This is a genomic window from Pseudomonas sp. WJP1 (assembly GCF_028471945.1).
Taxonomy (GTDB): domain Bacteria; phylum Pseudomonadota; class Gammaproteobacteria; order Pseudomonadales; family Pseudomonadaceae; genus Aquipseudomonas.
In genome coordinates this window covers 5,164,924-5,222,594 of record NZ_CP110128.1, presented here as the reverse complement: position 1 = coordinate 5,222,594, position 57,671 = coordinate 5,164,924, and the positions used below count along the sequence as shown (strand labels likewise).

The 57,671-nt window shown below is 62.9% G+C and carries 26 protein-coding genes (2 of these 26 only partly in view); 15 read left to right on the top strand and 11 right to left on the bottom strand.

Annotation, left to right across the window (positions count from 1 at the left end; genetic code table 11):
- From OH720_RS23370 to OH720_RS23355, 4 genes are all read right to left on the bottom strand, one after another.
- Positions 1-1,595 carry the 5' portion of an Ig-like domain-containing protein gene (locus OH720_RS23370; protein WP_442967223.1) on the bottom strand. 1,522 nt of this gene lie to the left of the window's left edge, so 1,595 of the gene's 3,117 nt are visible here — the first part of the coding sequence; its start codon is at positions 1,593-1,595; its stop codon lies off the left edge, out of view.
- A gap of 445 nt (positions 1,596-2,040) precedes the next feature.
- Positions 2,041-3,369: a TolC family outer membrane protein gene (locus tag OH720_RS23365; RefSeq protein WP_272603082.1), complete on the bottom strand. Its 1,329-nt coding sequence runs from the start codon at positions 3,367-3,369 to the stop codon at positions 2,041-2,043.
- Between the two features lies 1 nt (position 3,370).
- A complete protein-coding gene (locus OH720_RS23360; RefSeq protein WP_272603081.1) occupies positions 3,371-4,711 on the bottom strand; it encodes an HlyD family type I secretion periplasmic adaptor subunit in 1,341 nt (446 codons plus the stop codon).
- A 6-nt stretch (positions 4,712-4,717) separates the two neighbouring features.
- On the bottom strand, positions 4,718-6,454 hold the full coding sequence (locus OH720_RS23355; RefSeq protein ID WP_272603080.1) for a type I secretion system permease/ATPase: 1,737 nt from the start codon (positions 6,452-6,454) through the stop codon (positions 4,718-4,720).
- Positions 6,455-7,150: 696 nt separating this feature from the next.
- Between OH720_RS23355 and OH720_RS23350 the strand changes: the two genes are divergently transcribed.
- From OH720_RS23350 to qhpG, 5 genes are all read left to right on the top strand, one after another.
- A complete protein-coding gene (locus tag OH720_RS23350; protein WP_272603079.1) occupies positions 7,151-19,042 on the top strand; it encodes a peroxidase family protein in 11,892 nt (3,963 codons plus the stop codon).
- A 245-nt stretch (positions 19,043-19,287) separates the two neighbouring features.
- On the top strand, positions 19,288-21,192 hold the full coding sequence (locus tag OH720_RS23345; protein ID WP_272603078.1) for a sigma-54-dependent Fis family transcriptional regulator: 1,905 nt from the start codon (positions 19,288-19,290) through the stop codon (positions 21,190-21,192).
- On the top strand, positions 21,192-22,910 hold the full coding sequence (locus tag OH720_RS23340; protein ID WP_272606507.1) for an ABC transporter ATP-binding protein: 1,719 nt from the start codon (positions 21,192-21,194) through the stop codon (positions 22,908-22,910). The genes OH720_RS23345 and OH720_RS23340 overlap by 1 nt, the downstream gene beginning before the upstream one ends.
- Complete coding sequence (gene qhpE / locus OH720_RS23335; RefSeq protein ID WP_272603077.1) at positions 22,900-23,577, top strand: subtilisin-like serine protease QhpE; 678 nt, start codon at positions 22,900-22,902, stop codon at positions 23,575-23,577. The genes OH720_RS23340 and qhpE overlap by 11 nt, the downstream gene beginning before the upstream one ends.
- Positions 23,574-24,869 (top strand): flavin-dependent monooxygenase QhpG, encoded by a 1,296-nt coding sequence (gene qhpG, locus OH720_RS23330; protein ID WP_272603076.1) that lies wholly within the window; start codon positions 23,574-23,576, stop codon positions 24,867-24,869. The genes qhpE and qhpG overlap by 4 nt, the downstream gene beginning before the upstream one ends.
- A 122-nt stretch (positions 24,870-24,991) precedes the next feature.
- Here qhpG and OH720_RS23325 read toward each other — a convergent pair whose 3' ends face one another.
- Positions 24,992-26,482 (bottom strand): aldehyde dehydrogenase family protein, encoded by a 1,491-nt coding sequence (locus OH720_RS23325; RefSeq protein ID WP_272603075.1) that lies wholly within the window; start codon positions 26,480-26,482, stop codon positions 24,992-24,994.
- A 514-nt stretch (positions 26,483-26,996) separates the two neighbouring features.
- On the opposite strand from OH720_RS23325, the gene peaA reads away from it, so the two are divergent.
- The 4 genes from peaA to peaD all read left to right on the top strand — a co-directional run bounded on the left by peaA (position 26,997) and on the right by peaD (position 31,558).
- A complete protein-coding gene (peaA, locus tag OH720_RS23320; protein WP_272603074.1) occupies positions 26,997-28,577 on the top strand; it encodes a quinohemoprotein amine dehydrogenase subunit alpha in 1,581 nt (526 codons plus the stop codon).
- An 82-nt stretch (positions 28,578-28,659) separates the two neighbouring features.
- Positions 28,660-30,090, top strand: coding sequence for a quinohemoprotein amine dehydrogenase maturation protein (gene peaB / locus OH720_RS23315; RefSeq protein ID WP_008056152.1), 1,431 nt, complete (start codon positions 28,660-28,662; stop codon positions 30,088-30,090).
- Between the two features lies 1 nt (position 30,091).
- Positions 30,092-30,415 (top strand): quinohemoprotein amine dehydrogenase subunit gamma, encoded by a 324-nt coding sequence (gene qhpC, locus OH720_RS23310; RefSeq protein WP_008016081.1) that lies wholly within the window; start codon positions 30,092-30,094, stop codon positions 30,413-30,415.
- A 24-nt stretch (positions 30,416-30,439) separates the two neighbouring features.
- Positions 30,440-31,558 carry a quinohemoprotein amine dehydrogenase subunit beta gene (gene peaD, locus OH720_RS23305; RefSeq protein WP_272603073.1) on the top strand — a complete coding sequence of 373 codons (1,119 nt, stop codon included), beginning with the start codon at positions 30,440-30,442 and terminating at the stop codon, positions 31,556-31,558.
- Between the two features lie 106 nt (positions 31,559-31,664).
- Here peaD and OH720_RS23300 read toward each other — a convergent pair whose 3' ends face one another.
- Positions 31,665-32,066 carry a lysozyme inhibitor LprI family protein gene (locus tag OH720_RS23300; RefSeq protein ID WP_272603072.1) on the bottom strand — a complete coding sequence of 134 codons (402 nt, stop codon included), beginning with the start codon at positions 32,064-32,066 and terminating at the stop codon, positions 31,665-31,667.
- Between the two features lie 146 nt (positions 32,067-32,212).
- Here OH720_RS23300 and OH720_RS23295 point away from each other — a divergent pair, with 146 nt between their 5' ends.
- A complete protein-coding gene (locus tag OH720_RS23295) occupies positions 32,213-32,701 on the top strand; it encodes an SRPBCC family protein (RefSeq protein ID WP_272603071.1) in 489 nt (162 codons plus the stop codon).
- Positions 32,702-33,000: 299 nt separating this feature from the next.
- Here OH720_RS23295 and inhA read toward each other — a convergent pair whose 3' ends face one another.
- Positions 33,001-33,681, bottom strand: coding sequence for an isonitrile hydratase (inhA, locus tag OH720_RS23290; RefSeq protein WP_272603070.1), 681 nt, complete (start codon positions 33,679-33,681; stop codon positions 33,001-33,003).
- An 89-nt stretch (positions 33,682-33,770) separates the two neighbouring features.
- Here inhA and OH720_RS23285 point away from each other — a divergent pair, with 89 nt between their 5' ends.
- Positions 33,771-34,754 carry a GlxA family transcriptional regulator gene (locus tag OH720_RS23285; protein ID WP_272603069.1) on the top strand — a complete coding sequence of 328 codons (984 nt, stop codon included), beginning with the start codon at positions 33,771-33,773 and terminating at the stop codon, positions 34,752-34,754.
- Here OH720_RS23285 and OH720_RS23280 read toward each other — a convergent pair.
- The 4 genes from OH720_RS23280 to OH720_RS23265 form a co-directional block, all read right to left on the bottom strand.
- Positions 34,723-35,625, bottom strand: coding sequence for an alpha/beta fold hydrolase (locus OH720_RS23280; protein ID WP_272603068.1), 903 nt, complete (start codon positions 35,623-35,625; stop codon positions 34,723-34,725). The genes OH720_RS23285 and OH720_RS23280 overlap by 32 nt on opposite strands.
- A 24-nt stretch (positions 35,626-35,649) precedes the next feature.
- Complete coding sequence (locus tag OH720_RS23275) at positions 35,650-36,282, bottom strand: BRCT domain-containing protein (RefSeq protein WP_272603067.1); 633 nt, start codon at positions 36,280-36,282, stop codon at positions 35,650-35,652.
- 10 nt (positions 36,283-36,292) lie between these two features.
- Positions 36,293-36,682 (bottom strand): hypothetical protein, encoded by a 390-nt coding sequence (locus OH720_RS23270; RefSeq protein WP_272603066.1) that lies wholly within the window; start codon positions 36,680-36,682, stop codon positions 36,293-36,295.
- Between the two features lie 234 nt (positions 36,683-36,916).
- Complete coding sequence (locus OH720_RS23265) at positions 36,917-38,743, bottom strand: glycoside hydrolase family 15 protein (RefSeq protein WP_272603065.1); 1,827 nt, start codon at positions 38,741-38,743, stop codon at positions 36,917-36,919.
- 247 nt (positions 38,744-38,990) lie between these two features.
- On the opposite strand from OH720_RS23265, the gene OH720_RS23260 reads away from it, so the two are divergent.
- From OH720_RS23260 to OH720_RS23245, 4 genes are all read left to right on the top strand, one after another.
- Positions 38,991-40,163 (top strand): MFS transporter, encoded by a 1,173-nt coding sequence (locus OH720_RS23260; RefSeq protein ID WP_272603064.1) that lies wholly within the window; start codon positions 38,991-38,993, stop codon positions 40,161-40,163.
- Positions 40,164-40,348: 185 nt separating this feature from the next.
- Positions 40,349-41,083 carry a thioesterase II family protein gene (locus OH720_RS23255; RefSeq protein WP_272603063.1) on the top strand — a complete coding sequence of 245 codons (735 nt, stop codon included), beginning with the start codon at positions 40,349-40,351 and terminating at the stop codon, positions 41,081-41,083.
- 255 nt (positions 41,084-41,338) lie between these two features.
- Complete coding sequence (locus OH720_RS23250; protein WP_272603062.1) at positions 41,339-52,318, top strand: non-ribosomal peptide synthetase; 10,980 nt, start codon at positions 41,339-41,341, stop codon at positions 52,316-52,318.
- Positions 52,318-57,671, top strand: partial view of a non-ribosomal peptide synthase/polyketide synthase gene (locus OH720_RS23245; protein ID WP_272603061.1) — the 5' portion only. The gene runs 6,400 nt beyond the window's last position; 5,354 of the gene's 11,754 nt are visible here — the first part of the coding sequence; its start codon is at positions 52,318-52,320; its stop codon lies off the right edge, out of view. Before OH720_RS23250 ends, OH720_RS23245 begins: the two co-directional genes overlap by 1 nt.

The following is a 57,671-nucleotide window of genomic DNA, read 5'->3' as shown; positions in this document are numbered from 1 at the left end:
GGCTGGTACTGCCAGTTGACCAGGATCTGATCACCGAGGAAGCCATCGGTGTTGAACGGGTTAAACCACAGTTGACCGTTCTTGTCCCAGGCCTTGTCGGCCACCATCAGGTTGACGTCATAGTCGCGGTTGCCCCAAGGCAGCGCCGAACCGCTGGGCAGGCGCAGGTTGACGCCGTCTTGCAGCGCTTCGTTGCCACGGTCCAGGGCGCTGTAGTAGTTCATCATCACCGCGTTGCCCTTGTAGACGTTCTGTGCGGTGAAATCGAGCATGTGGTCGTGGAACCAGTGGGTGCTCATGGTTTCGCGCCAGTCGCCACGGATCTTGATGGAGCCGTTGTTGCAGGTCTTGAGGCCGGGGCTGGCGTCGTTGACGTACAGCGTCTCCCCCGGTGCGCAAGGGAATGCCGCGCGCGGATCTTCAGCCTTGGTGTTGATGGTGTCGTAGCCGGCCAGTTGCAGCGGCCAGCGATAGTCGTAGTACTGCCCCGGAAAGAAAAACGCATTGGTGTAGCCGTCGCTTTCGGCCGGGGTGTGACCGTTGTGTTCGTGGGTACTGAGGGTGTGAAGACCGAAACCCATGTTGGCCGCCGGGTCGATCGGCAGGGCGTTGTAGTGACGCATCAGCACCGGTTGGCCGTAACGCACCATCAGCAGTTTGGCCGGAAAAGTGCCATCGAAGGTCCATAGCGCCTTGTGGTTCTGAATCGGCATGTTGGGGTGAAAACGGGTGTCGATGCCTTTGGTCGTGCCCGTCGTGGTCGGGATGTCCGAGGTCTGGTAGTAGAGCCCGCCAGGCCCGAACTCACCGACGGCGTAGTTGTGCAATTGTCGGCGGTCGCGCATGCCGGTGTTGATCCGCGCGCCGACTTGCACGGTCTTGAAGGCGGCCTGCGGGTAGAACTCGTTCCAGCGTTGATGCGACCAACCCTTTCCCGGTGGCCGCCCCTCGGCCGGCGAACCTACCGGATGGCGGTTGAGGAAGGCTTCGATCTGCGATTTCCACGGGTTGCGGTCCAGCACGTTGGAGTACTGCGACGGAAACGGGTAAAGCCCGGGCTGGCGCATAAAGGCTTCCAGCGCCGCCTTCGACGGGCCGCTGCGAGCGATGCTGTCAGGGTCCTGGGCCGGCGCCGGGCCGGCAAGGGGGACCGGGAATTTCAGCGGCGGCGGGGGCAGCGTCGGGTCGAGTTTTTCCGTGCCGAATTCTTCGAACAATAGCAATTGCTGGGTGTAGGGCTGGGCGCCGAACAGCGGGCTGGGCTTGCCGTTGGTGGGGATCTTGAACGATGTCTGCAGGCTTGGCGGCAGCACGTTCTCGGCGCGTGGGGTGTTGCGGTCGCCATACACGCCGTTGGGCAGGGCAATCGCGCCCTGGTTGGCCGACGGCATGGTTTTCAAGGCTTCCAGCGCGGCCGCCGCGGCCAGCGGGTCGGCTGGAGGATTGGTATACGCCGACGGGTCCGTCGGGGGTGGCTGGCTGACATCGTCGAGCGGCGCGGCATCGGCGGTGGCCAGGGTCAGGAGCATCGCGCAGGGCAGGCTGGACCTGCGCAGCAAGTCAATGGAATTGCAGGGTGGTGTCGCACGTTTCATTTTTCTCCCCTCGCGTGATGCCCCGCCGTCTCCAAGTCCGGGACGATAGTTGTGCGGGTAAAAGCGGTGGAGCAACTAACGAGCCACTACCGCAGGGAGAAATAAAAGTTCAATTTAATTAACGGGTTGTTCTGAGTGTTAAAAATGGCAGAAATGGTAGTGGGGGATATTCCTCAAATGTGGTGATAAATTCCCGATAAAGTGGGTGTAAATCCCCAGTTATGGTGATAGCAAAAGCGCTTTTTTACCGCGCTTTTTTGTTAGGACTCCCGTCCCATAAGGAGATAGGGGTAATCTTTGCGTTATTGAATTGGTGACTGAAAAAAATGGAATCGCGCATCCGCCATTGCCTGGCTGCGAGCCGTATTTTGGTAAATATGAATGGAATTCGCCACGAGGTGGGGCGCCGGCCAGCCATTTGGCTCGACCGGCGGGCGGGAAAAAGTCAGTTGCTGACCAGCAGTTCCGGGCCGAGGTAGTCGTTGATCTGGTCGATATCGTCGTCGCCCAGACTGCCCACCGAGGAGGCCAGGCGCAGGCGCGACATCAAATAGCGCAACTTCGCCTCGAACAGATCGTGGCGCGCGACGAAGAGCAGCTCTTCAGCATTGAGGACGTCCGAGTTAGTGCTGGTGCCCCCTTCCTTGAAGCCCTTGCGTGTCGAACTCAGTGAGCGTTCGTTGGACGCCACTGCTTTTTCCAGCGCGCGAACACGCTTGGCGCCGCTCTGGACACCTTGATACTCACGGGTGGTTCCGGAGATGACCTCCTGCCGTGTGGCGTCGAGTTCATCCTGCGCCTTGTAGCTATTGGCACTGGCCTGGCGTGTCAACGCGCTGACGCCCCCACCGCTGAACAGCGGGAGATTGACTTCCAGGCCGATCGAGCCGTAGCGGTTGCGTTGATTGAGCTCGGAAATCGATTGGCTATCGCCCGCGGTGTAGCCGGCAACGAAATCCAGTGTTGGCCAGTGGCCGGCCTTGGCGCGCTTCACTTCTTCTGCGGCGAGGTCGCTGCTGTAACGGCGCGCAATGATCAGCGGGCTATCGGCCTGGGCCTTGACCAGCCAGTCCTGCAGGTTGCTCGGCAGCAGCGGCGGTGTATCGAAGTTCGGCTGCAAGGTGGTCAGTGATTCGGGGGTTTCACCGATGTATTCCTCCAGCTGGCGGCGCGCGTTGACCAGGTTGTCCTGCGCTTCGATCAGTTCGGCCTCGGCGAGGTCGCGGCGAGCGACCGACTCGTCGATGTCGGTGACGGTGCCGGCCCCCAGCTCCATCCGCCGTTTCGCCGAGGCGAGTTGCTCATCGAAGGCGCTCAGCTTGGCCTTGGCCAGGACGATGGTTTCGCTTGCCAGGAGCACGTCGAAATAGCTTTCGGCCAGGCGCACCGCGGCGTCCTGGGTCTTGGCATCGAACACCGCGACGCTGTAGTCGGCGCGCTGCTGACCCTGGCGGTACTCGGCCATCTTCTGTTTGTTGAACAGTGGCTGGCGCAGGCGCACGTTGGCGCCCTTGGAGTCGTAGTCCAGATCCCTTTCGACACCGCTTTGGCGCTGGGTGCCATTGACCTTGTTGTCGTAGGCCGAGGCATTGATCTGCGGCAGCAGGCCGGCCTTGCCGATGGCGCGGTTTTCCTCGCCGGCCGCTTTTTCATGCACTGCGGCGCGGTAAACGGGACCTTGGTACTGCAACAGATCCCAGGCTTGTTTGAGGTCCATGGCGCAGGTCGGCAGGGACAGCCCCAGCAGGCAGAAGAATATGCAATGACGGTCCATTTCATTGTTCCTTGAAGGAGCTGTCCACACGCTCGAGCATCGGTTTGAGCAGATAGCTCATCAAATTGCGCTCGCCGGTCTTGATGGTGACGCTGGCGGGCATGCCGGGGCGAATATGATTGCTGCCAAGCAGGCTCATGCCGTCGGGTGTGACTTCCACCTGGGCCAGGTAGAACGGTTGCTTGCTTTCCTCGTCGAGCAGGCGGTCGGCGGAGATGGTTTTCACGCGGCCTGGAATGTTCGGCGTCTGGGCGTGGTTGAAGGCGGGGAAGGCAATGTCCACGGGCAGGCCGGGGACCATCTTGTCGATGGCCTGCACGGGAATCATCGCGTCGACCTGCAGCGGTTCGTTGACCGGAACGATCTCCATGATCTTGAAGCCGGGCTGAATGATTCCCCCGACCGTGGCAATGCTCAGGGACTGGACCATGCCATCGATGGGCGAGCGAATCACCGTGTGGGTCACTTCATAATCCAGCGCGCGCAAGCGGTCAGCCAGGGTGGTGTTTTCCTTGGCGGTGTCAGTCAGCTGCGATTCGACTTCCTTCAGGTAATCGTGTTGGCGCTGCAGGATGCGCAACTTGATTTCGGTGGTCTGGCTACGCACGCGCGCGATGTTGTTGAGGTTCTCGGCCTGGCCGGCAGACAGGTCGGCATTGCTGCGTTCCAGCTCAAGCAGGCGGTTGCGCGGCACATAGCCTTCGGCCGCCAGCACGCGTGTGCCTTGCAGTTCCTGGTTGAGGAAGTTGATTTGCGAGGCGCGGGCGCCATAGACCTGCTGCAGGCCCTTGAGCTGCACCTGCGACGCCGCCAGGTTTTCCTCGAGGATGCTGATTTCACCCGCAAGACCGGCGCGTCGGGTGTCCAGCAGGCGCTGTTGCAGGTTCATGGCGGCCACCAGGCGGTGGTCATCCCTGAAGCGCTTGAGCAACTCAGGGTCGAAGTCCACCACATCGCGGCCGTCACGTTCCGCTTCCAGGCGGTTTTCCACGGTCTTGCTGACGATGTACTGGGCGCCAACCGCCCCCTGTTCGGCAGCGGCACGCAACGAGTCGAGGCGAACCACCTCCTGGCCTTTTTTCACCACATCGCCTTCGCGAACGAGGATGGCCTCCACGGTGCCGCCGCTGAGGTGCTGCACGGCCTTGCGATTGCTGGTGACTTTGACCGTGCCTGTCGCTACCACGCCGGCATCCAGCGGTGCCAGCCAGGACCACAGGAGGAAGCCGCCGAAGCCGGCGAGCACCAGCCACACGCCCCAGCGCGCGGGTTTACCGACGTCCAGGTCTACCACGCTCCTGGGATCGGCTTGAATCATCTCGGTGTGTTGGCTCAATTGCATGATCGGTCACTCCCGTGCTTTGACGGAGGCCAGCGGGGTCGCCGCGCCAGCAGGCATCACACTGGCCTTGCGCAGCGCTGCGAATACTTCGTCGCGCGTGCCGAGCATCTGCACGCCGCCGTCACGCAGCATCAGCACCTTGTCGACGGCGCAAAGTACGTTGGGACGGTGGGAAATCAGAATGACGGTGGCACCGCGGGCCTTGAGTTCAGCCAGCGCATCGACCAGGGCCTTTTCGCCGACGTCGTCGAGGTTGGCGTTCGGCTCATCCAGCACGATCAGGTTGGGCTCGCCATACAACGCGCGGGCCAGGGCAATGCGTTGCTTCTGACCACCGGACAGCGGGCTGCCATCGGTGCCCAGGCGGGTGTCATACCCCTGCGGGAAACGCAGGATCATGTCGTGCACGCCAGTGATCTTGGCGGCGCGGATGACCGCGTCGCTGTCCACTTCGCCAAAGCGTGCAATGTTATCGGCGATGCTGCCCTCGAACAGCTCCACGTCCTGTGGCAGGTAGCCGAGCCAGGGGCCCAGTTCGCCCTTGTTCCAGGTGAATATGTCCGCGCCGTCCAGGCGTACCTTGCCGGCCTGCGCCGGCCAGACGCCAACCAGCAGGCGGGCGAGGGTGGATTTGCCCGACGCGGATGGGCCGATAACGCCAAGGCTTTCACCGGGGACAAGGCTGAAACTCACCCCGCGCAGAATCGTGTTGTTGGTAGCGGGGGCACCGGCATACACATTCTCCACCGCCAACATGCCCAACGGACGCTGCAGTGGCATGCTCGCTGGCCGGCGCGGATAGTCGTGCAGCATCTCGTTGAGTCGGCCCCAGGCCGAGCGGCAGCCGAGCAGTTGTTTCCATGACGCGATGACCTGTTCTACCGGGCCCAGGGCGCGGCCGGTGAGGATCGAGCAGGCAATCATCATCCCCGGGGTGATCTTGCCTTCGATCGCCAGCAGCGCGCCGGCGCCGAGGATCAGCGACTGCAGCGTGATACGCACGAAGCGCCCGGTGCTGCTGATGAGGGCGGCGCGGTCGGAGGCCAGGGTCTGCATTTCCAGGATGCGCAAATGGCTTTGGTACCAGCGCTTGCTGATCGACGGCAGCATGCCCATGGCCTCGATGACCTCGGCGTTGCGCAGGTTGTTATTGGCGTAAGTGGCGGAGGAGAGGGAGGCCTGGTTGGCTTCGGCCAGCGGTTTCTGCGTGGCCTTTTCGGTGAGGTAGGCCAGGCCCACCAGGATCAACGAGCCGATCAGCGTGAGCAGTCCCAGCAGCGGGTGGATCAGGTAGGCGACCAGCAGGTAGATCGGCGTCCAGGGTGCATCGAAAAAAGCGAACAGGGCGTTGCCGGTGAGAAATTGACGGACCTGCGCGAGATCTTGCAGGGCCTGGGCTGGATTGCCTCCGGCGCGGTTCAGGTTGCGCTCGAAGGCGGCGGTGAAGATGCGCCGGTTGAGGTCCATGTCGAGGCAGTTGCCGAGCCGGATCACTACGCGGGTGCGGACCATTTCCAGCGTGGACATCAGCAGGAACAACCCGATCACCAGCAGGGTCAGCATCGTCAATGTTGTGACGTTGCGACTGACCAGGGCCCGGTCATAGACCTGCAACATGTACACCGCTGGCGTCAACATCATGACGTTGATAACGCCACTGAACGCTCCCAGCGAGTAAAAACTGCGACGCAGGCGAAAAATCGCGTCCGCCAGTTCTGAGCGGGTGCTCGACTGCTTTTGCATTTGACCCTCCCTCACCGAAAAGCCGGTTGCCCTTGCGGCGCACCAGCTGCCAGTAAATGAAATTGACTATCAATACATCTAGTTCCCCGAGTAACTCGTCGGCACAAGCTGTAGTTCTCTGGACAAGTTCTCAGGGTTATTCACATGCAGGAGCGTAGGTGGCGTTTGTTTCCCTAGCGATACACTTTGAAATAACATTTCGCGCTATAAGTGCTTCGTATTTCCTATATATCGTTTAAGAACAGCTAGTTGGCGGGTCTGATGCCGGTCGTCTGTTTTTGCGGCGTAATATTGACAGTTTTTTGCTATGGAACTTTAGTCATGTTGGGTGATCGCCCCCCTGAAGCCAGCCAACACTTTGGCAATGCAAGGCACGGTGATTTTCCTGAAGGAGCACACATGGCGATCATTTCGTTGTCTTGCGCGGTGACGGAGCTGTTCAGGAAGTTCGCTTCGACTTCCAGATTCCATGGCCCACCCTCGGCTCGGGATCGCTCAGCCTAACCGCTCAGCGAACCATTCATTTCGCGAATTCCAGGCGCGCATTCCCAGGCGCCGGGGGACGGCTTTGCCTATCCCACGCCTGCTCTCGCCATACAACTGAACCAATGAACTACGCAAGCCAGCACCTGACTGGGCGTGGGAGGATTCTTTCGTCCCGTGCCTTTCCCCCAGAGAGATCGAGGACAATAAAAAATGGCCAATTTCAACAAGTCGGACCTGGAATTCATACTCAAGCAAATCTTCATCGCGGAAGCGCACGCCAGTGGCGCCAGCCTAATCGATTTGCTGCCTAACACTCAGGTGCCATTCGGTCTGCGAACCGTCGATGGCAGCTACAACAACCTGGTCGCCGGGCAAACCGAGTTTGGCGCCGCGGACAATTCCTTCCTGCGCCTGCTCGATGCCCAGTATCGAGCGGCCTATGCCGCGTCAGGCAATGTGGTCGACCCGCAGCCACGCATCATCAGTAACCTGATTGTCGACCAGACCGGCAACAACCCGGCCGCGGTTGCGGCGAATGGCGGTGCCGACCCGGTGATCAGTCCCGGGCTGGATGGCGTGTTCGGCACGGAAGACGACAAGGAAGTGTTCTTTATCCCCAACGTGTCGCCGGACGTCGGCCTGACTGCCAGCTTCAACTCGTGGATGACCTTCTTCGGCCAGTTCTTCGACCATGGCCTGGACCTGGTCACCAAGAGCAGTAGCGAGATTGTGTACATTGCGCTACAACCGGACGATCCGTTGTACGTACCGGGCGGCCATACCAATTTCATGGTGCTGTCACGTGCCGTGCATTCCGTTGGTGCGGACGGAATTGCCGGCACTGCCGATGATGGCCAGACCAACACCACCTCGCCGTTCGTGGACCAAAGCCAGACCTACAGTTCGCACCCCTCGCATCAGGTGTTCCTGCGCGAGTACGCCCTCAACGCGGCAGGCAACCCTATTGCAACGGGTCGCTTGATTACCAACCGTGACCTCGGCGCCGATGGCAAGTTCGGCACCTCCGATGATGGCAATGGCGAAAATGGCGGCATGGCGACCTGGGCAGTGGTCAAGGCCCAGGCCCGTGACATCCTCGGCATCAACCTGACCGACGCCGATGTGCACAGCGTGCCGCTGCTGGCAACCGATGCCTATGGCAACTTCATCCGCGGGCCAAGCGGCATGCCGCAGGTGGTGATGCGCGTCAGCAACGGTGCTGACGGCACCGCCGGTACGGCGGATGACGTCACGCAACTGGTCGAAGGCAACCGGGATGCGCCGATCAGCCTGGCCAATGCCGTGAGCACCGGGCATGGCTTCCTCGACGACATCGCCCACAATGCCGCGCCGGTCGTGGTCAACGGGGTTCTGCAGGCGGATGGCGACACCGATGTTGGCAATGCGCAGGAGGTAGGCGCGGCCGGCAACAACCTGACCTATGACAACGAACTGCTCGATGCCCACTACATTGCCGGCGACGGCCGGGTGAACGAGAACATCGGCCTGACCGCCGTGCACCATGTGTTCCACGCCGAGCACAACCGCCTGGTCCAGCAATCCAAGGACACCATCCTTGCCGCCGGCGACCTGGCCTTCCTCAATGAATGGCTGGCGGACGACGTGGCTGCGATACCAACCACGGCCGCCGGGATCGCGGCGTTGGTGTGGGACGGCGAGCGCCTGTTCCAGGCCGCCAAGTTCGGTACCGAGATGCAGTACCAGCACCTGGTGTTCGAGGAGTTCGCGCGGACCATTCAGCCGCAGGTCGACGAATTCCTTGCCCCCAACGGTTATGACACCACGATCAACCCGGCCATCCTCGCCGAGTTCGCCCACGTGGTGTACCGCTTCGGCCACTCGATGCTGACCGAAACCGTCGATCGTTTCGACCCCGAGTTCAATCCGCTCCTCACTGACCCGAACAACCCGGATTCGCAAATGGGGCTGATCGCGGCCTTCCTCAACCCGCTGGCGTTCGCCGGTAGCGGAGCGACCTCGGACGAAGCGGCAGGGGCGATCATTCGCGGTGCGACCCGTCAGGTCGGCAACGAGATCGACGAGTTCGTCACCGAAGCGTTGCGCAACAACCTGCTCGGTCTGCCGCTGGATTTGCCGGCCCTGAACCTGGCGCGCGGTCGCGACACGGGCATCCCCACGTTGAATGAAGCGCGCCGTGAGATGTACGCAGCCACCGGCGACAGCCAACTCACGCCGTACATCAGTTGGACTGACTTTGCCGAGCACCTCAAGCACCCCGAATCCCTGGTCAACTTCATCGCCGCTTTCGGCACCCACAGCGCATTGATGGCGGCCGATGTGGATACGCTGGTCGAGATGCGTGCGATCGCTGCGGCCCTGGTGTTTGGTGGCAGCGCGGTGATCAACGTGGATACTCCCGACGAGCGCATCTTTACCGCCAATCTCGCCGATCGCCTGGCATTCCTTAACAGCTCAGGCGATTACGCCATGGTCAATGGCGTCACCACCACCGGCGTGGACGACATCGACTTCTGGGTCGGTGGCCTCGCCGAGCAGAAAATGCCGTTCGGCGGCATGCTCGGCTCGACGTTCAACTTCGTCTTTGAGACCCAGATGGAGGCGTTGCAGAACGGCGACCGCTTCTACTACCTGTCGCGCGTCGCAGGCCTGAACTTCGGCACCGAACTGGAGAACAACTCGTTCGCCAAGCTGATCATGCTCAACAGCGATGTTACCCACCTGTCGAATACCGTGTTCCTGACGCCGACGTTCACCCTCGAAGTGAATCAGGACAATCAGTTCACTGGCCTGGGTGCGGGCGGCAAAGCCGACCCGACGGGCGGCCTCATGATCGACGGCGTGGAAATCGTCAAGCTGGTGGTCCGCGACAACCCCGATACCCCCGGTACAGACAGCAATTACCTGCGCTACAACGGTGAAGACCATGTGGTCCTGGGCGGCACCGCCGGCAATGACATCATCATCTCCGGTGACGGCGATGACACCGTTTATGGCGACGGGGGCAACGATATCCTCGAAGGCGGTGCCGGCAACGATGCGGTGCTGGGTGGCGCAGGCGATGACATCATCACTGACTCGTTCGGCGACAACCGCCTGGAGGGTAACGCCGGTAACGACGTGATTATCGCCGGCAGCATGCTGGCCGCCGGCAACCTGATCCTGGGCGGCGATGGCCAGGACTTCATCGTCACCACCGAAGACATCACCACCACCTTCGGCGGCCAGGGCGACGACTTCATTCTCGGTGCCAAGACCAACCTGCCACCGACCGGTAACGAAGGTGACGACTGGATCGAGAAGGGCACCCAGGACGGTGCCCCTGGTGATAACGCCGCGCCGTTGCTCACTGACGATACGATCGGCAACGACATCTTTGTCGGCGGCGGTGGCTTCGATGAAATGATCGGCGAGGGGGGCGATGACATCTTTGTCGGCAGCGATGCCCAGGACAAGATGGAAGGCATGTCCGGCTTCGACTGGGTCACCTACAAGGATGACAAGTTCGGCGTCACCGCCGACCTGACCATGGCCGCGCTGGCACAGCCACACGGCAACGCGCCAAACCAGAACACCGGCGTGTTCAATCCGGTCGGCGCCTCGCCCGCCTCGATCCTTGACCGCTTCGCCGAAGTGGAAGGCTTGTCCGGTTCGAAGTACGGCGACGTACTCAGGGGCGATGATGTCGATGCCGACACCATCCTCAACCACGGGGGGGCCACGGGCAGTGCGCTGACCAATGTGGCGTTGATCCGCGGACTGGCGCAGTTCCTGGCCGATGCCGGCCTGCCGACCACCGGCTTTGCCACGGGCAACATCATCCTCGGTGGCAATGGCAGTGACCTGATCGAGGGCCGCGGTGGCGATGACCTGATCGACGGCGACAAATGGATCAACGTCAGGATTGCCGTTTATGCCCCGGGTGATGTCAACCATACCGGTCCCGAGGTCGCCAGCTTCGACAGCATGGTCGACATGATTCCCTTCATGCTCGATGGCTCCATTAATCCCGGTCAGCTCAAGGCCGTGCGGGAAATCCTGCCCGGTACTTCCACCGGCGGTGCGGCCTTCGATACCGCGATTTTCTCCGGAAATCAGATCGATTATCTGGTGACGCGCGACACCCGTGGCACGCTCGACACGGCGGACGATGTGTGGACGGTGGCGGATAGCGTAGCGGGCCGCGACGGCACCGATACCCTGCTGCATATCGAACGCCTGCAGTTCGCCGATGGACAGCTGGCGCTGGCGCCAGGCAATGCCCAACCGATTGGCAGACCGACCATCGCCGATAACAACGGCGGCGCGATTACGGTGGGCGACATGCTGACCGTCAGCGTGGCCGGGGTGAGCGATACCGACAACGTTGGGGGCAGTCTCAACAGCTCCTCGGTGTCCTACTACTGGCAATTCGAGTCGGACCCAGGCAGCGGCGTTTTCGAGGACATCATCCTCTTGCCGGCCGGCGACCTGGCGTTCCAGAGTGCCGACGGCACCTCGTTCAAGGTCTCTCCTGACCTCGCCGGGCTGTCGTTGCGGGTCAAGGCGATCTACCAGGATGGGCATGGCACGACGGAAGTGGTGTTCTCGCAGCCGACGGCGGTAGTGGCTGCCGGCGCGCCGGTCGTACCGACGGCGCCGACCCCCGTGGCCGATGCCACGGCGGGTGGCGAGGGCCTTCACATGGTCCGCTCCGACCTCAACTTCATCCTTGACCAGATCAAGATTGCCGAGGCTGACGCGGCCGGCCAGGACATCCTCTCGCTGATCCCGAATATCCGCGCGCCGTTGGGCCTGCGTGCGGTCGACGGGTCGAACAACAACCTGCTGAACCTCAACGGCAACAACAACACCGGGTTTGGTGCCGCCGATAACACCTTCCCGCGCTTGACCGATCCGGTGTTCAACCCGGCGCAAGGTGTGCCTGCCGGTTTCTTCGGCACCGGTTCGCCGGCCATCCCGGGATCATCGTATGCGCAGAACAGCGGCGCTGTGTTTGACTCGCAGCCGCGCACCATCAGTAACCTGATCGTCGACCAGACGTCGAACAACCCGGCGGCCTATGCCACGGCGTACGACCCGGGTGCGAACGGTCATCTCGACTACGGCTTAGAGGGTAGCGGTAACGACGACGTGCTCAAGGATGGCGTACGCATAGTCGCCAGCCCCGGCATGGATGGCAAGTTCGGTACGGAAGACGATCACGATGTGTACCTGTTCGAGAACACCGCGACGGATGCGGGATTGTCTGCGCCGTTCAACGCCTGGATGACCTTCTTCGGGCAGTTCTTCGACCATGGCCTGGACCTGGTGACCAAGGGCGGTTCAGGCACCATCTACATCCCGCTGCAAACTGACGATCCGCTGTATGTGCCCGGCGGCAACACCAACTTCATGGTGCTGACCCGCGCGACCAACCAGCCAGGGGCGGATGGCATTCTCGGCACGGCCGACGACATCCATGAGCACACCAACACCACCACGCCGTTCGTGGACCAGAACCAGACCTATAGCTCGCATCCGTCGCACCAGGTGTTCCTGCGCGGGTACGTGATGACGGATGACGGCCCTAAAGCCACCGGCAACCTGATCACTAACCGTGACCTGGGGCTGGACGGCAAGTTCGGTACCAGCGATGACACCGAAATCGGTGGCATGGCGACCTGGAAGGTGGTCAAGGCGCAGGCACGTGACGTGCTGGGCATCAACCTCACCGACGCCGATATCGACAGCGGTCCGCTGCTGGCGACGGATGCCTATGGCAACTTCATCAAAGGGCCGAACGGCTTCCCGCAGGTTGTCATTCGCCTCAACAACGGGCTGGACGGCCTTGCCGGTACCGCCGACGACGTCACTACCCTGATGGAAGGCAATCCGGCCAACCCGATCAGCCTCGTGAACGCGGTACGCACCGGCCATGCCTTCCTCAACGACATCGCCCACAACGCTGTGCCGGTGGTCGCTGGCGGGATTCTGCAGGCGGACGGTGACGACGAAGTCGGCAATGCGCAGGAAGTTGGCGATCGCGGCAACAACCTGACCTACGACAACGAACTGCTTGACGCTCACTACATCGCCGGCGACGGCCGGGTCAACGAGAACATCGGCCTGACCGCGGTGCATGCGATCTTCCACGCCGAGCACAACCGGCTGGTGGCGCAAACCAAGGATACCGTCCTCGATTCAGGGGACGTAGCGTTCCTCAACGAGTGGCTGCTCACGCCGGTGGCTGCCTTGCCCGCCAACCAGGCTGAGATCGATGCGCTGGTGTGGAATGGCGAGCGCCTGTTCCAGGCGGCCAAGTTCGGCACCGAGATGCAGTATCAGCACCTGGTGTTCGAGGAGTTTGCGCGAACCATCCAGCCTCGTGTTGACCTGTTCTTCGCACCGACCCAGGTCTATGACGTCGACCTCGATGCCTCGATCGTCGCCGAGTTCGCCCACACCGTGTACCGGTTTGGCCACTCGATGCTGACCGAGACCGTCGATCGCTACGACGTCAATTTTGACGTGATTGGCGATCCGAACAGCGCTAACCCCGATCAACAACTGGGCTTGATCGCGGCGTTCCTCAACCCGTTGGCCTATGCCGCCAGTGGCGTGACGCCAGAGGATGCGACCAGTGCGATCGTGCGTGGGGTGACTCGGCAAGCCGGTAACGAAATCGACGAGTTCGTCACCGAGGCGCTGCGCAACAACCTGCTGGGCCTGCCGCTCGACCTGCCGGCGATCAACATCGCCCGTGGCCGCGACGTGGGGATTCCCTCGCTCAACGCGATTCGCCGCGACATCTACAGCCAGACCGGCGATACCCAGCTCAAGCCTTACAGCAGCTGGGTCGACCTGGTGCAGCACCTCAAGCATCCGGAGTCGTTGATCAACTTCATCGCGGCCTACGGCACCCATGGCACGATTACCTCGGCAACCACTTTAGAAGGCAAGCGCGCCGCGGCGATGTTGCTGGTCTTTGGCGACGGGGGTATTGACGAGCCATCCGATCGCCTGGACTTCCTCAACGGCACCGGTGACTGGGCCAACGTGACGCGGGCGGGCAAGGATGGGGCCCTGGGGACTGCAGACGATCTGAAGGGTGTGACGATCACGGGGGTCGACGCCATCGATCTATGGATCGGCGGCCTGGCCGAACAGATCACGCCGTTTGGCGGCATGCTCGGCTCGACCTTCAACTTCGTGTTCGAGAATCAAATGGAGAAACTGCAGGACGGCGATCGCTTCTACTACCTGGAGCGTACCTCTGGCCTGTCGATGAACGCCGAGCTGGAAAGCAACTCGTTCGCCAAGCTGATCATGGCCAACACCTCGGCCACGCACCTGCCGGGCCTGGTGTTCTCGGACCCGGGTTTCTATCTGGAGAGGGATCAGTCCAAGCAGTACAACGATGGCCTGGGCAGTGCCGATCCGCTCGAGAACGGCCATAAGGTGGTGTTCCGCGACAACCCGCTGACCGACGGACCGGACGCCAACTACATCAAGTACACCGGTGAAGAGCACATCGTGCTGGGCGGTACCCACAGTGCAGACATCCTCATCGCGAGTGAAGGCGATGACACCGTCTGGGGTGACGGCGGCAACGACCGCATCGAAGGCGGTGACGGCAACGACCAACTGCGCGGTGGCGCCGGCGACGACATCATCACTGATGCCGGCGGCGACGATAACATCCAGGGGGGCGACGGCAACGACGTGCTGCACGGAGGCAACGGCGTCAACCTGATCATTGGCGGGTTCGGCAATGACTTCATCGTGACCGGTGAGGACGCCTCCGAAGCCATTGGTGGCCAGGGCAACGACTTTATCCTGGGCAGCAAAGCCAACGAACAGGACATGGGTAACGAAGGCGACGACTGGATCGAGAAGGGCACCTCCGACGGTGCACCTGGCGACAACTTCGACCCGCTGGGCAACGACCCGATCATCGGCAACGATGTGTTCGTCGGTGGTGGCGAGAACGACAAGTTCAACGGTGAAGGCGGTGACGACATCATGGTCGGCAGTCTCGGCCTAGGTGATCGCTATATCGGCGGCTCCGGCTATGACTGGGCGACGTTCAAGGATCTCGCCCAGGGCGTGAGCATCGACATGAGCGACCGCTTTTTCGATGTGCCGCTGGTACCGGGTTCGGGGGCCTCGGCGCTGGTGCGTTTCGACATCATGGAAGGTCTGTCGGGTTCGGCGCACGGTGACTTCCTGCGCGGTGACAACGAAGATGCCGCATCGCTACCTGGCGCGGGTGCAACCGGCAGTGTGCTGACCAACATCAACCTGATCGATGGCCTGGCGGATGTGCTGCCGGAGGGAGCGACGTTCTTCGACGGCGGCAACATCATCCTCGGTGGCAGCGGCAGCGACCTGATCGAAGGTCGCGGTGGCGACGACATCATCGACGGTGACAAGTGGCTGAACGTACGCATCAGCGTACGGGCAAACCTTGATGGCAGTGGCCCGGAAATCGCCACGTTCGACAGCATGGAACCGCTGGTGCCGTTCATGCTCAACGGCACTTACAACCCGGGTCAATTGATCATCAAGCGGGAGATCCTGACCGGTAATGACCGCTTCGACACCGCGGTGTTCTCCGGTAATTCGACGGAATACACCGTCGAAGTGGTGGGCAATACGGTCATCGTCACCGACCTGGTGGCGGGGCGTGATGGTGTCGATCGCCTGACCGGCATCGAGCGTCTGCAGTTCTCTGACCTGGCGCAGTCGACCGGCGTTGGCACCGCCTTGAACGAGGGCCCGTCGGGTCATCTGGCGATCCTCGATGATGTTACCGGTCTGCGTGACGACACGCCTGTGACCGGCCAGTTGCTGCGCGTCAGCAATCGGGCGGTACACGATGCCGACAACGTCAGCGGGGCCAATCCGACCGGCGCGGTGAGCGGTGCGGTGGCTTACTACTGGCAGGTGGAAAACATTCCTGGCACGGGCATCTATGAAGACATCACCGTTGTCGACGCCGGCGAAGCTTCGCGGGCGACGGGCACTACCTTCCGGGTGACAGACGATGTGGCGGGTTTGAACATCCGCGTCAGGGCGGTGTACCAGGATGGCAACGGCACGCTGGAGATCGTCGATTCGGCGGGGAACAGCGCACCGACCGTAGGGCCAACCGTTCTCGGGATTTTGGCGCAGAACCAGGTGCTGACCGCTGACCCGTCGAGCATCGTCGATGCCGATGGTCTAAGCAATCCGCAGTTCACCTACCAGTGGCAGGCGACCAACGGGGTCAGCTTCGTCAACATCGCCGGCGCTACAGGTAGCACGTTTACGCTGACTCAGGATCAGGTCGGCGATCAGGTGCGCGTGGTGGTCAGTTACGTGGATGGCTTCGGAGTGGCCGAAAGCGTGGCGTCCGACCCTTCGGACCCGGTGGAAAACGTCAACGATGCACCCACAGGTGCGCCGCTGATCAGCGATACGACACCGGAACAAGGGCAGGTGCTGACCGCGCTGACGGCCGGGATTGCCGATGTGGATGGGCTGGGCACCTTCAGCTACCAATGGCAGCAAGGTACCGGCACTACCTTTACCGACATCGACGGCGCGACCGCTGCGACGTTCACCCCGGGTGGGGCGCAGGGCAATCTGCAACTGCGGGTGATCGTGCGCTACACCGATGGCTTCGGCACGCTGGAGTCGGTGACCTCTGCGGCGACGGCGCTGGTACCGCCTGGCGTGGTGCTTATAGGTGACGCTGGGGCGAACATCCTCACGGGCGGCACGGGTGACGATGTGCTCAATGGCCTGGGCGGGAACGATACGCTCACTGGCCTGGCGGGTGCTGACCTGTTGTTGGGCGGCACTGGCAATGACATTCTCAACGGCGGAGACGGCAACGACGTTCTCAATGGCGAGGACGGCAACGACACCCTCAACGGTGGGCTCGGTGTCGATACCATGAATGGCGGTGCCGGCAACGACACCTTCGTGGTCGACAACGTCGGTGACGTCGTCACCGAGGCGGCCGGTGGCGGTACCGATCTGGTACAAACCACCTTGGCCAGCTACGTACTCGGTGCCAACGTCGAGAACCTGGCCTTTACCGGTGTCGGTAACTTCACCGGTACCGGTAATGCGCTGGACAACACCCTCACCAGCGGGGTCGGCAGCGACACCCTCAGTGGCGGTGCCGGCAACGACACCCTCAACGGTGGGCTCGGCGCGGATGCCATGAATGGCGGTGCCGGTAACGACACCTTCGTGGTCGACAACGTCGGTGACAGCGTCACCGAGGCGGTGGGTGGCGGTACCGATCTGGTGCAAACCACCCTGGCCAGCTACGTGCTCGGTGCCAACGTCGAGAACCTGGCCTATACCGGTGCCGGTAACTTCACCGGTACCGGTAATGCGCTGGACAACACCCTCACCGGCGGGGTCGGCAGCGACACGCTCAGTGGCGGGGACGGCAACGACACCCTCAATGGCGGGCTGGGCGCGGATGCCATGAACGGCGGTGCCGGCAACGACACCTTTGTGATCGACAACGTCGGTGACACCGTGACCGAGGCGGTGGGTGGCGGTACCGATCTGGTGCAAACCAGCCTGGCCAGTTACCTGCTCGCTGCCAACGTCGAGAACCTGACCTATACCGGCGCCGGTAACTTCACCGGTACCGGTAATGCCCTGGCCAACACCCTCACCGGCGGGGGTGGTAACGACGTCCTCGATGGCGGAGCGGGTGCTGACCAGTTGGTGGGGGGCGCCGGCAACGACACCTACGTCGTCGATGCAATCGCGGACGTGGTGGTCGAGGCGGCGGGTGGCGGTACGGATACCGTGCAGACGACGCTGGCCAGCTACACCCTGGGTGCCAACGTCGAGAACCTGACCTATACCGGCGCCGGTAACTTCACCGGTACCGGTAATACCCTGGCCAACACCCTCACTGGCGGGGTCGGCAGCGACGTGCTCAATGGCGGGGACGGCAACGACGTCCTCAACGGTGGGCTGGGTGCGGATGTCATGAATGGCGGTGCCGGCAACGACACCTTTGTGGTCGACAACGTTGGTGACACTGTCACCGAGGCGCTGGGTGGCGGTACCGATCTGGTGCAGACCACCCTGGCAAGCTACCTGCTCGCTGCCAACGTCGAGAACCTGACCTATACCGGCGCCGGTAACTTCACCGGTACCGGTAATGCGCTGGCCAACACCCTCACCGGCGGGGTCGGCAACGACGTCCTCAATGGCGGTGCGGGGGCTGACCGGTTGGTGGGGGGCGCCGGCAACGACACCTACGTCGTCGATGTCGCCGCAGACGTGGTGGTCGAGGTGACGGGTGGCGGTACGGATACCGTGCAGACCGCGCTGGCCAGCTACACGCTGGATGCCAACGTCGAGAACCTGACCTACACCGGCGTTGGCAACTTCGTGGGTGGCGGCAACCTGGTGAGCAACGTCATCACCGCCGGGGCAGGCAATGACACCCTCAATGGTGAAAACGGCGATGACATCCTCAGCGGCAACGGCGGTAATGACACGCTCAATGGTGACGCCGGTAACGACCAACTGCTGGGTGGTATTGGCATCGATACCCTGAACGGCGGCACTGGCGATGACAGCCTCGACGGCGGTGACGGCAATGATGCATTGAACGGTGGTGCAGGCGACGACACGCTGTTTGGCGGACTGGGAAGTGACAACCTGGATGGCGGTACCGGCAACGATCTGCTCCAGGGGGGCGATGGCAACGATACGCTGCTCGGTGGTGTCGGTAACGACACCTTGTTGGGTGGCATCGGCAATGACCTTCTCGATGGCGGTACTGGCAACGACACGGTCACTGGCGGTGCCGGCAACGACATCATGGATGCCGGCATCGGCAACGATATCTTCCTGTTCGCAGCGGGATTCGGTACCGATCAGATCATCAGCTTCGATGCGAACGCGGCGGGAGGCCAGGATCGGCTCGATGTCACCGCGTTCAACATCACGGCGGCGACCTTTGCCGGCAGCGTCACCATCACCGATGTCGGTGCGGATACCCTGGTCAGCATCGGAGGCGCTGACTCCATTCGCCTGGTAGGTGTGAACGACGCAACAACCGTCACTGCCACAGACTTCATCCTGGCCACTTGAGGTCCTGGTCAGTAGTGTCGCAGTAAGCGTAAACAGAGGAAGGGAGGGCAATGGATGCCCTCCCTTTTTTTATATTGCCAACCACTGTGGGAGCGAGCTTGCTCGCGATGAGCGATAACGCGGTCCCACCTGCCGGAACACAAGCGCCGTAAGGCACTTGCCATTGCCCTGACGTTAACGTCAAGATGGCTCCACAGCGCCGACATATAAAGTAACGGCGCAGGGCGGACGACCCGGAGCGCTTGATGACGCTAATAAAAACAAACTCCCCCAAATTGCACCGCGAAGCCCGGCTGGCCCGGGAAAAACTGCATCTGGAAGGCGAAGTCCCGGATGGCGTCCTGCGCGCGGAAATCGATGCCTCCTGGCGGCGCAGCCTCAGCCATGGTGTGCATTTCAATGCCAAGCATGAGCTGGCGCTGGAATCGAGAACCAGCGTCGACGTGTTGCTGGCGAGCAATCGCCTGCTGATCGATGCGGCGTTGCCGGCGATCGATTACCTGGCCGAACGCCAGGGCAAGGAAGGGCTGATCATCCTCGCCAACTCCGACGCCACCATCCTCGCCGTCGAAGGTCGCGCCGACCGCCTCAAGGGCAGTGGCCTGCAAGACATTACCCTCGGCGCCTGCTGGAGCGAAGCTGCGCGCGGCACCAACGCCCTCGGCACTGCACTGATCGAAGCCCGGCCAACCCTGATCGATTGCGGCGAGCACTACCTGGATCGCCTCAGTGATTTTTCCTGCACCTCGGTGCCGATCCGTTGCCCCCAGGGCGACATCCTCGGCGTCCTCGACCTGACCCGCGAAGGCCCGCTGGGCCGCGCCCACGACAGCACCGCGCTGCTGGCCATGGCCGTCAGCCAGATCGAAAGCCGGGTGTTCAACGCCAGCTATCCGGACGAAATCGTCCTGGCGTTCCACAGTCGCCGCCAGTACCTCGAATCGCCGTGGCAGGGCCTGCTGGCGGTGAGCCTGGGCGGGCAGATCCTCGCGGTCAGCGCCCAGGCCTGTCAGTTGTTGCATGCCGAGCGTTCGGCGCTGGTGGGTCGGCGCTGCGAAGAGTTTCTCGGCGTCGATGGCCTGCAATTGCTGGCACGCCTGCACCAGGGCGGCGTCGGCAGCCTGCAGACCGCCAAAGGCGAATTCTTCTACAAGACCCTGCGCGCGCCGCAGCGAACCCTCAACGTCGGAACTGCGCCACGCAGCTCGGCAAAAACCGCGAAGGCACAACCGGACCTTGAGTCCCTGGCCGGCAGCAATGCCCGTTATGCCCGTGCCCTGCGCATGGCCCGACAAGGCCTGGCCAACCAGTTGCCGGTATTGCTGCTGGGTGAAACCGGCACCGGTAAAGAAGTCATCGCCCGCGCCCTGCACATGGCCGGCAGCCGCTGCGACAAACCTTTCGTAGCGGTCAACTGCGCGGCGATCCCCGAAGGCCTGATCGAGTCGGAGCTGTTCGGCTACCGCGAGGGCGCGTTCACCGGTTCGCGCCGGGGCGGGATGGTCGGACGCCTGCAACAGGCCCATGGCGGCACCTTGTTTCTCGATGAAATCGGCGACATGCCGCTGGCCTTGCAGGCCCGCCTGCTGCGCGTGCTCCAGGACCGCAAGGTGGCGCCACTGGGCGCCGGTGAAGAGCAGGACATCGACGTCGCCCTGATCTGCGCGACCCACCGCGACCTCAAGCGCCTGGTGCAGGACAAGCACTTTCGCGAGGACCTGTTCTACCGGGTCAACGGCATCAGCGTGATGCTCCCGGCGCTGCGCGAACGCGAGGATTTCAGTGCGCTGGTCGGCCGACTGCTGGCCAGGCTCGACGCACCGAACGTGGTCCTGCACGACGACTTGAACCGCTTGCTCGAGGGCTATCACTGGCCAGGCAACATCCGGCAGCTGGAGATGGTCCTGCGCACCGCGCTGGCCATGCGAGAAGCGGGGGAGACTGTGCTCACCCTCGACCACTTGCCCGACAGCATGCTCGACGAGCTCCACGCCGGCGAACGGCCCCAGGCCGGCAGTATCCGGGAAAACGAACTGGAGATGATCCGCCAGTCCCTGGACAGCCACCAGGGCAACGTCTCGGCCGCCGCCGACGCCCTGGGCATCAGCCGCGCGACCCTGTATCGCAAGCTCAAGCAGCTGCGCCCGTGATGCAGCGCCTGATCGTGCGGCTGATCGACAGCCAGAACCCCGAGGCCCTGCAAGTCGCGTTGCGCTGGCTGTACAGCTTCGTGCGCCCGCACCGCCTGGCGATTGCCGGGCTGCTGGGCCTGTCGGTCTGCGCCTCGGCGTTGGTCCTGGTGCAGCCGTGGCTGACCAAGTTGCTGATCGACGACGGCCTGCTGGCGCGCAACTTCCCGATGCTGGTGCTGATCGCCGGGCTGATGATCGTCGCCGGATTGCTCGGCACGGCGTTGTCCGGGATCAATCGTTACCTGCACACGCGCTTGTCCGGGCGCATGCTGTTTGCCTTGCGCGATGATCTGTATCGGCATTTGCAGACCCTGTCGCCGAGCTTCTACGGCCAGCGGCGCATCGGCGACCTGATGTCGCGACTCGATGGCGACGTGGCGGAAATCCAGCGCTTTGCCGTGGATTCGTTGTTCTCGGCGGTGTCCAGCGTGATCGGCCTGGTGGTTGCCGTGGCCATGCTGCTGACGCTGTCATGGAAGCTGTCGCTGCTGGCGTTGGTGCTGATTCCCCTCGACGTGCTCTGGCTGCGCTGGATGCGGCGCAAGGTCGAGCGCGATGTGCGGCAGTTGCGTGAACGCTCGGCGGACATGTCGTCGTTCATGGTCGAGACGCTGCCGGTGATGAAGTTCATCCAGTCCGCCGGCCAGCAACAACGCGAGGCGCGGCGACTGGAGAGTCTGGGCCAGGGCTACATGAGCCAGTTGCTGCGCCTGCAGGTCACCGAGTTTTTCACCCAGGCCGTCCCGGGCACGCTGACTTCGTTGTCGCGCGCCTGTGCGTTCCTGATTGGCGGATATTGGGTAGTGCAGGGCACCTGGCAATTGGGTGCGCTGATTGCGTTTTCCACTTACCTGGGCATGGCCGTCGGGCCGGTGCAGAGTCTGCTTGGGCTGTATGTGGCGATTCAGCGCATGACCGTCAGCCTCGGACGGGTGATGGAGTTGCGCGGCGAAGAAGCAACCGTCCTGACCCCCGAAGCACCGAAAGCGATGCCGAGCTCTGGCGAGCTGCGCTTCGATGACGTGCACTTCAGCCATCCCGGTCGCCCGACCACCCTGCGTGGCATCGAGGCGCGGATTCCCTACGGTTTGAAAGTCGCCCTGAGCGGTGGCTCCGGAGTCGGCAAATCAACCTTGATCGATTTGCTGCAACGCCACCACGACCCGCAATCCGGGCGGGTGCTGCTAGGGGACGTGGATGTGCGTGAACTCGACCTGTTCGAGTTGCGTCGGCGCATTGCCGTGGTCAGCCAGGACATCGTGCTGTTTCGCGGCAGCCTGGCCGACAACCTGGCCTATGCCGTGCCGGACGCCAGCCGTGAAGCAATCGCCGAAGTCGCGCGGCTGGCGCAACTCGACAGCCTGATCGCGACCCTGCCCGAGGGCCTCGACAGCCCGTTGGGAGAGCGCGGCCAGCAGTTGTCCGGCGGGCAGAAACAACGCATCGCCATTGCCCGCGCCTTGTTGCAGGACCCATTGATCCTGGTGCTCGATGAGGCCACTTCGGCGGTGGACGAAGCCACCGAGCGCGAAGTGATCGAGGCCATCGACCGGCTGTTTGCGGGACGCACGCGCATCCTCATCAGCCATCGCCCCTCGACCCTGGCCGATGCCGACCTGCGCTTTGAATTGCTCGACGGTGTATTGATTTCGAAAACGGTGTTGCATGAGGCCTGAGTTGAAGATTGGCGTGGTGGACAGTGGTCACTCGACGGCACAGCGGGTGCAAGTCGTCGCCGGCCGACGTTTTTCCCTGGTGGAAGATGGCCTGGTTGAAAGCGACTTGCGCGATGATCCGCTGGGCCATGGCAGCGCGGTGATCGAAGCCATCGGCCGGCGTGCACCTTCGGCCCTGTTTTGCGTGGCACAAGTGTTCGACCGGCGCGGGGTGACCAGCGCCTTGCAGATCGCCACGGCCATCGACTGGCTGGTGGCGCAGGACGTGCGCTTGATCAATTTGAGCCTGGGCTTGCGTCAGGATCGCAGCTTGTTGCGTAGCGCCTGCGCGGCGGCGGTGGAGCGGGGCGTGCTGCTGTGCGCTTCCAGCCCGGCCCAGGGCGAAGGCGTGTTTCCGGCGAATTACCCACAGGTGCTGCGGGTGACCGGCGATGCGCGCTGCGCCGAACTCGAATGGTCATGGCTCGACAGTGCCCAGGCGGATTTCGCCGCGTGCGTGCACGGCACTTATCCGGGACAGTCTGGCGCCAGTCTCGGTTGTGCGGCTTTAAGCGGGCACATCGCGGCCTTTCTGGAGGCACAGCCTGGGGCGAGCAACGAGCAGATCATTGAGTATTTGCAGAAAAACGCCCGGTATCGCGGCCCCGAACGGCGTTCAGGGCCATGACCGCAATGGTAGTCTTGGGCGCCGGGCCCGCAGGCGCGGCGGTAGCCCTGGGGCTGCGGCGCCTGGGGTATGCGGTCACGCTGGTCAGCGAATGGCGGCGCTTTGCAGCCCTCGAAGGCGTTTCCCAACGGGTGCTGGAGGCGTTGCGTGGCGCCGGGCTGCATGAGGCGCTGGCGCAGGCGACGTTGCCCTCTCAGCGGCAAGTGAACTGGAATGGCCAGCAGCACGCGCAGAACGTCGAGTTCCTGCTCGACCGTCCGACTTTCGATCGCGGCCTGCGCGAAGCGTTGCGCCTGGCGGGCGTCGAGCTGATCGAGGGCCGGGTGTTGTCGGTTCAGGCACTCGCGAGCGGTCATCGAATCGAGATGGACGGTGGCCAGGCAGTGGTTGCGGACTTTCTGGTGGAAGCCCGTGGCCGCCAGGCACCCGCCCTCGGCAAAGGCTTGCGCGGGCCGGAGACCGTCAGCCTGCTCAATCGCTGGCAAGGCGCGCCGGGCACCACCGCCAGCGCCGTGGAAAGCCTTGAGGACGGCTGGGCCTGGATGGCGCGACGGGCCGACGGCCAGTGTTATTGGCAATGGACCGTAGACGTGGCCAGCGCCGCTCTGCCGGGCAAGGCCCAACTGCTCGAGTACTGTCGACAGCGGCGCCAGGCATCGTCGTTCGCCCAGGCGTTTTTCGGCGAAGACCCCGAGGTCGATTTGCAGCTGCACGCCCGCAGCAGCACGGCGATTCTCAGCCCGCAGGTGTGCGGCGACAACTGGATTCGGGTCGGTGATGCGGCGATGGCGGTCGACCCGTTGTCGGGCAACGGCATCTTTCAATCCCTGTCCTCGGCGCTGCAGGCGCCGACGGTGATCAACACCTTGTTGCGCAAACCCGAGCGCGCGGCGCTGGCCCGGCGGTTTCATCAGCAGCGGGTGGAGCAGCTATTCCTGCGGTTCGCGCGCATTGGCCGGGATTTTTATGCCGATGAGCAGCGTTGGGTTGATCAACCGTTCTGGCAGGCACGGCGGCAATGGCCGGATGCCGAGGTGGCCCATGCCGAGGCGGATTTCAATGCGCTGAAAATCGAGCGGGCACCGGTGCTACGTGACGGGTTTGTCGATGAGGCCGAGGTGGTGATCACGGCGGATCAGCCGTTGGGGATCTGGCATGTGCAGGGGGTGGAGTTGGCGCCGTTGGTGCGGCGGTTGCGAACCGAGCCGGCTGAGCAGGCGCTGGCTGGATTGACTGAAGAGCAGGGAAGGATGGTCAGGAGTTGGTTGTTGGCTCAGGGTTTCAAGCCCTGAGCTTTGTGTTGTTAATTCTGGCCTCATCGCGAGCAGGCTCGCTCCCACAGTAGTTTTGTGTCGATCACAAATCCCTGTGGGAGCGAGCCTGCTCGCGATGGCGGTCTATTGGTCGCCGCAAATTACAACTTGATCAACACCGACTTCAACTCGGTGTAATGCTCGATCGCCGCATACCCCATCTCGCGCCCGACCCCCGACATCTTGTAGCCACCAAAAGGCAACGCCGGATCCAGGGCACTGTGGCAGTTGACCCACACTGAACCGGACTTGATCCGCGGGATCATCCGGTGCACCGCCGCCAGGTCATTGGACCAGATGCTCGCGCCCAGCCCATAAGGGCTGTCATTGGCCATGCGCAGCGCATCGGCTTCGTCATCGAAGGGAATCGCCACCAGCACCGGGCCGAAGATTTCTTCCTGCACCAGCGAATGTTTTTGATCGACGTCGACGATCACCGTCGGCTTGACGAAAAAGCCCGGCCCGAACTGCTCGCCACCGCAGGCGATGGTCGCGCCGCTTTCGCGACCCTTTTCGATGTAGCCGTAGACCCGCGCCTGCTGGCGCGCGGAAATCAACGGGCCCATCTCGACGCTTGGGTCCAGGCCATTACCCAGTTTCATGGCGTTGGCGATATCGCTGATGTCCGCCACCACATTGTCGAAATGCTTGCGCTGCACATACAGGCGCGAGCCGGCGCAGCAGACCTGGCCCTGGTTGAAGAAAATCGCGCTGGCGGCACCGGCGGCCGCGGTTTTCAAGTCGGCATCGGCCATCACGATGGTCGGCGATTTGCCGCCCAGTTCCAGGGTGACCCGGGTCATGGAATCCATGGCGATCTTGCCGATCTGCTTGCCCACGGCGGTGGAGCCGGTGAAGGTCAGCTTGTCCACCAGCGGGTTTTGAGTCAGTGCGGAGCCTGCGGTGATGCCGGTGCCGGTGACCACGTTGAACACGCCCTCGGGGTAACCGGCCTCAAGGACCAGCTCGGCGAGTTTCAATGCGGTGAGCGGGGTTTCGTCGGCGGGCTTGAGCACCACGGTGCAACCGGTGGCCAGGGCCGGGCCGAGTTTCCAGCAGGCCAGCAGCAGCGGGAAGTTCCAGGCGACGATGGCGCCGACCACACCCACCGCTTCGCGACGGATGAAACTGTGGAACTGGTCGTTGGGCATCAGCGGCGCTGACACGTCGACCGTGGAGCCTTCGATCTTGGTCGCCCAACCGGCCATGTAGCGCAGGAAGTCGATGGACAACTGCACGTCCATCACTTGCGCCACGGCGGCGCTTTTGCCGTTGTTCAGGCATTCCAGCTGCGCCAGCAGTTCGGCATCGCGCTGCATCAGGTCGGCCAGCTTCCACAACAGGTTCTGCCGCTCCCGGGGACGGGTGCGAGTCCAGGCCGAGTCATCGAACGCCTGGCGGGCGGCGAGGACGGCGCGGTCGACATCTTCCGGTGTGGCCCGTGGCACCACGCACAGCACTTCGCCGGTGGCGGGGTTGTGCAAGGGCATGGTCTGGCTGTCGGCGGCCTCGACCCAGTCGCCACCGATGAGCATGCGCGGGGCGCGCTGGATAAAGGCCGAAGTGGCGGGAAGCAGGTTGGGAAGCGACATGATGAAACCTCGTCTTGTTCGTGTGCCGAGGTCTTTCGCAATGGCTGTGCCAGAAGCGTTTTTTTGCGGCGAGGGCTTGATTCGACGGGTTTGGCGGCCCTTTTCCTAATCGCAATGACATCGACAAACGTCGCAATTTGCGACGGCGTGAGACATCCGCAACACCCCCTCTGTAGGAGCGAGGCTTGCCCGCGAAGAACGATAACGCGGTTCTACTGATAAACCGCGGTGACTGCTTCGCGGGTAAGCCTCGCTCCTACAGAGATCTATGCTTGTCTCAGAGTGCAACAGATGTCGCGATATTAGACGCGGGACGTCAGGTTTAGCAGTCGCCAATCACCCTGTATTTCACCTAAACGATTGATAAAAAACACTATTCGTAAGCTGGCACGCTCCGTGTATTGCTCATCGCAGACGTTTCTCCTGCCTCCGTCAGCGGCTTGCCGCCGGCGGCAGAAACCCAAAAAACGATAAGCCACAAAAATAAGAAAGCACCGTGCGAGGTTCGACGTTGATGAAGAGAAAACTCCGATCAGGCCTGAGTGCCAGTCTGCTGGCCGTGGCCGCTTGTGTGGCGCTGCATTCGCCTTACAGCCTGGCAGCCCGCGACGCCCAGACCATCCTCAAGGAAACCTGTCAGGGCTGTCATACCCCCGAAGCTGATAACGCCCTGAGCCGCATCAGCCACCAGCGCAAGACGCCGGAAGGCTGGCTGATGAGCATCGCGCGGATGCAGACCATGCACGGCCTGCAGATCAGCGATGAGGATCGCCGCACGCTGGTTAAATACCTGGCCGACACCCAGGGCCTGGCGCCGAGCGAAACCGATGGCGTGCGTTATGCGCTGGAGCGCCGGCTCAACACTGTCGAGCAGTTCGACGACCAGCACAGCCAGATGTGCGGCCGCTGCCACTCCGGTGCGCGGGTCGCCCTGCAACGGCGTCCGGCGCAGGAGTGGGAGCGTCTGGTGAACTTCCACCTCGGCCAATGGCCGTCCCTGGAATACCAGGCACTGTCCCGCGACCGCGACTGGTTCGATCTGGCCCGCAAAGAGATGGTGCCGCTGTTGGCCAAGCGCTACCCGCTGGACAACCCGGCCTGGAAAAAATGGCTTGGCACGGCGCCCAAAAGCGAGGCGCTGGTGGGTGACTGGAGCTTCAGCGGTCACTTGCCGGGCAAAGGCGAACTGGCCGGCGTCATGAGCGTAAGCGCCGACGGCAGCGACACCTTCAAGGTCAGCGTCAAAGGCCAATACGCCGATGGCACGCCGTTCAACGGCGACGGCAGCGCGATTCTCTATACCGGCTACGAATGGCGCGGCAATGTCAGCATCGACGGCGTGACCATGCGCCAGGTGTTCGCCGCCCAAGGCAACGCGATGCAGGGCCGGATGTTCGAGGCCGAGCACGATGAACGCGGTCTGGACTTCGTCGCCGCCAAGCAGGGTTCCCAGCGCTTGCTGGCGGTGCAGCCGGGTTATGTGAAGGCCGGCAGCGAAAGCGAAGTCACCCTGATCGGCAGCGGCCTGAGCGGCAAGCCGAACTTCGGCAAAGGCGTGGAAGTGCTCGAAGTCGTCGAGCAGAGCCCGGAGCGAATCAAGGTCAAAATCAAGGCCGCCGCCAATGCCCAGCCGGGCTTGCACGCGGTCACCGTCGGCACGCTAAAAGGCCCGAGCCTGTCGGTCTACAGCAAGATCGACCAGGTCAAGGTCGTGCCGGAATTCTCGGTGGCGCGGATCGGCGAGGGCGGTGGTTCGACACCGAAAGTCCAGGGCCGTTTCGATGCCGAAGCCTGGGGCAAGGGCGCTGACGGCAAGCCGTATCGCATCGGCGTGTTCCCGGCGCAGTGGAAGGTCGAGGCCTTCGATGACCGTGCCAAGGAAGATGAAGACGTCAAGTTCGCCGGCACCATGCAGGCCGACGCGGGCGTGTTCACCCCGGGCGATGCCGGGCCGAACCCGGCGCGCAAAATGTCCACCAACAATGCCGGCAACCTCAAGGTGATCGCCGCCGTCGACGACGCAGGGAAATCCCTGACCGGCGAAGGCCACATGATCGTGACCGTGCAACGCTGGAACAATCCACCCATTCCATGAGTGAACTGAACGCCAGAGCTTCAGACACTTTTTCGGAATGATCGCAAGCCCCTGAAACCGGGGCCTGCACAGGAGGTTGGCAATGGGCGCTATCTTGAATCTGGTCGAACGCAACCTGCACGAAGTGCAGGTCGATGCCGACCGCATGCTGTTTCACATCCCCAGCAGTTCGCTGTTCGCCAGCGATGAACTGACGGGCACCATCATCGATACCTTGCGCGGCCCGGGCTGTTCGTCGGACGACCTGATCCAGCGCCTCGCCGCGCGTTTCAACGGCGAGGAAATCACCGAGACCCTGCGCGAGCTGATGGCCCTGGAACTGGTCAGCGACGGCTCGCCGCTGACCCCGGACATCGCCACCAAGCGGGTCGAGCGCACGGCGATCAACACCGTGGTGCTCAACGTCAACACCGGCTGCAACCTGAGCTGCACGTATTGCTACAAGGAAGACCTCGACAAGCCGTCGGCGGGCAAGAAGATGGATGTCGAAACGGCGATTGCTTCGGTGGAAATGCTGCTGCGCGAGTCGCCGGACGAAGAGCGTTTCACCGTGGTGTTCTTCGGCGGCGAACCGCTGAGCAACCGCAAGCTGATCGAGTACATGGTCGACTACTGCGAGAAGCGTTTTCGCGAGGCCGGCAAATTCGTCGAGTTCGTCATGACCACCAACGCCACGCTGCTCACCGAAGAGACCGTGGACTACCTCAACGCCCACCGCTTTGGCTTGTCGGTGAGCATCGACGGGCCGAAAACCGTGCACGACCGCAACCGCATCACCGTGGGCGGGCAGGGCACCTACGACGTGGTGCGGCGCAAGGCCGAGATGCTGCTGTCGCGCTACAACAGCCGTCCGGTCGGCGCGCGGGTTACCCTGACCACCGGCGTCACCGACGTCGAAACCATCTGGGATCACCTGTTCAATGAACTGGGTTTCGCCGAAGTCGGCTTTGCCCCGGTGACCTCCGGCGACATCAGCAGCTTCAACCTCACCAGCGATGAACTGGTGCAGGTGTTCGCCAACATGAAGGCCCTGGGTCGGCGTTATCTGGAAGCCGCTTTGGAGCACCGCAACATCGGTTTCTCCAACCTGCACCAGCTGATCACCGACATCCACGAAGGCCACAAGAAAGCCCTGCCATGCGGCGCGGGCCTGAAGATGCTGGCGGTGGATCACAAGGGTGAGCTGAACCTTTGCCACCGCTTCACCGGTTCGAGCCTGCCGACCTTCGGCAACGTGCACAGCGGCGTGAAACAGGTGGAGTTGAACGACTTCCTGTCCCAGCGCCTGGACCGCACCAACACCGGCTGCGAAGACTGCCAGATCCGCAACCTGTGCTCCGGCGGCTGCTACCACGAGAGCTACGCCCGCTACGGCGACCCGACGCACCCGACCTATCACTACTGCGAATTGATGCGTGACTGGGTCGACTTCGGCATCGAGGTCTACACCCGGATCATGGCCAATAACCCTGCGTTCATCAGCAGCTACATCACTCCGCGCAAGGCTCACTGATATGAAACATCTCAAGGCAATCAATAACAAAGCGTTGAAGCTGGATCAGGCCGCGGATGAAAACCGCATTGAAGAAGTGGTCGCCATGAGCTCCGTGGCGGGCTGTGCCTCGACCACCGACCCGGGCTGGGAAATCGATGCGTTTGGCGGTGTGTCGTCGCTGTGCCAGCCGATGGAAGCTGACCTGTATGGCTGCTCCGATCCGTGCTGGTGGCCGGCCCAGGTGCCGGACATGATGAGCACCTACCCGGACTGGAACAAGGATGCCCAGGCGTCCAACGACAACTGGCGAAACCTCGGCACTGTCTTCCCGAAAGACAAGTGATCAGATAACAAGAAGGATTCCAGCATGCACAGCATCAAAGCCTGCGGCCTGGCCGCGTTCGCCGTCCTGAGTACGTTTTCGCTCGCTGTTCTGGCCGATGAAAACACCGCGCTGCAAGACGGTCACGAATACATGTTGACCACCAATTACCCGAACAACCTGCACGTGATCGACCTGGCCACCGACACCTTGTACAAGACCTGCAAGATGCCCGACGCCTTCGGTCCTGGCAGCGTGCAATTGTCGCCGGACCGCAAGACCGCCTACGTGCTGAACAACCACTACGCGGATGTCTACGGCGTCGAGCTGGACAGCTGCAAGCAGGTGTTCCACGCCAGCATCACGCAAAAACCGGGAGAGAAAGCCAAGTCCATGTTCGCCTTCACCGTCAGCCATGACGGCAAGGAGCTGTACACCGTCGCCAATCCAACGCTGATGATGAACGATCGCTACGAAGTGCAGCAGCCACGGTTAGACGTGTACAAGACCGACGCCGGCATGGACGCCAAGCCGGTGCGCAGTTTTCCGGCGCCTCGCCAGCTGACCATCATGCAGAGCGGTGACGACGGCACGCTGTACGTGGCCGGGGCGGATATCTACAAGGTCAATGTGCAAACCGGCAAGTTCGACGTGCTGATCCCCAGCCGTCACTGGAAACGCCCAAACTACAGCGCGCCGGACGTGCTCTACGTGTGGAACCAGCAGACCTACCGGCATGATTTCTCGCTGCTCTACACCGCGGCGAAATTCAAGGACAAGAAGCAGGACCCGGCCACCGCGGAATATCTGTACGGCCTGTTCAGTGTCGACCTGAAGACCGGCAAGACCGAAACCACCGATTTCGGCCCCCTGACGGAGATCTACTTCAGCGGCATGCGCTCGCCCAAAGACCCGAACCTGATGTTTGGCGTGCTCAACCGCCTGGCCAAGTACGACATCAAGGAGAAGAAAATGCTCCAGGCGGCGACGCTTGATCACTCCTACTACTGCATTTCCTTCAACAAGGACGGCAGCAAGATCTACCTGGCCGGCACCTTCAACGATGTGGCGATCTTTGATGCCGACAGCTTGAAGCAGGTGGGCAAGATCAAGCTGCCGGGTGGGGATATGGCGATTACGACTGCGCAGATTTTTGTGCGGTAATTGCTGACGCCATCGCTGGCAAGCCAGCTCCCACAGGTATTGTGTACGACACGAATCTTGTGGGAGCTGGCTTGCCAGCGATGAGGCCCGCCAGAACACTATAAAATCAAACCCCCGGCACCGGACACCCCAAATCCCCCTCCTGGCACTTCAGGTAAGTCTTGAACGTCTCCACCCGCGCCTTGGTCAATTCGGTCACGCAATTGCCGTAGATCAGCGGATAAACACTCCCACCCTCTACCCCCGACGCTGAAAACTTGCACTCGGCATCGCGAAACGCAATCCACGAACGCTGCGCACCCACCAGCAGTTTCTTGCTGTCGGGATTGCCCTTCAAACGTGTAGTGATCTGCTGGTAAAGCGCATTCAACTCCTTGTCCGCCGCCGCATGCTGCTGCGCGGCGCACTGGTTCATCGTGACCTGGTCGCTGGCGTTGTCGCAGTCGGCGGCCTGGGCCAGGGGAGTGAACAGCAAAGGTGTCAGTACCAGAAGGAAGCGTGAGTACATGGGGAAGACTCGCTGTGACAGGGGAATTGGGGGCAGTGTAGCGATCCAAATGCTGCGATTTCGACAACGGACAGCGGCTTGATACAACTTTCGGGCTGGACATGTTGTCTTAGAGGCCTACTGTTGTTCATTACAGGAGGTGACGTATGAAACCAGTACCCAACAGTTTTGAACGCAAAATCATGCTCAAGTCGCCCCGCGCCCATGTGTGGCGCGCTTTGGTGGATGCCGAGGCGTTCGGTCAGTGGTTCGGCGTTGCGCTTGAAGGCCGGCGGTTCATCGCCGGCGAGTGGACGCAGGGGCAGGTTACGTATCCCGGTTATGAACATGTGTTGTGGAATGTGCTGGTCGAGCGGGTCGAGCCGCAACAGCTGTTTTCCTTTCGCTGGCACCCCTACGCGGTGAACCCCAAAATCGACTACTCCCAGGAGCCCACCACGCTGGTCAAGTTCGAACTGCAGGATTACGAAAACGGCACGTTGCTCAAGGTTTCCGAGTCAGGCTTCGCTCACATTCCCGACATACGCCAGAAGGAAGCGTATTACATGGACAGCCGTGGCTGGGAAGAGCAATTGAGCCGACTGGAACAATTTCTCGTCGAAAACGCCAAGGCCCGCGAGCGGGGGAATGAGTGAAGGCAGATCCCTGCTTAAACGCATCCCAGAGCGTTTGCGAAGGGCAGCTATAGCGAATATCTTACACGCGGTTACAACTATGTCCTCTGTTACATATTGGATCCGATGCGTATTCTGGCCCCATCCACTGAGACACAGGGAGTGCTCTCAGGATCATGGATGATCGACCATTTGCATGGAATGCTGACGACAGGGAGTTGTAATGGTCTTGGAAGAACCCGCTTCGGCGGGTTTTTTTGTGGGCGTCAGAAAACACCTGGCTGCTTGAACACGGGTTCGCGCAGCCAGTCATTCATTTGTCAGCCGAGTTTCGTCGCCGCCCGCTCGGTGATTTGCGCGCGCAGTTTCAATGAACTGGCGGCACGTTGGCGAGCTTCCTCCAGCACGCGGGCGGGCGCCGTTTTCGGGCTACCGGCCTGGAATGGCGGCGCAGGCGCGTATTCCAGTTGCAGTTGCACCAACTCAGCAGTGTCCTGATCGAACAGCTCAGCGGCCAGGGTCAGGGCAAAATCAATGCCTGCAGTAATCCCGCCACCGGTCAGCAGATTGCCGTCGCGCACCACCCGATCCGCCACCGCAATCGCCCCCAGCGGCGCCAGCAATTCGTGATATGCCCAGTGAGTGGTGGCGCGTTTACCCTTGAGCAGGCCCGCCGCACCGAGCACCAGCGCACCGGTGCACACCGACGTCACATAGCGCGCATTGGCGGCCTGGGCCTTGATGAACGCCAGCGTTGACTCATCCTCCATCAACGGCCCGACCCCGCTGCCACCGGGTACGCAAATCACATCCAGCGCCGGGCAGTCGTCGAAAGTCACGGTCGGCTTGAGCACCAGCCCGGTGCTGGCGGTGATGGGCATCAGGTCCTTCCAGATCAGATGCACCTTCACATCCGGCAGCGACGCCAGAACGTCGTAAGGGCCGGTAAGGTCGAGTTGCTGCACCTGTGGAAACAACAGAAAACCGATCTGCAAGGTCATGGTGTTTTTCTCCTGAAGTGGGTGGACGCCTTGACTGTAGGCGCCTAGGATTTGGCGTATGCGCCAATCACCCCACGAATTACGCCAACATGTCGAAAACCATTCACGTGCTTGCCTTCGCCAATGTGCAAGTGCTCGATGTCACCGGGCCGTTGCAGGTGTTTGCATCGGCCAATGACATCGCCCGCCAGCAAGGTTCGCCGCCACCGTATGCGCCGTCGGTGATAACCAGCAGCGGCGGGGCGGTGATGTCGTCGGCGGGCCTGGCGTTGCTGGCCGAACCCTTGCCCGAACAGGGCAGCGACACCTTGATCATCGCCGGCGGTTGGGGCGTCTATGCGGCGGCGCAGGACCCGTCACTGGTCAGTTGGGTACGTGAGCACGCGGCAACGTGCCGGCGGGTGGCATCGGTGTGCACCGGGGCGTTTTTGCTGGCGGCCAGCGGCTGGCTCGATGGCCGGCGCGTGGTCACCCACTGGACCCGCTGCGAACAGCTGGCTCAGCAACACCCGCGGCTGCAGGTCGAGCCCAATCCGATCTTCATCAATGATGGTCCGGTCTGGACCTCGGCCGGCGTCACCGCCGGTATCGACCTGGCGTTGGCGATGGTCGAAGCCGACCTCGGTCGGACCATGGCCCTGGAAGTGGCCCGGCAACTGGTGGTGTTCCTGAAACGCCCTGGCGGCCAGTCGCAATTCAGCGTGACCCTGTCTTTGCAGAAAGAAGGCAACCGCTTTGACGAACTTCACGCCTGGATCAGCGAAAACCTCAACAAGGACCTGGGCATTCCAGCCCTGGCCAACCAGGCCGGCATGAGCGAACGCAGCTTCGTGCGCCACTACCGCGCCGACACCGGCCAAACCCCGGCCCGGGCCATCGAACTGATCCGGGTCGAAACCGCACGACGCCTGCTCAGCGATACCGGCTTACCCATCAAACGGGTGGCCGTGCAATGCGGATTCGGCAGCGAAGAAACCCTGCGCCGCAGTTTTCTGCGAGCCATGGGGGTAACGCCGCAGGCTTATCGCGAGCGGTTTTCGGTCAGTGCTGCAGCAGATCCAGTAATGCCTTGAGCGTGGCCTCGGGCGCTTCTTCGGGAATGTTGTGCCCTACACCGGCCAGCACCCGGCGCTCGTAATGCCCGGTGAAGTGCTCGATGTCGTCGTCGATCTCGGGCGCCGGGCCCACGCCATCGTCGGCACCACACAGGGAAATCGTCGGCACGCTGATCAGTGGCTGTCGGGCCAGGGCTTCTTCCATCCACTCCAGCGCCGGATCGCCGGACGCATACATGAACCGGTGCCGGTACGAGTGAATCACCACTTCGACAAAATCCGGGTTGTCGAAGGCAGGCGCGCTCAGCGGGTACAGCTCAGGACCCTTGGCCCAGGTCGGCGACCACAATTTCCAGAGCAATTCACACAGGGCCCGGCGATTCTCCGTCAGGCCGGCGACGCCCCGTGGAGTGTGGAAATAGTACTGGTACCAGAGGCGATGCTCGGTTTCCGGGTCCAGTGGCCGGCTTGAATGGGGAATGTCCTGCAGGTTGTAACCATCCCCCGTCACCAGGCAACGAACCCGCTCCGGCCACAGCGCCGCCACGATGCACGCCGCCCGACCACCCCAGTCGTAGCCGCAAAGGGCCGCTTGCGGGATGCCAAGGACGTCCATCAGATCGAGCAAATCCTGGGCCAGGGCGGCTTGCTGACCGGAGCGCAGGGTGTCGGGGTTGTTGAAGCGGGTCGGGCCGTAGCCGCGCAGATAGGGGACGATCACGCGGTAGCCCTTTGAAGCGAGCCGTGGAGCGATTTCGTCGTAAGCGCGCGGGGAATAGGGGAAGCCATGGAGCAAAATGACTGGGTCGCCGGTGATGGGGCCGTGCTCCTCATAGGCGAGGTTCAGGCCAGGAGTCAGGACATGTTGTATCCGCACATCATTGTTCATTCGACACTCCCGGCTGAGTGGGTGTTATCCGAAAAGCACCCTTTGCCAATGATCTTCACTGATGATTGCAATGGGAACGCCACTTTCCCTCAGTTCAACGGCTTTTTTGATTTTTGTTCCATAGCTGCTGTGTAACCACTGATCGTTGCCGATACTGCCAACCACAAGATAATGGACTTTCTTGCTGACAGATCCACCGATCAATCCCCCACGTTCAACAATGAGTGATTCACAATCTTTGCGCGGGCCGTAAGCCATCACTCCGGTGAACAGGAAAACACGATCAGCCCAACTCAGATCGGGGGCGGGATTATCGAGAGGAAGGCTATTAGGAGTGGTACAGATTTGCTCCGAGCCCACGGGCAGGCCTGCGAACTGGTGGAGCATATCCAGTAGCTCGGCAGACTCGTCGGAGTCCAACACACCATCGCTCAGCATGCTTGCAAGGCGTTTATAGAGAATGTTCACGACGGGATCGCCGAGATGGCATAGATGAGTTTCGATCCATGACTTGAGAAACTCGGCTTCTTGCAGGTTGATTTTGCCGTCAGCGGCGAGCCCTGCAGCGATACCAACTAGTGCATCAGCCGATCTCCTGTCAATTCGTGCTTCGTGGAAAAAACCGCTGTTTTGAAACTCCTGATGTAAGTCGACCATGGTCCTCTCCTTAGACTTCCACTTCTGTTACCTGATTAAAGTATTTCGCCCTATCCGGTGTAAACGTCACCACCATCCCGGTCCGTGAACAGGTCAGCGATCGTTCTTCCTTCAAGTCCACATCCAGATCCTCCCCGCGCAAGCCCTGCCATTGGGCGAGGTATTTGAGGGAGCCGTATTTTTCGAGTTTTTTCAGGCTGCGGTTGACGCCACCTTTCCAGCCCAGCACCGGCAGTTCGCCGCAGAGGCATTGATAAGCGAGGTCGGGGAAGCGGGCGGCGCGCTGGCGGCCGACCTCCCAGCATTTGATCAGGCCCTTGTCGTGGGCGTCCCACAGTTCGTTGCGGTTCAGGCCGGTTCGAAGGGGGAGGTCGATGCTGCGGTGGATGCGCTGGGTCATTCTTTTTCCTTGAATTCGGGTTGTGTTGGACAGCTCCGCTGTGCCCGTTGAGCGCGATGTTAGGTGGGGATCCAACAGCTGGCAACAAGGTATTTCCGGGTGCTGGATTCATATTTTGTTTATGAAATGTAGGATGCTGGCTTACACAAAACCGTTGCCGGACGCCGAATTTGTAGGAGCCAGCGGTGCGGCGGTCCGACTTGCCGGCGAAAGCGCTTTCAAGGACGCCTTCGCCTACGGCTGCCAGTTACTCTTCTCCCCACTCAATTTGCGATCCAGAAAACACGCCGCGCTGATTAACGCCAGGTGCGTCAGCGCCTGTGGCGTGTTGCCCATGTGTCGCGCGCGGCTGTCGAATTCTTCGGCGTACAGCCCCAGCGGGTTGGCGTAGCGCAACAGTTGCTCGAATTCCAGATGGGCCTTTTCCACCTGGCCGGCGCGGGCCAGGCATTCGACGTACCAGAATGAGCAGGCGGCAAAGGCGCCTTCGGTGCCGGGCAGGCCGTCGATGTGTTGATCGTCGTTGTGGTAGCGGTAGACCATGCCGTCGCGCACCAGGTTTTTCTCGATGGCGTTGAGGGTCGCGAGCCAGCGCGGGTCCCTGGCGCTGACGAAACGCACCAGCGGCATCAGCAGCATCGAACCGTCGAGGCCGGTGCCGCCGATGTGCTGCACGAAGTGCCCGCGTTCGTCGTTCCAGAAGTTTTCCCAGATGTCGGTGTAGATCTCCTGGCGTGTCTGGTCCCAGCGGGCGAACGGCGCGGGGAGCGAGCGTTTCGAGGCGAGACGGATCGCCCGGTCCAGGGCGACCCAGCACATCAATCGCGAGTGCAGGAAGTGGTGCTGTTCGCCGCGCATTTCCCAGATGCCGACGTCCTCCTGCTGCCAGGTTTCGCACACCTGATCGACCACTTCCACGGTGTGCTTCCAGCCTTCGTGGGAAATCGCTTCGCCGTATTTGTTGACCAGGTACACCGCGTCCAGCAGTTCGCCGAAGATATCCAGCTGGACCTGCGCATACGCCAGGTTGCCGATGCGCACCGGCGTGGCGCCGCCGTGGCCGGACAGGTGCGAGAGCTCGATCTCCGGTAGTTCCTGGCGACCGTCGATGCCATACAGGATATTGAGTTTCATTGGTTGGCCACGACAGTCGCTGACGCGTCCGCGCAACCAGCGCATGTAGGCGTTGGCCTCTTCGGTGAAACCCAGGCGCATGAAGGCATAGACGGTGAAGGACGCGTCGCGGATCCAGGTGTAGCGGTAATCCCAGTTGCGTTCGCCGCCGAGGGTCTCGGGCAGGCCAAAGGTCGCCGCGGCGAGGATTGCGCCATGTTTGCGCGAAGTCAAAAGCTTCATGGCCAGGGCCGAGCGGTTGACCATTTCCCGCCAGCGTCCCCGGTAGTTGGACAGGCCGATCCAGTCGCGCCAGAACTTCAGCGTGCGTTCCAGGCATAGCGTGGCGCCTTTTTCCTTGAAGCGTGGATCGTCGATAGCGCCCAGCAGGAACTCGGCGGTCTGGTCCTGCTCCAGGGTGAATTCGGCGACGGCTGCCTGCCCGTCAACGCGCAACGGCTGGTCCGCCGCCAGGCGCAGGGACGGCTGATCCGCGGCCTCGAAGATCACGTCCTGTTCATCCAGGCGGGCGAGGGTGCGGACCCGCGCGTAGTCGTGACGCACGGCGCAGCGCATTTGAAACGTCGCTTGGCCGCTGACTACCCGGACCCGACGCATCAGCACCGGCAGGTTGTCTTCGGTGTCGCCGATGGGCAGCAGGTCGGTGATCTCCACCACGGCACGGTCACTGAGCCAGCGGGTTTGCAGCACGTTGGTGTCGGGCAGGTAGATTTGCTCGCGGCGAGCGTCCGGCAAGTCCGGGGACAGCTGGAAAATACCGGCCTCGGGGGTGTCCAGCAGCGAACAAAAAATCGACGGGCTGTCGAACTCCGGCCAGCAGAAAAAATCCACGCTGCCCTTGTCATTGACCAGCGCGGCGCTGCGCATGTCGCCGATGATGCCGTGGGCGTCGATGGGGCTTTGGCGTTCCGGGTGATGGTCGGGCATTGGCGCGGGGCTCCGGGTTACATCGAGGACCTTAATAGCTGACTGGTTTGAGCGGTTGAGAGTTCATTAATCTGGGATTGGGTGGTGGCTTTGCTGGCCCCTTCACGTGTAGCAGGTACACTGCGGCGTCTGGTTCGCCGGCAAGCCTGGCTCCTACAGGGGGCCTTCACATTCACCCAACAATTTGCTGCTTCCCCCTCGATCTGTCGTTATGGCAACTTGCAGGCCCTTATCGAGGCCGGACCCCATGGCAAATCCTTACCGCGAGCTGTTCAATGCCCCAGGCAGCAGAGCTTTCGTGCTGGCCGGGATGATCGCGCGCATGCCGATTTCCATGACTGGCATCGGCCTGATCACCATGCTGTCGCAATTGCAGGGCGGCTACGGCCTGGCCGGGGCGGTGGCGGCGACCTTTGCCCTGGCCACGGCATTTTGTGCGCCGCAGGTGTCGCGGCTGGTGGACCGGTTTGGCCAGCGCCGGATCCTGCCGGTGTCGGCGCTGATCGGGGGCGGGGCATTGTTGCTGGTGTTGCTCTGCACCCGGTTGCAGGCGCCGAACTGGACGTTGTTTGTGTTCGCCGCGATCGCCGGTTGCATGCCGAGCATGTCGGCGATGGTCCGGGCGCGCTGGACCGAGTTGTATCGCGGCCAGCCGCAACTGCAAACCGCCTATGCCCTGGAATCGGTGCTCGACGAAGTCTGCTTCATCGTCGGGCCACCGCTGTCGGTGGGTTTATGCGTGGTGGCGTTCCCCGAAGCCGGGCCGTTGGCGGCGTTGCTGATGCTGGCGATCGGGGTCACGGCTTTCGTGTTGCAACGCAGCACCGAGCCGCCGGTGCATGCCCATGAGGAACACCATCAAGGCTCGATCATCCGTTCCCGCGAGATTCAGTGGCTGATGCTGCTGATGGTCGCCATGGGCACCATCGTCGGGGTGGTGGATGTGGTCAGCGTGGCCTTTGCCCAGCACCAGGGCCAACCGGCCGCGGCGAGTATCGTGTTGTCGGTGTATGCGATCGGGTCGTGCCTGGCCGGATTGGCGTTCGGTGCGTTGCGTTCGAAAGTGCCGTTGCCGCGCCTGTTTCTTTACGGCGGGGTCGCGACGGCGGTGACGACCTTGCCGTTGCTGCTGGCGGCGAACATTCTCGGGTTGTCCCTGGCGGTGTTCGTCGCCGGGCTGTTTTTTGCGCCGACCCTGATTGTCGCCATGGCCCTGGTGGAGCAAATCGTGCCACCGGCCAAACTCACGGAAGGCCTGACCTGGCTGGTGACTGGGTTGAGCATCGGGGTGGCGATCGGTGCAGCGGGGTCGGGGTGGATGGTGGATGCGTTCGGGGCGCGCAGCGGGTTTTGGCTGGCGATTGCGGCGGGGGCGGTCGTCCTCGGTTCCGCGATCCAAAGCTATCGCCACCTGAAATGAAGTTCTAACTGTAGGAGCGAGCCTGCTCGCGATGGACGCATGGACGACACGGGCTGTCTGATGCCCCGCGTTATCGTTGACGTCCATCGCGAGCATTCGAGCGTCGACCGGCTGCTCCTACAGGGGACTAATTCTCTGCGTACCTCATCCGTTCTCCTATACAGACAACTTTCGAGGTAAGCCCGGTGACCCAGCTGACATTGCTGTGCCTGCCCTATTCGGGCGCGAGTGCCATGGTCTATAGCCGCTGGCGGCGTAAGCTGCCACAGTGGATCAAGCTGCAGCCCGTGGAGCTGCCAGGGCGCGGTGCCCGCTTTGGCGAACCCTTGCACACCGACATGCGCCGCCTGGCGCTGCAACTGGCGCAGGAACAAAAAACCACGCTCAAGGCGCCGTATGCCCTGTTCGGCCATAGCCTCGGCGCGTTGCTCGCCTGTGAAATGGCCCATGCGTTTCGCTCGCTTGGCTGTCCTGAGCCCGTCGCACTGTTCGCCTCGGGCACTGCCGCGCCGACTCTGCGCGAGGATTACGACCGTGGCTTCGCCGAGCCCAAGACCGATGCCGAATTGATCGAGCAACTGCGCACACTCAACGGCACCAGCGAAGAAGTGCTGGCCAACCAGGAGTTGATGAGCCTGACACTGCCGATCCTGCGCGCCGACTTCCAGTTGTGCGGGCGTTTCGAGCCGCTGCAGCGGCCGTTGCTCAAATGCCCGGTGCACGTGCTCGGCGGCAAGGCCGACCGCGCCACCAGCGAGCAGTTGATCGGTTGGCGCAAGGAAACCCACGGCAGCTTTTCCGTGGACATGCTCGCCGGCGGGCACTTCTTCATCCATGAGCATGAAGCCAAGGTGCTCAAGGTGATCAAGGATCAGCTTGAAGTTCATCATCGGCGGCATGCGATGGCCGCTGTGGGTTAACCCAATCTCAAACATCACCCCAATCCCTTTGGGAGCGGGCTTGCCCGCGATAGCGGTCTGTCAGTCAGCTATACGTTGAATGTGCCGCCGCCATCGCGGGCAAGCCCGCTCCCACAGTGTTTTTCATCGGCTTGCATTTCCGCATTCCAATTCCTTTCTGATAGTTGTTCTCATTCGCTAATTTTTCCGGTCTGCATTCGTTTTATAGGGACGACGTGCCTTTGTGCTTCCCGCCACTGATCCGGATACCCAGAAATGAATGCTGAAGACTCCTTGAAACTTGCTCGCCGGTTTATCGGGTTGCCCCTGGAAAAGCGCCAGATGTTCCTTGCGGCCTTGCACAAGGAGGGCGTGGATTTCGCCCGGTTTCCGATTCCTGCAGGGGTTGCGGCCGAGGATCGCCAGGCGCTGTCGTACGCCCAGCAACGCATGTGGTTTCTCTGGCAGCTGGACCCGCAGAGTGGCGCCTATAACTTGCCGGGTGCAGTGCGCCTGACTGGTCGGCTGAATCTGCCGGCGCTGGAACAGGCATTCGCCAGCCTGGTGGCGCGCCACGAAACCTTGCGCACGGTGTTCGCCGCGCAGGCCGACGACAGCTTGCTGCAGGTTCCGGCCACAGCGCCGCTGCTGATCGAACAAGTCGATTTCAGCGCCTTGCCGGCCACCGAGCGCGAGCAGGCCGTGGCCGAAGCCGCCGAGCGCCAATCGGTGCTGCCGTTCGATCTGGGCACTGGCCCGTTGCTGCGCGTCACCTTGCTCAAGCTCGCCGAACAGGAACACGTACTGCTGCTGACCCTGCACCACATCGTGTCCGACGGCTGGTCGATGAACGTGCTGATCGACGAATTCATCCGCTGCTACGACGCCTTCGATGCCGGTGCACAACCGCAACTGGCAGCCTTGCCGATCCAGTACAGCGACTACGCCCTGTGGCAACGCCGCTGGCTGGAGGCTGGCGAGCAGGCGCGTCAGCTCGACTACTGGCAGGCGCAACTGGGTGACGAGCACCCGGTGCTGGAGCTGCCCACCGATCACCCGCGCCCGGCGATGCCGAGCTATCGCGGGACCCGCTACGCGTTCGCCGTCGACGGACAACTGGCCGAGCAACTGCGGGCCACCGCGCAGAAACACAACATCACCTTGTTCATGCTGTTGCTCGGCGCCTTCAACGTGCTGCTGCACCGCTATACCGGGCAGACCGACATCCGCGTCGGCGTACCGATCGCCAACCGCAACCGCGCCGAGATCGAAGGCCTGATCGGCTTTTTCGTCAATACCCAGGTGCTGCGCACGCAACTGGACGGCCAGACCCGGGTCGACGAACTGCTGCGCCGCATCAAGGAAACCGCACTCGGCGCCCAGGCTCACCAGGACTTGCCCTTCGAACGCCTGGTCGAGGCGCTGAAACTGGAACGCAGCCTCAGCCACACGCCGCTGTTCCAGGTGATGTACAACCACCAGCCGCAGGTCGCGGACATCTCCTCGGTGACCACGGCGTCCGGCCTGGTGCTGGGCACGATCGAGTGGCAAGGACGCACCACCCAGTTCGACCTGACCCTGGACACCTACGAAAAAAGCGGCAAGCTGCACGCCGCGCTGACCTACGCCAACGACCTGTTCGACGCCGCTACCATCGCGCGCATGGCGCAACATTGGACGCACCTTTTACAGGGCATGGTCAGCGATACCCAGCAGCGCATCAGCGATCTGCCGCTGCTGGAGCAGGCCGAGTACCAGCGCATCGTCCACGATTGGAACCGCGCCGATGACAGCTTCGCCCAAGACCTATGCATTCATCAGCTGATCGGCCAGCAAGTCGCCGCGACCCCGAATGCGCTTGCCGTGACCTTCGCCACCCGCCAGCTGACTTATGGCGAACTCGACCACCAAGCCAATCGCCTGGCGCACAAGCTGATCGAACTCGGCGTCGGCCCGGAAGTCCGGGTCGGCGTGGCCATGCAGCGTTCCGAGCAACTGCTGGTGGCCTTGCTGGCAGTGCTCAAGGCCGGTGGCGCCTACGTGCCGCTGGACCCGGATTACCCCGCCGAACGCGTGGCCTACATGCTCGAAGACAGCCGTGCCCTGGTGCTGCTGACCGAAGCGGAGGTGGCCAGGACGCTGAGCGTGGCGAGCGATACCCAAGTAGTGCTGATGGACAGCCTCGCGTTGGCGGCTTACCCCATCAGCGCCCCGGTCACCGGCGTCACGCCGGACAACCTGGCCTACGTCATCTACACCTCCGGTTCCACCGGCAAGCCCAAGGGCGTGGCGATTGCCCATCGCAACGTGCTGGCGCTGATCGACTGGTCGCAGGCGGTGTACAGCCGCGACGACATTCAAGGGGTGCTGGCGTCGACGTCGGTGTGCTTCGACCTGTCGGTGTGGGAGCTGTTCGTCACCCTGGCCAACGGCGGATCGCTGATCATTGCCCGCAACGCCCTGGAGTTGCCGCAGCTGCCGGCCCGGGATCAGGTGCGCTTGATCAACACCGTGCCCTCGGCGATCAACGCGCTGCAGCGCGACGGGCAGATCCCGCCGAGCGTGCGCATCATCAACCTCGCCGGTGAGCCACTGAAGCAGAGCCTGGTGGAGGCGCTGTACCAGCAGCCGACCGTCGAGCACGTCTACGATCTGTACGGCCCGTCGGAAGATACCACTTACTCCACTTGGACCCGCCGCGAGGCCGGTGGCCGCGCCAATATCGGCCGCCCGCTCAAGCACACCGCCAGCTATCTGCTGGATGCCGACCTGCAACCGGTACCACAAGGCGTGTCCGCCGAGCTGTACCTCAGCGGCGCTGGCATCACCCGTGGTTACCTGGAACGGCCAGGCCTGACCGCGGAAAAGTACGTACCCAACCCGTTTTCCAGCACCGGCGAACGCCTGTACCGCACCGGTGACCTGACCCGTTATCAGGTCGACGGTACCCTGCAGTACGTGGGCCGCATCGACCATCAGGTCAAGGTCCGTGGCTTCCGCATCGAGCTGGGTGAAATCGAAGCGCGGCTGTTGCAACAGGACGCGGTGCACGAACTGGCGGTGCTGGCCCAGGACGGTATCAACGTTCAGCACCTGGTGGCCTACATCGTGCCGAGCGATCCGGCACTGCTGGTCGACCTCGACGCGCAAGCGACCCTGCGTGAATCCCTGAAGGAGGCCTTGCGTCAGCACCTGCCGGACTACATGGTTCCGGCGTTCCTGCTGTTCCTCGAGCAACTGCCGCTGACCCCCAACGGCAAGCTCGACCGCAAGGCGCTGCCGGCGGTGGACGGCAGCCAGCAACAACGCGAACACGTGGCGCCACGCAGTGCGCTGGAAAAGTCCCTCGTGGCGATCTGGCAAGACGTACTGGCCATCGACAACGTCGGCCTGGAAGACAACTTCTTCGAACTGGGCGGCGACTCCATCGTCTCGATGCAAGTGGTCAGCCGCGCGCGGCAGGCCGGGATCCTGCTCAGCCCCAAGGACCTGTTCCAGCACCAGACCATCCGCAGCCTGGCCCAGGCGGCGCGCAGTGGCGAGCAACAACTGATCGACCAGGGTCCAGCCAGCGGCGCGGTAGCGCTGGCACCGGTGCAACAGTGGTTCTTCGAACAGGCTATCCCTGCGCGTCAGCACTGGAACCAGTCGCTGTTGCTGGTACCGCACGAGCCGCTGAACATCGAGGCGCTGGAGCGTGCCCTGGAACAATTGCTGACCCATCACGACAGCCTGCGCCTGCGTTATCAACAGACAGATAGCGGCTGGCAGCAGGCCTATGCTGCGCCGACCACCGACTCGGTGCTGTGGCAGCGCCAGGCGCAATCGGTCGAAGCGCTGAACGCCTCGTGCGATGAAGCCCAGCGCAGTCTCGACCTGCAAAACGGCCCGTTGCTGCGCGCACTGCTGGTTTCGATGGCTGACGGCAGCCAGCGTTTGCTGCTGGTGGTTCACCATCTGGCGGTGGACGGTGTGTCCTGGCGCGTGCTGCTGGAAGATCTCCAGCAGTTCTACAACGGCGCTGCGGCGCCAGCGAAAACCAGCAGCTACCAGCGCTGGGTCGCGCGTTTGCAGGATCACCTTCCAGCCTTCGAACTCAGCCTCGGCCACTGGCAGGCCCAATTGCTGGATGCGCCACTCGACCTGCCGTGCGAGCGCCCGCACGGCGCACTGGAAAACCGCTTCGAACACAAACTCGAAATCAAGCTCGATACCGAGCAAACCCGCCAGCTGCTGCAACAGGCCCCGGCGGCCTACCGCACCCAGGTCAACGACCTGCTGCTGACCGCACTGGCCCGCGCCGTTGGCCGCTGGAGCGGGCAGGGCAGTACGCTGATCCAGCTCGAAGGCCACGGCCGCGAAGACCTGTTCGATGACGTCGACCTGACGCGCTCTGTGGGTTGGTTCACCAGCCTGTTCCCGGTCAACCTCAAGCCTGCTGCCGATCTCGGCGCCTCGATCAAATCCATCAAGGAACAACTGCGCAGCGTCCCGGACAAGGGCCTGGGCTACGGCGCGCTGCGCTACCTCGGCAGCGCACCGACCCGCGCCGAACTGGCGGCGTTGCCGCAACCGCGCATCACCTTCAACTACCTGGGGCAGTTCGACCGTCAGTTCGACGACGGCGCGTTGTTCACCCCGTCCACCGAAGGCAACGGCATCGCGCAGGACCCGTCGGCACCGCTGGGCAACTGGCTGGTGGTGGAAGGCCAGGTCTACGGCGGCGAGTTGTCCCTGAGCTGGGGCTTCAGTCGTGAGATGTTCGACACCGCGACCGTCCAGCGCCTGGCTGATGATTACGTCCAGGAACTGATCGCCCTGATCGAACATTGCTGCGCCCTTGACGCACCGCACGCCACGCCATCGGACTTCCCGCTGGCGCGCATCGATCAGGCGCAACTGGACGGGCTGCCGCTCGCCGTTGCCAATCTCGAAGACCTGTACCCGCTGTCGCCAATGCAACAGGGCATGCTGTTCCACACCCTGTACGAACCGCAGGTCGGCGCCTACATCAGCCAGTTGCGCCTGGACATCGGCGGGTTGGACACCGAGCGATTTACCCGCGCCTGGCAAGCCGCGGTCGAGCGTCATGACATCCTGCGCAGCAGCTTCCATTGGCAAGGCCTCGATAGCGCACACCAGGCGATTGCCCGTCAGGTCGCGTTGCCACTCCAAGTGCTTGAAGCGACTGACACCGAGGCACTGGCCGACGCCGAGCGTGCGCAAGGTTTCGAGCTGGGCAGGGCGCCGTTGTTTCGCCTGAAACTGCTGCGTACCGGCGCTGACGCCTGGCACCTGATCTACACCAGCCACCACATCCTGATGGACGGCTGGAGCAACGCACAGTTGCTGGCCGAAGTGATCCAGCACTACGCCGCCGGCCAGCCGCTGCGAGCGCCAACGGGCCAATACCGCGACTACCTGGGCTGGTTGCAACAGCAATCGGCAACCGTTGGCGAGCAGTTCTGGACAGCCGCATTGGCACCGCTGCAAGCACCGACCTTGCTGGCCGAAGCCTTGCGTCCACCGGTAGGCGCGACGGGTAACGAAGAGCATCGCGTCAGCCTCGACAACCGCGCCACCCAGCGTCTGGCCGAGTTCGCCCGTCAACAGAAAGTCACCCTCAACACCCTGTTGCAAGCGGCGTGGAGCCTGTTGCTGCAACGCTACACCGGCCAGGATTGCGTGGTGTTCGGCGCCACCGTGGCCGGACGTTCGGCGCCGTTGCCGGGGATCGAACAACAGCTGGGCCTGTTCATCAACACCCTGCCACTGGTGTGCGCGATGAAACCGGACCAGACCGTCAGCCAGTGGCTGGGGGAATTGCAAGGCCTGAACCTGGCCATGCGTGAGTTCGAACACGTGCCGTTGTACGACATCCAGGGTTGGGCGGGGCAGCAGGGTTCGGCACTGTTCGACAGCCTGCTGGTGTTCGAAAACTTCCCGGTGGCCGAAGCGCTGAAGCAGGGCGCGCCGGCCGGGTTGTCGTTCGGCAACCTGCACAACCACGAGCGCACCCACTATCCGCTGACCCTGGGCATCGAATTGGGCGAAGGCCTGGGTCTGGAGTTCAGTTATGACGCGGCGCGGTTCAGCGCGGCTCAGGTCGCACAGCTTTCAGCCAATTTGCAGCACCTGCTGATGCAACTGATGGCATCGCCGCAGGCGGCTTTGGGCTCGCTGGAACTGCTGGACGTCGATGGAAAGCACGCAGTGCTCGCGATCAGCCAGCCACCTGCGGTTGAGTTATCCACAACGCTACTGGCCCACGAACAGATCGCCGCGCAAGCCGCTGCCACGCCCGATGCACTGGCATTGCAGGTGGACGGCCACACCCTGAGCTACGGTCAACTCAATGCACAAGCCAACCACCTGGCCCAGCGCCTGATCGACAACGGCGCCGGCCCCGGCAAGCGCGTCGGCCTGGCCGTGCATCGCGGCCCGCAACTGATCATCAGCCTGTTGGCGGTCCTGAAAAGCGGCGCGGCCTACGTCCCCCTCGACCCGAAATACCCAACCGAACGCCTCACCTACATGATCGAAGACAGCCGCCTCGACGTGCTGCTGCACGAATCCGGCCTCCTCGAAGACGTACCAAGCGTAAGACGCTTATCCCTGGAAGACACCACACCCCTTGTAGGAGCGAAGCTTGCTCGCGAAGGCGGTCTCCCCGTCGCCGACGATCTGGCCTACATCATCTACACCTCCGGCTCCACCGGCCAACCCAAAGGCGTCGCCATCACCCACGCCGCCCTGCGCGAGTTCTGCCAGACCGCCGCCGACTACTCAAGACTGTCACCTACCGATCGCGTCCTGCAATTCGCCACCTTCAGCTTCGACGGCTTCGTCGAACAATGCTTCCCGGCATTGTGCGTCGGCGCAACCTTGATCATGCGCGGCGACGACCTGTGGGACGCCGGCCGACTGGCCACCCAAATCGTCGAGCAGGGCGTGACCGTGGCCGACTTGCCGGCCGCTTACTGGTTCCTGCTGGCCCGCGAATGCGCCAGCGGCGTGGTGCAAAACCTCGGCGATTTGCGCCAGGTACACGTCGGCGGCGAAGCGATGTCGGTGGAAGGCCTGCGCCTGTGGCATCAAGCAGGTTTGAGCCACGTGCGCCTGCTCAACACCTACGGGCCGACCGAGGCGACGGTAGTGTCCAGCGTGCATGAATGCCAATTGGCCGATGCCAGCGATGCCTTCGGCATTCCAATCGGTCGCGCCATCCCTGGCCGGGCGCTGTACGTGCTGGATGCGGCCGGTCAGCTACTGCCGACTGACGGCGTCGGCGAATTGTGCATCGGCGCACCGGCCTGCCTGGCGCAAAGCTACTTCGACCGCCCGGCGCTGACCGCCGAACGTTTCCTGCCGGACCCGTTTGCCCGCGAACCGGGCGCACGGCTGTACCGCAGCGGCGACCTGGCGCGCTACAACGGTAACGGCGATCTGGAATACGTCGGGCGTATCGACCACCAAGTGAAGATTCGCGGTTTCCGCATCGAGATGGGCGAGATCGAAGCCTGCCTGCAGGCCCTGGACGAAGTGCGCGAAGCCGCCGTCATCGCCCAGGACGGCACACAATTGGTGGCGTACGTCGTGGCCAGCGGCCCGGTGGTTGCTCAGGTCGAGTATCTGCAAGGACTCAAAGCCGTCCTGCAGCAGTCGCTGCCGGAATACATGGTGCCCAACCATATGGTCCTGCTCGACCGATTGCCGCTCAACAACAACGGCAAGCTCGACCGCAAGGCTTTGCCACGGGTTGAAGCGGGCGATGCACAACGTGCCTTCGTAGCGCCTGCCGAAGGTCTGGAAATGCAACTTGCGCACATCTGGCAAGAAGTGCTGAAGGTCGAGAAAGTCGGTCGCGACGACAACTTCTTCGAGCTCGGCGGCCACTCGTTGCTGGTGCTGCAAGTGATCTCCCGAGTACGTCAGCAACTGCAACTTGAGCTGTCGGTGAACAGCCTGTTCTCGGCGGCGAATCTGGCGGAGTTCGCCGAGCGCGCCGCGCAAGCGACCCTCAGCGGCCAACCGTCGCTGCAACGCGCAGCGGACGATCAGCCACGCCTGCTGTCCTACGCCCAGCAACGCCAGTGGATTCTCTGGCAACTGGACCCGCACAGCGCGGCCTACAACATCCCGGCAGCGCTGCGCCTCAAAGGCCCGCTGAACCGCGACGCCCTGCGCAAAACCTTCGCCCAGTTGCAGCTGCGCCACGAAGCCTTGCGCACCACCTTCGAACAGGATGGTCAGCAGGCGCGCCCGGTGGTGCATGTCGAGCTGCCGTTGCAGTTCAACGAAAAGCCCATCAACGAGTCGGCGATCAACGCTGCGGTGGCCGCAGAAATCGCCCAGCCTTTCGATCTGCGCAACGGCCCGCTGTGGCGCTGCTTGCTGCTGCAAGTCAGCGCCGAAGACCATGTGCTGGTGCTCACCGTGCACCACATCGCCGCCGATGGCTGGTCGATGCAGGTGATGGTCGATGAGTTCAGCGCGCTGTATCAGGCTGCCGTTGACGGGCATGCGGCCAACCTGCCGGCACTGCCGGTGGCTTACAGCGACTACGCCCGTTGGCAGCGCGACTGGCTGGAAGCCGGCGAGGGCGCGCGGCAACTGGCGTGGTGGCGCGAGCAACTGGCGGGCAGCCAGGCGCCACTGGAGTTGCCGAGCGAACTGACCCGCCCGGCCCGCCGTAGCGAGCGCGGCGCCAGCCTGACGTTGAACGTCGATCGCCAGCTGCTGGCCGGTTTGCGTGAGCGTGCGCAGGAGCAGCAAGTGACGCTGTTCATGCTGTTGCTGGCGAGTTTCCAGACCCTGCTGCACCGCCAGAGCGGGCACTCGGGCATCAGCGTCGGCGTGCCGAGTGCCGGCCGTTCACGCCTGGAAACCGAAGGCCTGATCGGCTTCTTCATCAATACCCAGGTGCTGCGTGCCGAGATCGACGGGCAGCAACCGTTCAGTGCGCTGCTGCAACAGGTCAAGCAAACGGCCTTGGCGGCGCAAGCCCATCAGGACTTGCCGTTCGAACAATTGGTCGACGCCCTGCAACCGGATCGCAGCCTCAATCACAGCCCGTTGTTCCAGGTGCTCTACAACCATCAGCAAAAACTCGGCGCCAGTGTCGAGCGCGCGGTGGCCGATTTGCAGGTCGAGCGCCTGCACTGGCAGCAACACACCGCGCAATTCGATCTGGTGCTCGACACCCAGGAGCAGGGCGATGAACTGGACGCCAGCCTGAGCTACGCCACCGATCTGTACGACGAAGCCTCGATGCAGCGCTTCGCCGAGCAGTGGCTGAACCTGTTGCGCGCGGTGGTCGAAAACCCACAGCAGCGCGTCGCCGAATTGCCGTTGCTGCAAGCGCCGCAATACGACGGGTTGATTCAGCACTGGAATCCGAACTTCGAGGCACAAGCGCAATCGCCAACCTTGCATCATCTGTTCGAAGCCCAAGCCGCGCAACGCCCGGACGCCATCGCACTGACCTGCGAAGGCGAGCATCTAACCTACGCCGCGCTCAACGCCCAGGCCAATCGCCTGGCGCACAAATTGCGCGAGCAGGGTGTCGGCCCCGAAGTGCGCGTGGGTATCGCCACCGAGCGGGCGATGCCGCTGGTGGTCGGCTTGCTGGCGATTCTCAAGGCCGGTGGCGCCTACGTGCCGCTGGACCCGCAATACCCGGCCGAGCGCCTGAGCTACATGATCGATGACAGCGGCATTGGCTTGCTGTTGACCCAGGCTCACCTGATCGACGGCTTGCCCGCCCGCGAAGGCGTGCAGGTCCTGGACTTGGCGGCCATGCAACTGGCCCCCTACAGCGCCGACAACCTGGCGCCGTTGGCGACCCCGGACAACCTCGCCTACGTGATCTACACCTCCGGCTCCACCGGCCGACCCAAGGGCGCCTTGCTCAGCCATGGCAACGTCGGCCGCTTGCTCACGGCCACCGCTGGCGAATTCAATTTCGGCGCAGACGATGTCTGGACCCTGTTCCACTCCTACGCCTTCGACTTCTCGGTGTGGGAGCTGTTCGGTTCGCTGTGCACCGGCGGGCGCCTGGTGATTGTGCCGTATTACATCAGTCGCGAGCCGCAGGAGTTCCACCGCTTGCTCTGCGATGAAGGGGTGACGGTGTTGAACCAGACCCCGACCGCGTTCCGCCAATTGTTGCCGATCGCCTGCGCCAGCCCGCGCAGCCTGGCGTTGCGCCAGGTGATCTTCGGTGGCGAAGCACTGGAAGTGGCCAGCCTGCGCCCGTGGTTCGAACGCTTCGGCGACCGGCAACCGACACTGGTGAACATGTACGGCATCACCGAGACCACGGTGCACGTGACCTACCGCGCGATCCGCCTGGCCGACCTTGACGGCAAGGCGCAAAGCCCGATCGGCCTGCCGATCCGCGACCTGCGCTGGTACTTGCTCGACAGCCAGTTGCAACCGGTGCCGGTGGGCGTGGCGGGCGAGCTGTACATCGCCGGTGCCGGCCTGGCCCGGGGTTATCACGGTCGTTTCGGCCTGACCGCCGAGCGTTTCGTACCGAGCCCGTTCGACGCTTCGCAGCGCCTGTATCGCAGCGGCGACCTGGCGCGCCAGCGGGCCGACGGCAGCATCGACTACCTGGGGCGGATCGACCAGCAAGTGAAGATCCGCGGGTTCCGCATCGAACTGGGCGAGATCGAAGCGGCCGTGCTGGCGCAACCGGGCGTGCGTCAGGCGGTGATCAGCGTGCATGTCGACGACGGCGGTCCGCAGCTGTGCGCCTACGTCGTCGCCGAGCACCTGCCGAACGATCCGATCGCCTGGCGCGACAACCTGCGCGCCGCGCTGAAGATCGACCTGCCGGACTACATGGTGCCCAGCCACTGGCTGTTGCTCGATGCCTTGCCACTGACCAGCAACGGCAAGCTCGACCGCAAGGCCTTGCCACTGCCAGATGCCCAAGACTGGCAGCGCCCGTTCGAAGCTCCCGAAGGCGAACTCGAACAGCAACTGGCCGCGATCTGGGCCGAGGTGCTGGGTGTGGCCCGGATCGGCCGCCGCGACAACTTCTTTGAATTGGGCGGGCATTCGCTGCTCGCCGCCCAGGCCAGTGCCCGCGTGGAGCTGGAACTGGGCATCGAGCTGCCGCTGCGCGCGCTGTTCGAAAGCAACGACCTTCAGGCTTATGCCGCCATGGCCGGGCAACACGCCCCGACTGACAACGATGCACGCCTGGATGCGCTTGAGTCGCTTCTGGACGAGATGGAGTTCAACTGATGGAACACAGCACTGCCCAGCGTATCGCCACCCGTTTCGCCGGCCTGCCTGCCGAAAAACGCCGCGAGTTCCTGACAAAAATGCAGGAGCAGGGCGTGAGCTTCGGCCAACTGCCGATCCCGCCCGCCGCCGAACCACAAGCGACCTTCGAGCTGTCCTACGCGCAGCAGCGCCAATGGTTCCTCTGGCAGCTCGACCCACAGGGTTCGGCCTACAACATTCCCGCGGCCCTGCGCCTGCAAGGGCCGCTGAACCTTGCGGCGCTGCAACAGAGTTTCGACGTACTGCTGGAGCGGCATCAGAGCCTGCGCAGCCGTTTTGTCGAAGACGACGGCCAGGTGATGCAAGCCCTGGCGAGCTTCAACACGCTGCCCATCGAACAGCACGATCTGCGCGCCGAAGCCGAGGCGCTGCGCCTTGAATCGGCGATGAAAACAGTCGAAGCAGAGATTGCCCGGCCGTTCGACCTGCAGCACGGCCCACTGTTGCGCGTCAGCCTGTTGCAGCTGGACCTTGATGATCATGTGCTGGTGCTGACCCTGCACCACATCGTCACCGATGGCTGGTCGATGGGGGTGTTGATCGAGGAGTTTTCAAGGCTCTACGCGGCCCATTGCCAGGGACAGAGTGCTGAGCTTGAAATGTTGCCGATCCAGTATTCGGACTATGCCGCCTGGCAGCGTCGCTGGATGGAAGCGGGGGAGCTGGAACGTCAACTGGACTGGTGGAGGGAAAAGCTCGGCAGTGAACAACCGCTGCTGGAATTGCCCACCGACCGCCCGCGTCCGGCGCAACCGAGTCAGCAAGGCGCGCGCCTGGATTTCGCCCTCGACTCAACATTGGCCCGCGGCCTCATGAGCCTGGCCAAACAGCGCGGCGTCACCCCGTTCATGCTGTTGCTGGCGAGTTTCCAGGCGCTGCTCTACCGCTACAGCGGTCAGTCCGACCTGCGCATCGGCGTACCCATCGGCAACCGTAACCGTACGGAAACCCGAGGCCTGATCGGTTTCTTCGTCAACACCCAGGTGATGCGCGCCGAACTCGATGGCCGGCTGCCGTTCGCCCAGTTGCTCGACCAGACCCGCGCCTTTGCGCTGGATGCCCAGGATTATCAGGACTTGCCGTTCGAGCGCCTGGTGCAGGCGCTGCAAGGCGAACGCAGCCTCAGTCACAGCCCGTTGTTCCAGGTGATGTTCAACCACCAGCAGGCCAAGCCCGCAGCGGTCAGCAGCTTGCTGGCCGGCCTTCGTGTCGAGGCGCTGAACGCCACGGCGCACACCACCCAATTCGACCTGCAACTGGACACCCAGGAAGAGGGCGACAAGCTGTTCGCCAGCCTGACCTACGCCACCGACCTGTTCGACGCCGAACGCATCGAGCACCTGGCCCGGCATTGGCGCAACCTGTTGGCCGGGGTGCTGGCGAACCCGCAAACCCCGCTGGCCGAATTGCCATTGCTCGATGCCGACGAGCACCTGCGCATCCTCGACGACCTCAACGACACCGCTCAAGCCTATCCAGGTGAAGTCTGCGTACAGCGGCATTTCGAAGCGCGGGTAATGGAAAATCCACAGGCGACGGCGCTGGTGTTCCAGGGCCAGTCCCTGAGCTACGCCGAGCTCAACCTGCGCGCCAACCGCCTGGCCCACCACTTGCGCGCCCAGGGTGTCGGCCCGGAAGTGATCGTGGGGATCGCCTGCGACCGTTCGCTGGAAATGGTCGTCGGCCTGCTGGCGATCCTCAAGGCCGGCGGTGCCTACGTACCGCTGGACCCGGAATACCCGCTCGATCGCCTGAGCTACATGATCGAGGACAGCGGCATTTCCCTGCTGTTGACCCAGGAGCACCTGCTGGCGCAACTGCCGACGCCGGACAGCGTGCGCACCCTGTGCCTGCAAGCGCACGCCGAGTGGCTGAGCGACCTGCCTGGCGAGGATCTGCACAACCTGGCTGTCGGCGAAAACCTCGCCTACATGATCTACACCTCCGGTTCCACCGGAAAACCGAAAGGCGCGGGCAACCGTCATGTAGCCTTGCATAACCGCCTTGAGTGGATGCAGCAGGCCTACAACCTTCTGCCGAGCGACCGCGTGCTGCAAAAGACGCCGTTCAGTTTCGACGTGTCGGTATGGGAATTCTTCTGGCCGTTGATCAAAGGCGCCACGCTGGTCATCGCCGCGCCGGGCGAGCATCGCGACCCGCAGCGCCTTGCCGCACTGATCGTCGAGCAGGCGATCACCACGCTGCACTTCGTGCCGTCGATGCTCTCGGCCTTCATCGCTGCCGACGAGGCGCTGGCCTGCACTTCGCTGACGCGCATCATCTGCAGCGGCGAAGCATTGCCCATGGAACTGCAACGCCAGACCCTGCGCAGCCTGCCGCAAGCCCATCTGTACAACCTGTATGGCCCGACCGAAGCGGCGATCGACGTGACCCACTGGACCTGCGTGGAAGAGGGCCGCGACAGCGTGCCGATCGGCCGGCCGATCGCCAACCTGCGCACCTTGATCCTCGACAGCGAACTGCAACCCTTGCCACTGGGCGCGGTGGGCGAACTGTACCTGGGCGGTATCGGCCTGGCCCGGGGTTATCACCGCCGTGGCGCGTTGACCGCCGAGCGTTTCGTGGTCGACCCGTTTGGCAGCGGCGAGCGTCTGTACCGCACCGGTGACCTGGCGCGTTACCGCGCTGACGGTGCCATCGACTACTGCGGACGCATCGACCATCAGGTGAAGATTCGCGGCTTGCGTATCGAGCTGGGGGAAATCGAAGCGCGCCTGCAAGAACATGCCGGCGTGCAGGAAGCCGTGGTGCTGGCCCTCGACAGCCCGAGCGGCAAGCAACTGGTGGCGTACATCGTGCCGCAGGATCGCGGTTTGGTCAGCGCCGATGCGCAGCAGCAAGGCACCTGGCGCGAAACCCTGAAAAGCCATCTGCTCGGCAGCCTGCCGGACTACATGGTGCCGGCGCAGACCGTGCTGATCGAACAGATGCCCCTGAGCCCCAACGGCAAACTGGAACGCAAACGCCTGCCGGCACCGACCGCGCAGGTCAGCCAGCGCGCGTTCGAAGCGCCACGCAGCGAACACGAGCGCGTGCTGGCGCAGATCTGGCAGGACGTGCTGGGCCTGGAGCAGGTCGGACGACAGGACAACTTCTTTGAGCTGGGCGGCGACTCGATCATTTCGATCCAGGTGGTCAGCCGCGCCCGCCGTGCCGGCCTGAGCCTGCAACCGCGCGACCTGTTCCAGCAGCAAACCCTGCAAGCCCTGGCCGCGGTGGTGAAAGAACAGGCAGCGCCCTTGGCGCAACAGGGACCGGTGGACGGTGTGCAAAAACTCACGCCGATCCAGTGCTGGTTCTTCGAAGAACCGATCCCTCAGCGTGCCCACTGGAACCAGGCGGTGTTGCTGACGCCGCGCGAAACCCTTGAACTGCCGCGTCTGCAAGGCGCCTTGCAACGGGTACTCAAGCAGCACGATGCCCTGCGCTTGCGTTTCAGCCAGGTCGACGGCCAGTGGTCGGCGCGTTATGTCGGCGCCGACAGTGCCGATGTCATCGACATGCTCTGGACCGCCCGCGTCGCCAACGATGCGTCGCTCGAGTCGGTGTGTGATGAAGCCCAGCGCAGCCTCAGCCTGCAAGACGGGCCATTGCTGCGGGTGGCGCTGATCGCCCAGGCCGATGGTGCCCAGCGCTTGCTGCTGGTCATCCACCACTTGGCGGTGGACGGGGTGTCCTGGCGCGTGCTGCTGGAAGATTTGCAGGCCGCGTATCAAGGCCAGGACCTGCCGCCCAAGACCAGTGCCTTCCAGGCCTGGGCGGACAAGCTCGATGCTTATGCCAAGTCCGAAACGGCCCTGAATGAATTGAGCTGGTGGCAGAGTCATCTGCACGGTGCCAGCGATTCGTTGCCGGCGGCCAATGCACACGCGAATCAGGCCGGGCATCTGCGCCAAGGCGTCAGTATCGGCCTGGACCGCGAGCAGACCCGCCAGCTGCTGCAACAGGCCCCGGCGATCTACCGCACCCAGGTCAACGACCTGCTGCTGACCGCACTGGCTCGTACCCTCAGCCGCTGGATCGACAGCGAATCGGCGCTGATCCAGCTCGAAGGCCACGGCCGCGAAGAGCTGTTCGACGACCTCGACCTGACCCGCACCGTTGGCTGGTTCTCCAGCCTGTTCCCGGTGCGCCTGACGCCGACGGCCGACCTCGGCAGCTCGATCAAGGTGATCAAGCAGCAACTGCGGGACATCCCCGGCAAAGGCCTGGGCTACGGCGTGTTGCGCTACCTGGGCGATGCAGTGGCGCAAGCGACGCTGGCCGCGTTGCCGCAAGCGCGGGTGACCTTCAACTACCTCGGCCAGTTCGACCAGAGCTTTGCCGAGGACGCGCTGTTCACGCCAGCACGCGAATCCAGCGGCGCCGCGCAGTCGGCGGATGCGCCGTTGCCGAACTGGTTGTCGGTGGACGGTCAGGTCTATGGTGGTGAACTGAAACTCGACTGGACCTTCAGCCGCGAATGCTTCGAGCTGCGCGAAATCGAAGCCCTGGCGAACGATTTTCGCGCTGAACTGTTGGCGCTGATCGACCATTGCCTGAGTGACGGCGCAGGTGGCGTGACCCCGGCGGACTTCCCGCTGGCGCGCTTGAGCCAGGCGCAACTCGATGGCCTGCCGGTGCCGCCGGCGCAGATCGAGGATGTCTACCCGCTGTCGCCGATGCAGGCGGGTCTGTTGTTCCACAGCCTCTACGAATCCGAGTCTGGCGCCTACGTGAATCAGCTCAGCGTCGAAGCCCGTGGCCTCGATGCCGATCGTTTAGGCCGTGCCTGGCAAGCCGTGCTCGACAGCCACGCGATCCTGCGCAGCAGCTTCCACTTCCCCGAAGGTTTCGAAGCGCCGGTGCAACTGGTGCATCGTCATCTGCCATTGCCGATGACCTGCCTCGACTGGCGTGGCCGCGAAAATCAGGCCGATGCGCTGGCGCAACTGATCGACAGCGAACGCCTGCAACTCGATCCGACCCGCGCACCGTTGATGCGCCTGACCCTGGTGCGCCTGGACGATGAGCGCCAGCAACTGATCTACACCCACCATCACCTGTTGCTCGATGGCTGGAGCAATTCGCTGCTGCTCAGTGAAGTGCTGCAGCGTTATGCCGGGCAGGATGTACCCGCACCCACCGGGCGATTCGCCGACTACATCGGCTGGCTGCAGCGCCAGGGTGCCGAGGCTGACGAGCTGTTCTGGCGCGAGCAACTGGCGAGCCTCGACAACCCGACGCTGCTGGCCGAGACCATGGGTTTCAACAACCGGGCGGACGCGGCATTTGCCGATCACCGCCAGAC

What these genes read in the sequence shown, in the direction of transcription:
- peaA (WP_272603074.1), top strand. Translation starts at nt 26,997, where the DNA reads ATGAAGAGAAAACTCCGATCAGGCCTGAGTGCCAGTCTGCTGGCCGTG.
- OH720_RS23300 (WP_272603072.1), bottom strand. Translation starts at nt 32,066, where the DNA reads ATGTACTCACGCTTCCTTCTGGTACTGACACCTTTGCTGTTCACTCCC.
- peaD (WP_272603073.1), top strand. Translation starts at nt 30,440, where the DNA reads ATGCACAGCATCAAAGCCTGCGGCCTGGCCGCGTTCGCCGTCCTGAGT.
- OH720_RS23295 (WP_272603071.1), top strand. Translation starts at nt 32,213, where the DNA reads ATGAAACCAGTACCCAACAGTTTTGAACGCAAAATCATGCTCAAGTCG.
- OH720_RS23325 (WP_272603075.1), bottom strand. Translation starts at nt 26,482, where the DNA reads ATGTCGCTTCCCAACCTGCTTCCCGCCACTTCGGCCTTTATCCAGCGC.
- OH720_RS23275 (WP_272603067.1), bottom strand. Translation starts at nt 36,282, where the DNA reads ATGGTCGACTTACATCAGGAGTTTCAAAACAGCGGTTTTTTCCACGAA.
- OH720_RS23270 (WP_272603066.1), bottom strand. Translation starts at nt 36,682, where the DNA reads ATGACCCAGCGCATCCACCGCAGCATCGACCTCCCCCTTCGAACCGGC.
- OH720_RS23365 (WP_272603082.1), bottom strand. Translation starts at nt 3,369, where the DNA reads ATGGACCGTCATTGCATATTCTTCTGCCTGCTGGGGCTGTCCCTGCCG.
- OH720_RS23250 (WP_272603062.1), top strand. Translation starts at nt 41,339, where the DNA reads ATGAATGCTGAAGACTCCTTGAAACTTGCTCGCCGGTTTATCGGGTTG.
- inhA (WP_272603070.1), bottom strand. Translation starts at nt 33,681, where the DNA reads ATGACCTTGCAGATCGGTTTTCTGTTGTTTCCACAGGTGCAGCAACTC.
- OH720_RS23260 (WP_272603064.1), top strand. Translation starts at nt 38,991, where the DNA reads ATGGCAAATCCTTACCGCGAGCTGTTCAATGCCCCAGGCAGCAGAGCT.
- OH720_RS23340 (WP_272606507.1), top strand. Translation starts at nt 21,192, where the DNA reads ATGCAGCGCCTGATCGTGCGGCTGATCGACAGCCAGAACCCCGAGGCC.
- peaB (WP_008056152.1), top strand. Translation starts at nt 28,660, where the DNA reads ATGGGCGCTATCTTGAATCTGGTCGAACGCAACCTGCACGAAGTGCAG.
- OH720_RS23285 (WP_272603069.1), top strand. Translation starts at nt 33,771, where the DNA reads ATGTCGAAAACCATTCACGTGCTTGCCTTCGCCAATGTGCAAGTGCTC.
- OH720_RS23360 (WP_272603081.1), bottom strand. Translation starts at nt 4,711, where the DNA reads ATGCAATTGAGCCAACACACCGAGATGATTCAAGCCGATCCCAGGAGC.
- OH720_RS23280 (WP_272603068.1), bottom strand. Translation starts at nt 35,625, where the DNA reads ATGAACAATGATGTGCGGATACAACATGTCCTGACTCCTGGCCTGAAC.
- qhpG (WP_272603076.1), top strand. Translation starts at nt 23,574, where the DNA reads ATGACCGCAATGGTAGTCTTGGGCGCCGGGCCCGCAGGCGCGGCGGTA.
- OH720_RS23265 (WP_272603065.1), bottom strand. Translation starts at nt 38,743, where the DNA reads ATGCCCGACCATCACCCGGAACGCCAAAGCCCCATCGACGCCCACGGC.
- OH720_RS23350 (WP_272603079.1), top strand. Translation starts at nt 7,151, where the DNA reads ATGGCCAATTTCAACAAGTCGGACCTGGAATTCATACTCAAGCAAATC.
- qhpC (WP_008016081.1), top strand. Translation starts at nt 30,092, where the DNA reads ATGAAACATCTCAAGGCAATCAATAACAAAGCGTTGAAGCTGGATCAG.
- OH720_RS23345 (WP_272603078.1), top strand. Translation starts at nt 19,288, where the DNA reads ATGACGCTAATAAAAACAAACTCCCCCAAATTGCACCGCGAAGCCCGG.
- qhpE (WP_272603077.1), top strand. Translation starts at nt 22,900, where the DNA reads ATGAGGCCTGAGTTGAAGATTGGCGTGGTGGACAGTGGTCACTCGACG.
- OH720_RS23355 (WP_272603080.1), bottom strand. Translation starts at nt 6,454, where the DNA reads ATGCAAAAGCAGTCGAGCACCCGCTCAGAACTGGCGGACGCGATTTTT.